At 41.1% G+C, this 57671-nt stretch carries 46 protein-coding genes, 1 tRNA gene and 1 other RNA gene (1 of these 48 running past the window's edge); 22 read left to right on the top strand and 26 right to left on the bottom strand.

Annotation, left to right across the window (positions count from 1 at the left end):
• The 3 genes from M0R21_06910 to M0R21_06920 form a co-directional block, all read right to left on the bottom strand.
• Positions 1 to 993, bottom strand: a 993-nt coding sequence (locus M0R21_06910; protein MCK9617552.1) for a molybdopterin molybdotransferase MoeA, incomplete at its 3' end; no start/stop codon positions are given.
• A 42-nt stretch (positions 994 to 1035) separates the two neighbouring features.
• Positions 1036 to 3120: a polyphosphate kinase 1 gene (gene ppk1, locus M0R21_06915; protein MCK9617553.1), complete on the bottom strand. Its 2085-nt coding sequence runs from the start codon at positions 3118 to 3120 to the stop codon at positions 1036 to 1038.
• A 79-nt stretch (positions 3121 to 3199) separates the two neighbouring features.
• The gene (locus M0R21_06920) at positions 3200 to 3694 is read right to left on the bottom strand and encodes a histidine phosphatase family protein (GenBank protein ID MCK9617554.1); all 495 of its coding nucleotides are present in this window, start codon (positions 3692 to 3694) and stop codon (positions 3200 to 3202) included.
• Between the two features lie 335 nt (positions 3695 to 4029).
• Between M0R21_06920 and M0R21_06925 the strand changes: the two genes are divergently transcribed.
• From M0R21_06925 to M0R21_06935, 3 genes are all read left to right on the top strand, one after another.
• Positions 4030 to 4491 carry a pyridoxamine 5'-phosphate oxidase family protein gene (locus M0R21_06925; GenBank protein ID MCK9617555.1) on the top strand — a complete coding sequence of 154 codons (462 nt, stop codon included), beginning with the start codon at positions 4030 to 4032 and terminating at the stop codon, positions 4489 to 4491.
• Positions 4492 to 4783: 292 nt separating this feature from the next.
• Positions 4784 to 5452 (top strand): hypothetical protein, encoded by a 669-nt coding sequence (locus M0R21_06930; GenBank protein ID MCK9617556.1) that lies wholly within the window; start codon positions 4784 to 4786, stop codon positions 5450 to 5452.
• Between the two features lie 21 nt (positions 5453 to 5473).
• Positions 5474 to 5842 carry a hypothetical protein gene (locus tag M0R21_06935; GenBank protein MCK9617557.1) on the top strand — a complete coding sequence of 123 codons (369 nt, stop codon included), beginning with the start codon at positions 5474 to 5476 and terminating at the stop codon, positions 5840 to 5842.
• Between the two features lie 278 nt (positions 5843 to 6120).
• Here the strand turns inward: M0R21_06935 and M0R21_06940 are convergent, their stop codons facing one another.
• On the bottom strand, positions 6121 to 8874 hold the full coding sequence (locus tag M0R21_06940; GenBank protein ID MCK9617558.1) for a T9SS type A sorting domain-containing protein: 2754 nt from the start codon (positions 8872 to 8874) through the stop codon (positions 6121 to 6123).
• A 100-nt stretch (positions 8875 to 8974) separates the two neighbouring features.
• On the opposite strand from M0R21_06940, the gene M0R21_06945 reads away from it, so the two are divergent.
• The gene (locus M0R21_06945) at positions 8975 to 9706 is read left to right on the top strand and encodes a CDP-alcohol phosphatidyltransferase family protein (protein MCK9617559.1); all 732 of its coding nucleotides are present in this window, start codon (positions 8975 to 8977) and stop codon (positions 9704 to 9706) included.
• Positions 9707 to 9708: 2 nt separating this feature from the next.
• Here M0R21_06945 and M0R21_06950 read toward each other — a convergent pair whose 3' ends face one another.
• From M0R21_06950 to M0R21_06965, 4 genes are all read right to left on the bottom strand, one after another.
• Complete coding sequence (locus M0R21_06950; GenBank protein MCK9617560.1) at positions 9709 to 10164, bottom strand: 6-carboxytetrahydropterin synthase; 456 nt, start codon at positions 10162 to 10164, stop codon at positions 9709 to 9711.
• 6 nt (positions 10165 to 10170) lie between these two features.
• Entirely contained in the window at positions 10171 to 11232 is a 1062-nt protein-coding gene (locus M0R21_06955; GenBank protein ID MCK9617561.1) for an endonuclease, read from the bottom strand.
• Between the two features lie 37 nt (positions 11233 to 11269).
• Positions 11270 to 11731 carry a GAF domain-containing protein gene (locus M0R21_06960; GenBank protein MCK9617562.1) on the bottom strand — a complete coding sequence of 154 codons (462 nt, stop codon included), beginning with the start codon at positions 11729 to 11731 and terminating at the stop codon, positions 11270 to 11272.
• A 109-nt stretch (positions 11732 to 11840) separates the two neighbouring features.
• The gene (locus M0R21_06965; GenBank protein ID MCK9617563.1) at positions 11841 to 13223 is read right to left on the bottom strand and encodes a tryptophanase; all 1383 of its coding nucleotides are present in this window, start codon (positions 13221 to 13223) and stop codon (positions 11841 to 11843) included.
• 324 nt (positions 13224 to 13547) lie between these two features.
• On the opposite strand from M0R21_06965, the gene mfd reads away from it, so the two are divergent.
• Positions 13548 to 16943 (top strand): transcription-repair coupling factor, encoded by a 3396-nt coding sequence (mfd, locus tag M0R21_06970; GenBank protein ID MCK9617564.1) that lies wholly within the window; start codon positions 13548 to 13550, stop codon positions 16941 to 16943.
• Positions 16944 to 17295: 352 nt separating this feature from the next.
• On the opposite strand, the gene M0R21_06975 is transcribed toward mfd, so the two are convergent.
• Complete coding sequence (locus M0R21_06975) at positions 17296 to 18831, bottom strand: serine hydrolase (GenBank protein MCK9617565.1); 1536 nt, start codon at positions 18829 to 18831, stop codon at positions 17296 to 17298.
• A gap of 220 nt (positions 18832 to 19051) precedes the next feature.
• On the opposite strand from M0R21_06975, the gene metG reads away from it, so the two are divergent.
• A complete protein-coding gene (gene metG, locus M0R21_06980; GenBank protein ID MCK9617566.1) occupies positions 19052 to 21160 on the top strand; it encodes a methionine--tRNA ligase in 2109 nt (702 codons plus the stop codon).
• A gap of 26 nt (positions 21161 to 21186) precedes the next feature.
• Here the strand turns inward: metG and M0R21_06985 are convergent.
• A tRNA-Arg gene (locus M0R21_06985) sits at positions 21187 to 21258 on the bottom strand.
• A gap of 258 nt (positions 21259 to 21516) precedes the next feature.
• Here M0R21_06985 and M0R21_06990 point away from each other — a divergent pair.
• Positions 21517 to 25536 carry a T9SS type A sorting domain-containing protein gene (locus tag M0R21_06990; GenBank protein MCK9617567.1) on the top strand — a complete coding sequence of 1340 codons (4020 nt, stop codon included), beginning with the start codon at positions 21517 to 21519 and terminating at the stop codon, positions 25534 to 25536.
• Between the two features lie 13 nt (positions 25537 to 25549).
• On the opposite strand, the gene nadB is transcribed toward M0R21_06990, so the two are convergent.
• Entirely contained in the window at positions 25550 to 27145 is a 1596-nt protein-coding gene (gene nadB / locus M0R21_06995; protein MCK9617568.1) for an L-aspartate oxidase, read from the bottom strand.
• Positions 27146 to 27268: 123 nt separating this feature from the next.
• On the opposite strand from nadB, the gene ssrA reads away from it, so the two are divergent.
• Positions 27269 to 27641: a transfer-messenger RNA gene (ssrA, locus tag M0R21_07000) on the top strand.
• 42 nt (positions 27642 to 27683) lie between these two features.
• On the opposite strand, the gene M0R21_07005 is transcribed toward ssrA, so the two are convergent.
• The gene (locus M0R21_07005) at positions 27684 to 29849 is read right to left on the bottom strand and encodes a prolyl oligopeptidase family serine peptidase (GenBank protein MCK9617569.1); all 2166 of its coding nucleotides are present in this window, start codon (positions 29847 to 29849) and stop codon (positions 27684 to 27686) included.
• A 74-nt stretch (positions 29850 to 29923) separates the two neighbouring features.
• Between M0R21_07005 and M0R21_07010 the strand changes: the two genes are divergently transcribed.
• Positions 29924 to 30823 carry a hypothetical protein gene (locus tag M0R21_07010; GenBank protein MCK9617570.1) on the top strand — a complete coding sequence of 300 codons (900 nt, stop codon included), beginning with the start codon at positions 29924 to 29926 and terminating at the stop codon, positions 30821 to 30823.
• A gap of 188 nt (positions 30824 to 31011) precedes the next feature.
• Here the strand turns inward: M0R21_07010 and M0R21_07015 are convergent, their stop codons facing one another.
• Positions 31012 to 31188, bottom strand: a complete 177-nt coding sequence (locus tag M0R21_07015) for an Arc family DNA-binding protein (protein MCK9617571.1) — start codon at positions 31186 to 31188, stop codon at positions 31012 to 31014.
• Between the two features lies 1 nt (position 31189).
• On the bottom strand, positions 31190 to 32059 hold the full coding sequence (locus tag M0R21_07020) for an SPFH domain-containing protein (GenBank protein MCK9617572.1): 870 nt from the start codon (positions 32057 to 32059) through the stop codon (positions 31190 to 31192).
• 143 nt (positions 32060 to 32202) lie between these two features.
• Here M0R21_07020 and M0R21_07025 point away from each other — a divergent pair, with 143 nt between their 5' ends.
• From M0R21_07025 to odhB, 3 genes are all read left to right on the top strand, one after another.
• Complete coding sequence (locus M0R21_07025; GenBank protein ID MCK9617573.1) at positions 32203 to 32370, top strand: 4Fe-4S binding protein; 168 nt, start codon at positions 32203 to 32205, stop codon at positions 32368 to 32370.
• Positions 32371 to 32519: 149 nt separating this feature from the next.
• Positions 32520 to 35303, top strand: a complete 2784-nt coding sequence (locus M0R21_07030; GenBank protein MCK9617574.1) for a 2-oxoglutarate dehydrogenase E1 component — start codon at positions 32520 to 32522, stop codon at positions 35301 to 35303.
• A gap of 85 nt (positions 35304 to 35388) precedes the next feature.
• On the top strand, positions 35389 to 36600 hold the full coding sequence (odhB, locus tag M0R21_07035) for a 2-oxoglutarate dehydrogenase complex dihydrolipoyllysine-residue succinyltransferase (protein MCK9617575.1): 1212 nt from the start codon (positions 35389 to 35391) through the stop codon (positions 36598 to 36600).
• Here the strand turns inward: odhB and M0R21_07040 are convergent.
• Positions 36597 to 36899, bottom strand: a complete 303-nt coding sequence (locus M0R21_07040) for a Dabb family protein (GenBank protein ID MCK9617576.1) — start codon at positions 36897 to 36899, stop codon at positions 36597 to 36599. The two genes, odhB and M0R21_07040, sit on opposite strands and share 4 nt — an antisense overlap.
• Before the next feature lie 319 nt (positions 36900 to 37218).
• Between M0R21_07040 and M0R21_07045 the strand changes: the two genes are divergently transcribed.
• The 8 genes from M0R21_07045 (at position 37219) to M0R21_07080 (ending at position 47174) form a co-directional block, all read left to right on the top strand.
• Positions 37219 to 39534 (top strand): UvrD-helicase domain-containing protein, encoded by a 2316-nt coding sequence (locus M0R21_07045; protein MCK9617577.1) that lies wholly within the window; start codon positions 37219 to 37221, stop codon positions 39532 to 39534.
• 186 nt (positions 39535 to 39720) lie between these two features.
• Positions 39721 to 40374, top strand: a complete 654-nt coding sequence (locus M0R21_07050) for a DUF4290 domain-containing protein (protein ID MCK9617578.1) — start codon at positions 39721 to 39723, stop codon at positions 40372 to 40374.
• 25 nt (positions 40375 to 40399) lie between these two features.
• The gene (murA, locus tag M0R21_07055) at positions 40400 to 41704 is read left to right on the top strand and encodes a UDP-N-acetylglucosamine 1-carboxyvinyltransferase (GenBank protein ID MCK9617579.1); all 1305 of its coding nucleotides are present in this window, start codon (positions 40400 to 40402) and stop codon (positions 41702 to 41704) included.
• Between the two features lie 164 nt (positions 41705 to 41868).
• Positions 41869 to 42435, top strand: coding sequence for a nucleotide exchange factor GrpE (grpE, locus tag M0R21_07060; protein ID MCK9617580.1), 567 nt, complete (start codon positions 41869 to 41871; stop codon positions 42433 to 42435).
• 29 nt (positions 42436 to 42464) lie between these two features.
• Positions 42465 to 43628, top strand: a complete 1164-nt coding sequence (gene dnaJ, locus M0R21_07065; protein ID MCK9617581.1) for a molecular chaperone DnaJ — start codon at positions 42465 to 42467, stop codon at positions 43626 to 43628.
• A 72-nt stretch (positions 43629 to 43700) separates the two neighbouring features.
• The gene (locus M0R21_07070) at positions 43701 to 44636 is read left to right on the top strand and encodes an ATP-binding cassette domain-containing protein (protein MCK9617582.1); all 936 of its coding nucleotides are present in this window, start codon (positions 43701 to 43703) and stop codon (positions 44634 to 44636) included.
• Positions 44637 to 44655: 19 nt separating this feature from the next.
• Entirely contained in the window at positions 44656 to 45987 is a 1332-nt protein-coding gene (locus tag M0R21_07075) for an ABC transporter permease (protein MCK9617583.1), read from the top strand.
• Positions 45988 to 46007: 20 nt separating this feature from the next.
• Positions 46008 to 47174, top strand: a complete 1167-nt coding sequence (locus M0R21_07080; GenBank protein MCK9617584.1) for a sigma-54 dependent transcriptional regulator — start codon at positions 46008 to 46010, stop codon at positions 47172 to 47174.
• A 171-nt stretch (positions 47175 to 47345) separates the two neighbouring features.
• On the opposite strand, the gene fabD is transcribed toward M0R21_07080, so the two are convergent.
• The 11 genes from fabD to tatC all read right to left on the bottom strand — a co-directional run bounded on the left by fabD (position 47346) and on the right by tatC (position 56606).
• Positions 47346 to 48221, bottom strand: a complete 876-nt coding sequence (fabD, locus tag M0R21_07085) for an ACP S-malonyltransferase (protein ID MCK9617585.1) — start codon at positions 48219 to 48221, stop codon at positions 47346 to 47348.
• Between the two features lie 105 nt (positions 48222 to 48326).
• Positions 48327 to 49055, bottom strand: a complete 729-nt coding sequence (locus M0R21_07090; GenBank protein ID MCK9617586.1) for a Bax inhibitor-1/YccA family protein — start codon at positions 49053 to 49055, stop codon at positions 48327 to 48329.
• 203 nt (positions 49056 to 49258) lie between these two features.
• Entirely contained in the window at positions 49259 to 49876 is a 618-nt protein-coding gene (gene folE / locus M0R21_07095) for a GTP cyclohydrolase I FolE (protein MCK9617587.1), read from the bottom strand.
• 54 nt (positions 49877 to 49930) lie between these two features.
• The gene (locus M0R21_07100) at positions 49931 to 50344 is read right to left on the bottom strand and encodes a 6-carboxytetrahydropterin synthase (GenBank protein MCK9617588.1); all 414 of its coding nucleotides are present in this window, start codon (positions 50342 to 50344) and stop codon (positions 49931 to 49933) included.
• A 93-nt stretch (positions 50345 to 50437) separates the two neighbouring features.
• Positions 50438 to 50809, bottom strand: a complete 372-nt coding sequence (locus M0R21_07105; GenBank protein ID MCK9617589.1) for a hypothetical protein — start codon at positions 50807 to 50809, stop codon at positions 50438 to 50440.
• 19 nt (positions 50810 to 50828) lie between these two features.
• Positions 50829 to 51041: an AtpZ/AtpI family protein gene (locus M0R21_07110; protein MCK9617590.1), complete on the bottom strand. Its 213-nt coding sequence runs from the start codon at positions 51039 to 51041 to the stop codon at positions 50829 to 50831.
• Positions 51004 to 51411: a polymer-forming cytoskeletal protein gene (locus M0R21_07115; GenBank protein ID MCK9617591.1), complete on the bottom strand. Its 408-nt coding sequence runs from the start codon at positions 51409 to 51411 to the stop codon at positions 51004 to 51006. Before M0R21_07115 ends, M0R21_07110 begins: the two co-directional genes overlap by 38 nt.
• A gap of 70 nt (positions 51412 to 51481) precedes the next feature.
• Entirely contained in the window at positions 51482 to 54118 is a 2637-nt protein-coding gene (locus tag M0R21_07120) for a tetratricopeptide repeat protein (protein MCK9617592.1), read from the bottom strand.
• Between the two features lie 184 nt (positions 54119 to 54302).
• Complete coding sequence (locus M0R21_07125) at positions 54303 to 55235, bottom strand: cell wall-active antibiotics response protein (GenBank protein MCK9617593.1); 933 nt, start codon at positions 55233 to 55235, stop codon at positions 54303 to 54305.
• Positions 55236 to 55247: 12 nt separating this feature from the next.
• The gene (locus tag M0R21_07130; protein MCK9617594.1) at positions 55248 to 55700 is read right to left on the bottom strand and encodes a PspC domain-containing protein; all 453 of its coding nucleotides are present in this window, start codon (positions 55698 to 55700) and stop codon (positions 55248 to 55250) included.
• A gap of 72 nt (positions 55701 to 55772) precedes the next feature.
• Positions 55773 to 56606 (bottom strand): twin-arginine translocase subunit TatC, encoded by an 834-nt coding sequence (gene tatC, locus M0R21_07135; GenBank protein MCK9617595.1) that lies wholly within the window; start codon positions 56604 to 56606, stop codon positions 55773 to 55775.
• Positions 56607 to 56685: 79 nt separating this feature from the next.
• Here tatC and M0R21_07140 point away from each other — a divergent pair, with 79 nt between their 5' ends.
• Both M0R21_07140 and xdhA read left to right on the top strand, forming a co-directional pair.
• Positions 56686 to 57465, top strand: coding sequence for an XdhC family protein (locus tag M0R21_07140; protein MCK9617596.1), 780 nt, complete (start codon positions 56686 to 56688; stop codon positions 57463 to 57465).
• Positions 57452 to 57671: the start of a xanthine dehydrogenase small subunit gene (gene xdhA / locus M0R21_07145; protein MCK9617597.1), read on the top strand. It continues 1268 nt past the right edge of the window; the window shows 220 of its 1488 coding nt (coding positions 1–220); the start codon lies at positions 57452 to 57454; its stop codon lies beyond the right edge, outside the window. Before M0R21_07140 ends, xdhA begins: the two co-directional genes overlap by 14 nt.

The raw sequence follows: 57671 nt of genomic DNA on the forward strand, positions 1-57671 counted from the left end.
TCTACTATATATTTTTGCCATAGGCAAATACAACGCGGGTGGTTGCTGAGTACAGCCCATCATGTTATAAAGCAGAGGTTTTACTAACAATTCAAATTGAAAAAAAGAAGAAACCGGATTTCCGGGAAGTGCAAAACAACGTGTTGTATCCCGTGTTGCAAAAAGTGAAGGTTTGCCGGGCTGAACTGCTATGCTCCGGAACAAAATGGTAAAACCTGCCTTTTCCAATACCTGCGGAACAAAATCAAGATCTCCCATCGAAATGCCACCGGTAAGAATGATTACATCGTTGTTTTCAGCAGACTGTTGTATCAAATGCAGAGTAGTTTCCTCATCATCGGAGGCTATGCCCTGGTAAGTAGCTACAAAGCCAGCTTTGTGGGCTTGTGCGATCAACTGATAAGCATTGGAATTGCGGATTTGAGACATTGCGGGAGCCTGGAATGGTTCCACTAACTCGTTCCCGGTAGAAATTACCGCAATTTTCGGTTGCACTGCCACCAAAGGGTTTACACAACCTACTGCCGCCATCACGGCGATATGCTGCGGTTGGATTAGTATTCCTTTGGGTAGCACCACATCTTCTTTTTTTACATCTTCGGCGCGGTAACAAATGTTGTGTGCTGTTTTAACGCCCGTAAACCGTATGGTCTTTTCCCCGGTTTTCTGTGTGTCTTCTACCATCAGCACACCATCAGCACCTTCGGGAACGGGGGCTCCGGTCATAATTTTTGAGCAGTAGTTTTCAGTAATTTTTTCTTTAGGGAAAGTTCCGGCAGCGATAAATTCTTTTACTCTAAGCTCATTGGTAATATCCTGCAAGCGGCAGGCGTAACCGTCAACTGCCGATTTGTCGAAAGGGGGCATATCGGTATCCGACAAAATATCTTCAGCAAGTATCCTCCCTGCCGAATCCAGAAAATTTATTCTTTCAGCCGGAAGTGGAAACGCAGATTGCATCACAATGTCAATGGCTTCTTCAAAAAATATCATCAGAAAGATTTTCCTGCAAAACTAATTAAGTTGGAGATATGTCTATTGATTCCTGTCAATTTTGTTTTTCAGGAAATCGTAAATTTCAATCTGGCTGCGATGGCGTTGCTGACTGCCGTTTTTCCGGTACTGGTTTGGTTTTTCGAATTTAATGTATCTCGCCTTACAATTATCGTTCAGGTAAATATCGAGCATGGTACGTAATTCCTGCCGTATTTCGGGGTCAAGAATCGGGGTAGCCACTTCAATGCGGTTGTCGAAATTGCGGATCATCCAGTCGGCAGAAGAAATAAATATTTTTTCGTCGCCACCGTTTGCAAACACAAGCACACGTGTATGTTCAAGAAAACGGTCAACGATGCTAATAGCTTCGATATTTTCGCTGAGTCCTGTTATCCCAGGCTGTAAAGTGCAGCTTCCCCTGATGATAAGTTTGATTTTCACTCCTTCATTGCTTGCCTGGTACAATTTGTTGATGGTTTTTTCATCCACCAGATTATTGAGTTTGATAATAGTGTATGCCTGTTTGCCATTGCGGGCATTTTTTATCTCTTCATTGAGCATACGGATAAAAAATCTGCGCATGCTGAAAGGGGAAACGATAAGGGTTTTGAATTTTTGCTGTTTGTAGTTGGCTTCAAACAATTCGAACACTTTCAGCACTTCGCCAGCTATGTCCTGGTTGGCAGTTAGCAAGCTGTGGTCAGTATAAATTCTGGCGGTTTGTTCGTTAAAATTGCCTGTACCGACATTGGCATACAAAACGTCCTGATTATTTTCCCTTCGCCGAATCAGCATCAGCTTGCAGTGCACCTTGTAACCGGGGATGCTGTGAATTATTTTTACGCCTTCTTCCCTTAGTTTCTGCGTCCAGTAAATGTTCGCTTCTTCGTCGAAACGAGCTTGCAATTCGAGGAAAACTGTTACCGATTTGCCATTACGGGCTGCATTGATCAGGGCATTAATTACGTTGGAATTGGTGGCAACCCGGTAGATGGTCATACGAATTGACCGCACTTTGGGGTCGATAGAAGCTTCGCGAAGCAGATCGAGGATGTACTGAAACGACTGGTATGGAAAATGTATCATTACATCTTTTTGTCTGATGGCGCTGAAGATACTTTTATTGGCTGCAAGGTGAATGTGGGGCAGAGGCAACAGTTTTTCATATTCCAGGTCTTTGTTTCCCATGTTGGGGAACGACATAAAATCCTTGAAATTATGATATCTTCCCCCTTTTATTAGTGTGTCGTTGCGGGTGAACCCGAGTTTTTTCAACAGGGTTTTCAGCAGGACTTCAGGAATGTATTTATCAAAAATCAACCTTACAGGCGAGCCAAGTTTACGTTGTTTGAGACTTTCCTGCATAGTTTCGAGGAAACTTTTTGATACATCGGTGTCAATGTCGAGTTCGGCGTCGCGGGTAAGCTTTACCGTATAGGCTTTAAAAGTATCGTAACCAAAGGGTGAAAAAATTTCGGAAAGGCAATACCGGATAACATCGTCGAGGAGGATGATGTATTTTTTGCCGTGCATTTCCGGAAGGATTAAAAAGCGGGGGACAAGCGGGCTGGGGATTTCCATCAGCGCAAAACGGTCTTTGATATTGGTGCGGTCGCTATGCAACAGAATGGCAAAATAAATAGATTTATCTTTTAATGATGTGGCAGCAGTGAGGTTGTCGAGCATTATAGGAAATAGAAAAGGACGAACTGACTCGCGAAAGTAATTTTTTACAAATGCGCTGTGTTCACGATGGATGGTGCGTTCGTTGAGAATAAAAATAGAGTTTTTCTCGAGCTCCTTGAGTATTTCGTGCCAGATTTTGGCAAATTTTTTCTGCTGTTCGGTATCAATATACGAAATTTCCTGCAGCATTTCAATGGGATCAAACGGCAGTCCTTCCGCTTCTTTTTTGTTCATGTTTGCCATACGGGTAAGCGTGGCAACTCTTACGCGGAAAAATTCGTCGAGGTTGTTTGAGTAAATGCCAAGGAATTTTATGCGTTCAATAAGAGGTGTGGTGGGGTCTGCTGCTTCCTGAAGCACACGGTCGTTAAAGTGCATCCAGGTGATTTCGCGCGAAATTGCACAATTTTTATGTTTTATATTTCCGTTCTGTTTCACAGCTGCTTTTGTCTTTGCGATTCTCATTCAATATTTCCCGAAAGCAAAGGTATAAAAATAGTTATACGCCGGGCGTTTATCATTCAAGCATTTTAGGGAACAGTACAAATTTGCATTTAAAAGCAGCCCATGCAAGGTTGTCCCAATCGTCGGAAGCAAATTCTATGCATACTACGCCCGAAGTAGGCAGGTAATCAATGGGTTTTTCGAGAAAGATGTTGGCAAAGTTTGTAATCGTCGGGTTATGGCCTACGAGCATCACACTTTGTATCCTTGCGGGTATATCGAAAAAGATATCAAAAAAATCGTCGGCGTCGGAAGCATAGATGCTTTTTTCTGTTCTTATTTCGCTCAAAGGATAATGAAAAGCATGTGCAAGAATTTTTGCAGTTTCGAGGGCGCGTACTGCCGGACTTGCAATGATCAGGTCAATCGTTGTCTGTTGTTTAATAAGCTGGTCAATAACTAATTTTGTCCGTTTTTTCCCTTTCTCCAGCAAGGGACGGTCGTAATCATTCATTGCCACGCTATTCCATGATGATTTGGCATGGCGTACCATGTAAAGCGTTTTCATTTCTACCAAAATTCTTCATAAATGTAACGAAACAATATTGTTGATTATTATCCCTTCATTTTTAAAAAAATGCTTATCCGTTTTCCTGCACAAAAGCATAAAGCAATTATTTATGAAGAAAAATATTAATGATTCATAGTATGATATATTATTTTTTCAATGAAGTAGGCTTTGTGATTTTCTGTTTATTTTTGCAAATTCTAAGACCAAACCAAATATTTTTTAATAATATTTGTGTTTTTAAACTTTTAATAAAGTTTGCAGCAGATGGCGAAAATTGAACATCGGCAGGGTTCAAAACATGAAAAAGACGGAAATAATATAACAAAATAATCATGACAAATTTAACAGCAAAACAATTGGAATGCCAGGAAGTCATCGAACAGGCTTCCTTTGCAGAATTAACAACCATTGCCCCCGACGGCTTTCCGTCCACACGGGCTATGTTAAACCTCAGAAACAAACAACAATATCCCCAACTTATCCCACTGTACAGGGAAGAAAGTAATCCCTTGGTTGTTTATATGACAACGAACACCAGCTCCGGTAAGATACAAGAGATAGCCCATAACGAAAAAGCATGTCTTTATTTTTACCAGCCCGAATCCTTTCACGGGGTTTTATTGCAGGGAACCGTGGAACATGTAACAGACAAAGAATTCCGGAAGAAAGTGTGGCATGACGGCTGGGAAATATATTACCCCCAGGGAGATGAAGATTATTCCGTTCTTCGGTTTGTACCTCATAAACTGAAAACCTATTCTAACTTTCAGGTAGCTTCCGAAGATATAAAATAAACACGGAAAACTGCTTGTCAGAAGATCAATAATTAATGTTTTACTGACAATCTTTTATAAAAAACCAACATTCTGTTAACATTCATCGCCTATGGCGAAATTTGTTTATAAACCGGAATGGTTTTTGTGTTTATATGCCTGCAAATTTTGCTGACATACAAACCCATTACAGATTGTTGTGTAAAAATCACCATACAAAGTTCGGTTTGCGTCATTCAGCTAAAAAAAATTTTACAGTATAATACACCCGCATACTTTTGCATCACCAATCAAAACCTTAAAAATGATCCCCATGAAAAAATTAATTGTAACCGTTCTGTGTTTTGTTATAGCACTGACGGCTTTTTCGCAGGAAAAAGAACAACGACACTTCAACAGAAACGATGAAGTAAAAACCATTTTTAACACCAACGAACTCCTTAACGGATATTACATCGGGCTTAACGGTGGTTATACCCAGGTGGACGGCAAAGACGCCCTGGTTTTTGGCATCAAAGGAGCTTACCTTCTCAATCATAACCTGGCATTAGGTCTCGCCGGGAATATTTTTGCCGATCCTAACGACAATCTTTATTATAAAGACCTCAAAGAAAACGTCAACGGTTATCTCCGTGGTGGTTACGGTGGTCTGCTTATAGAACCCATTTTAATGCCTAAGCAGCCGATTCATATTGCTTTCCCAATAATAATAGGTGGCGGTAGTGCCTGTTATATCAATGAAGACCGTTTCGATGACGATTGGGAATGGAACTGGAACAATGATAACGACGATGTAATTGACGATGATGCTTTCTTTGTTGTGGAACCCGGCGTGGAAGTACAGATGAATGTACTTAAATTTATGCGTTTTTCGGTAGGAGCAAGCTACCGCGTTACTTCCGGTAACGATTTAATTAAATCTGACGACGATTTTCTTAACGGATTTTCTACCAATGCCTCTTTACGTTTCGGAAAATTTTAATTTGTAATTCTACATCATACCATGACATTCGAAAATGCAGTTCAAAAGATTGAAGTGGATAATGTACGGTTAACGGCTAACTATTACAGGGAATACCTGGGGTTTACCGAAGTAAGTCCACCGGATAAAAGCAGTAACCCCAATGGGATTATCCTCCGGTATGAAGAAAACGAAATCTGTTTGGAGACAAAGATTAAGAAAAAATTTTCCTCCTCCTTTACAACAAAACCTGTAAATCTGCGTTTTAAAAATCCACAGACAATAGCGTCTCTTTTTGAAAAATATAAACAACAAGTGAAAATTGTAAATACCAATGGCTTACAAGACAACAGGATTACGGAATTTGCTATAAAAGATTGTAACGGTCTGCTTGTACTGTTTACCTCCTGAACATGTAAATAATCAGTTTTCTCATAACTTGATGGAAAATAGGGTAGCTTCGGTTGCCCTTTTTCTTTTTCTATTTTCAGTTTATAGCCTCGGGTTGGAAAACAGAAGATTATGGAGAGTACATTTGTCTGCCTTTATTCATGAAAGTATAAGACCGTTGCAATGCTATGAGGGGTATTTTTCTAACTTTGGATTGATAATTTTTTATTCATCAACAGATAATTACTTCAGCTAAGGTACCAACCGTTTAACCATTCAAATTATTTTCAAATTTTGTCTTATTTCACCATCACTTTCCGGCTCAGGCTTTCTTTTCCTTTTTGGATGTTTACCAGGTACACTCCTTTTGCAAGGGTGGAAACATCTATGTTGTGCGAAAATCTGTCTGTGCAGTTTCTGAATTTTTGTTCCCAAACGGTTTTCCCGCCAAGGGTATAAAAAGCAATGTTTACGTCGTCAACTTTATTCACATCAAAAGAAACGCTAAGCTGATTGTGCGCCGGATTTGGGGAAAAAACACATTGCGAGTTGGTGAGTTCTTTTATCCCAACTCCCGGATTGTACGTCCAGGTTCCCACGCTTAACCCTCTGCCATGGGTGGAGGCAAGCACCGTATTGTCGCTTTCGCGGATTTGCAGCATGTCAACCCGCACGTTTGCAAGCCCGTCGTTGTTGGGTTCCCATAAAGAAGTGGTTGCATTGATGTTCTCGGTTGTCCAGATGCCGGTTTCAGTAGCAAGCATCACCTGTTTGCTGTTTTGCGGATGGTAGATAGCCCAGCGGATGGGCATATCCGGCAGGTTGGTTTCTTTTTCCGTCCAGTTGGTTCCTCCATTGGTAGTTTGCCAAACGGAAGAAACGCCATAGTTAGAAAAGGTTACCAGTAAGGTGTCTTCCGAACCACCTATTGCCACACAGGAAATGTTTGCCGTGGGGAAATCCGGACTACCAATCTCGGTTACCAGCGGACTTGCCTGCGCATTTTCCACTTTATACAATTTCCCGGATTGCGTTCCGGCAAACAGAGTGGATTTACCTGTCGGAGCATAAGGCGAAACGGTAACATTGCTAAAGATAACCGATGAACCAGAAGCTATCGTGATATACCCAGTTTGCGGATTGTTGGGAATTCCTGTGATGCGTAAAATTTTACCCGCATAGCTACCATTGAACATCACTGCGTTTGCGTAAAGCTTATTATCCCGGCTATCCAAGGAAGCAGGATTTACAAAGATACCATCGCCGGTGTTAGAACCTCCGGCATAATTTCCGTTTTGCCAAAAAGTATAGGCATTATAGTAAACCGATGAAATAAAAACGGAAGGGTTATCTTTATCATAAAAGCAATAAGCTCCGTCGCCACCGTCTATCATGTCGTTGATGGTAAGAGGGCTACCGGTAAAATACACAGTTCCGTTATCCTGCAACCCTCCGAGGTAATTTGCGGTACCTGCGGTAGGGTGGAGGGCACCGGAATAAAATTGCAGTGTATTGTAGTTGTTGTTTCTTTGTTCAAAAACAGGGTAAGTGTTGTTTGCGGAAGCGGTAAAGAAAATACCTCCATCGGAGCCAAAAAGTGCTTCGGACGACGAACCTGGTTTGAATGTAATGATATGCTGGTCGGCGTGTACGTAGTCAGTACCACCGCCACTGTACATAGCAGCCCAGTCGGAAATGCGGGTCCAGGAACTTCCGGAATTGGTTGATTTATGCAAATCAAGCCCTCCGGCAAAAATGTTGTTTGCATTATTTGGATCTACGACCATGTCAAGGGCATGCCAGGCAATATAGGCAAAACTGTTTTGTCCCTGGGCATCATCCGGAACATTTTTTTCCGTCCAGTTTAGTCCCCTATCGGAAGACTTCAGCAGATAATCACAGTAAAAATAATCAAAACCATTTTCAGAATTAACAAAACCATCGGCAATGAGTGCATACACCACATTGGCATCGGATGGAGCTGTAGCCAAAACTACCCTTCCGGGGATGTTACGACTGGGATCGGATTCAATAATCGTTTTATAATCATCAAAAACAGTCCAGTTGCCGGCTGTTCCAAGATCAGAATACAAGATGGTTGCGCCGCCATTGCCGTCGAGGTTTCTGCCGGTTCCTACATAAATCCGTCCATCGGCACCCAGTTCGATGTCGGAAGGTGCATAAGGAACAGTTTCTCCTGCAATGTTTGGCAATACCTGTTCCCATGCGGTTCCGCCATCGGAAGAACGGTAAACGCCATCGGAAGGTATGCTTTGATGATTGATGCCCATGTATTTCCCCGACATCACCCCGGCATAAATCACGCCGTTTCCGTTTTCATTTCTTACTTTAATATCTGTAACATAGGCAAAGTTACTGGTGGAAGGTAAAAGTTCCCAGCTTTGTCCGCCGTCAGCCGATTTATAAATTCCGCTTCCTCTGCCCGATGATTCCCGGTAGGTTATCAATGCCGTTTGTGCTTCTCCGGTCCCCACATAAAAAACTTGTGTATTCGTAGGATCGTAAGTGATACTACTTACAGCAAGATTTGCCCAGAAATCGTTGACCGGAACCCAGGAAGAGGTATTGCTGGCAGCATCATCGTTGTACCAAAGTCCGCCGGTAACTCCGCCAGCCCAGGCTTTGTTTCCGGAAGCATCGTTGGGATCCCACATGATGGCGCGGGTACGTCCGCCCATGTTGGAAGGAACTTCCTGCCACTGAACAGGATTGTTCTCGCTTTTTCTCAACTGCATTTGCCTGGTGAAGGAAAATGCCTGCTGTAACCTTTCGGCAGGAACTCTTCCCAAAGCCGGGTCCATTGTCATCAGGTATTCCTGAAAAGCCGCAACATCCGGTTGATCTACCGCTTTTCCACCTTCTTTTTCTTTTCCATTTTCTTTTTCTCTTTCAGGAGCCAAAGAATACTGATGTTTCAGAAAGTTTTCATAACGAATTCTTTCAATATCTTTATAAATATCTGAAAGGTGAAAAATTAAAGCAGCGATAAAAACACTGAGAACAAACAAGGCAACGAATAACTTTTTCGACATGGTTTTGTTTTTTAGAAAATACGACTATAAAAGTAAGTTTTTTTGGGAATGTTCCTTTGCATTTCAACAAAAGTGTAAATTTACATTTTTATAAATCCTAATGACATTACGAAAACATATTCCTAACGCCATTACAGCGATGAATCTTTTATGTGGTTGTATTGCTGTATTTTTTGCTTTTATTAATCCTCAAATTTCGGCACTTTTTATTGTTTTGGCAGCTATCTTCGATTTCTTTGATGGTATGGTTGCACGTTTGCTGCATGTAAAAAGTGCTATCGGAAAGGAGCTGGACTCGCTTGCTGATATAGTTTCTTTCGGTGTTGCCCCGGGTTTCATTCTCTTTGGTCTGATTGATCAAAGTCAGGAATTACAGTTTTTTATTCCCTTTGAAAATATTGCACCTTTTATTCATCAATTGAATATTCTGCCTTTTGTAGCTTTTGCTATTCCGGTGTTTTCGGGTTTGAGACTTGCAAAATTCAATGTTGACACCCGCCAGGAAGAAGCTTTTATCGGGTTGCCTACGCCGGCTTGTGCGCTGATGATTCTTTCGTTGCCGATGATGGAACGCTATACTCCGGAAATTTTTTATGCTTTTTTCAGCAATACGTATGTATTGCTGGTACTTACAGTGATTTTTTCCTTTTTACTGGTAGCTCCGCTCCGACTTTTTTCTTTAAAATTTAAAGGCTTTGGGTGGAAAAACAATGAAATCCGATGGGCATTCCTGCTGGTATCCCTTTTGCTGATTATTGTTTTACAATTCCTTGCTATTCCGGTTATTTTGTTGGTTTATATTATTTTATCAATAATATTCCCAAAATCATAAATTTACCTTCTGCAATTATCCTCTGCATACCATTCAGCATAGGAAGTTACGGTTTCCCGTAATTTCAGACTGTGAAGCTTTATGGTGGCAGGAAGTTTCTCTTGCAAAACAGCAGCAAAGTCAATCAGCAGGTTTTCGCTGGTAGGCTGGTAATCAGCAAAAATAAGCTTATCAAATAGTTCGTCTATTTCGCCAAAAGAAGAGCTTTGTGCTTTTTTATTTAGCACTAACGCATGATCGTATCTATCAATGATGTTTTCACGAACAATTTTCTTCAGTTCGCCAAAATCCATTACCATGCCCAATTTTGGTGAATTTTGATCTTCACAGGGCTTTCCGGAAACAGTAACCCAAAGTTCGTAAGAATGGCCGTGAATGTGGCGGCAGGCTCCGTCGTAACCGGCAAGGGCATGCGCCATTTCAAATTTGAATTCTTTTGTCAGCCGGATGACAGACATAATAACCTATTTTACAATTTTATAGTAGTAATTTACCTTTTGCATTTCGGATGTAAGATTAAGGATATAAACCCCACAGGAAAGGCCGGAAGTATTTAATGTAAATTTCCCTTCCCGGCTTGTTACCGGGCTAATAATCTGTTTTCCTTCCAGATTATAAACTGTGGCAAAATATTTTACAGATTCTGCATTGGAAATGGTTACATTACAAATATCATAAACCGGGTTGGGATAAATATCTACTGCAAGGGACGGTATTTCGGATACTTCACTTGTAGAACCCCAGATTGCATCAACAAACTCAGGATGGTCAATAAAAGGATTACGGTTATTCTGAATAAGGTAAATAGCGTTGTTACGATTAATTTCTTTCGGGCTTACCGGATCCTGAACAGCCCACGCTTTCAGCAAGGCAAGTGCCCACGCTTTTGGCTCGCAGCCATCTACCATTTGGCTTCCTGGCCAACTGCCATCTTCGGTATAATAACGGATAGCCATGTAAAAATAGGTACGGGCAATATCGCCTTTGTAAACATCTATAGGTTCAAAAACAATTCCGGTATAACCGCTGGTAGAACAATTTCCAAGTCTGCTCCCGTTTTCGGAAACCCAGTCGGGATAATTCACTTCCCCGAAAGGATAATTACTTCTCTTTCCGTTAACAAAACCATCTGTTGGATAAATATGAAATAAATCAGATTTCATGGGCATGGCCTCATCAAACCAGCTTTGCGGAAAGCTGTGTTCGCGGTTGTAGCAATCGCCTTCCTGGTTGTAGCTGCCACATTCATCGTTATTGTTATAATAATAAATGTAAGGGGAAGTGCCTCCGGGGACGTCGGAATAAATATCCCAAACCGTATTGTTGGATTTTTTGTCCGTTTGCTCAAAATAGCTGATTAGTGAGCTGTATGTTTGTGCATTATGGTCATTAATGATATTGTGAAGAGCAGCTTTGAGAGCCGTTCCGGTCAATCCCTGGACTGAGTTATAATATCCTGCAGGGATTTGTCCCGAAACAAAATACAGGGAAATCAACAGGGAAAATAAAAGAATACATTTCTTCATCGAAAGAAATTTAGGAAAGCAAAAATAGTTATAATAATTACATGAAAATCAGAGGCACAATTTTTTTTAGCCATTCGGCATCTACAGCATCAAAGCAATTGAAATCTTTGCCGTCCACATCCAGAACACCTATGATTGCACCATTTTTATCCTTCAAAGGAACAACCACTTCCGATTTTGATCGGCTGTCGCAGGCTATATGTCCCGGAAAATCATGAACATCCTGAACTACGATTGTTTTTTTCTGGTTGATACCAGCCCAGCAAACGCCGGTATCTGTTTTCAATTCCTGGCAGGCAACCGGTCCCTGGTATGGACCCACCAACAGGCGCTCATTTTTTAAAAGGTAAAATCCGCACCAGAAAAAAGTATCCATTTTATGGTATAATACCGCAGCAATAGTTGCCATCCGCGAAACGGGATCGTTGCTTTTGGGAACAAGTTCAGTAAGTTGTTGATAAATTCTTTCGTAACGACCTATTTTCTTAGCTGTTTCCATAAAAATTTATTTGATGCAAAGATACGGTAATAAAAAAACATCCTGTAAAGCAGGTGCAGTACAGGATGTTTAATTGAGCTAAAATTTTATTCAAATACTTCTTATGCACTTATTTTACTCTTTCCAACTCAACAGTAAAATGGCGCATGAGAGGTGCAGGTTCGGCAGTAATCCTTAACCCTTTGATAATTTGATCACGGCGATCAAATACATTTTTTAGAGCAACGGCTACAACATCTATGTGGTTGTTGGTATAAACCCTTCTTGGAATAGCCAAACGAAGTAATTCAAGAGCAGGGTAACGGCTTTCGTGGGTTTCCGGATCACGGTCGGTCATCAGGGCGCCAATTTCCACACCACGGATACCAGCTTCCAGATATAGTTCAATAGCAAGAGTTTGTGCTACAAACTGTTCTTTAGGGAGGTTAGGTAAAAAACGCTTTGCATCTACAAAAACAGCATGTCCACCTATGGGGTATTGTATAGGAATTCCAAATTCTATCAGTCTGTTTCCTAAGTGTTCTACTTGTTTTATTCTTGTTTCGAGGTAACTGAATCCGGTATTTTCATAAAGTCCGCAGGCAAGTGCATTCATGTCTCTTCCCGACATACCGCCGTAAGTAACAAAACCTTCGAACATAATATTGAAAGTGCTGGCTCTTCTCCAAAGATCCTGATTACGCATAGCAATAAATCCGCCCATGTTTACAATCGCATCTTTTTTGCTGCTCATGGTCATTCCGTCGGCATAGCTGTACATTTCGGCTACAATTTCGCGAATGCTCTTATTTTCATATCCTTTTTCTCTAACTTTGATGAAATAAGCATTTTCGGCAAAACGTGCAGAATCATAAAATACTGGAACACCATATTTTGAAGCAATGTTATGAATATCTCTGAGATTTTGCATGGAAACGGGCTGTCCTCCCGAAGAATTGCAAGTGATTGTGATAACAATCAGGGGAATTTTTTCCACCGGATTTTCTTTCAACACTTTTTCAAGCTTTTCGATGTTAACATTTCCTTTGAAGGGATGCGGGTGAACGGTGTCGAAAGCTTCGTCAATGGTACAGTCAATCGCTTTGGCATGGCGATATTCAATATGCCCCTTGGTAGTATCGAAATGGGAGTTTCCGGGAACAATGTCGCCATTTTTTAACATGGTAGTAAAAAGTACATTTTCGGCAGCCCGTCCCTGATGGGTTGGTAAAAAATTGTCGAAACCGAAAATGTCTTTGATTGCAGATTTCATTTTGTAATAAGAAGATGCGCCGGCATAGCTTTCGTCGCCAAGCATCATTTCCGACCACTGGCGATCGCTCATGGCGCCGGTACCGGAATCGGTCAGCAAATCAATGAATACCTGATCGCTTCTAAGGTTAAACAAATTGTAACGTGCGTTTTTAATCCATTCTTCACGTTCGGCACGTGTACTGCGGCGGATGGGTTCCACCATTTTAATTTTATATGATTCTGAAAAAGGTAATTCCATAGTGATAGTAAATAAATATTTTTTAATTAAGTTGAATTAATAAAAAACAAAGAGTAAAACTACTCAGGCATAATAACTAAAATCGTCACGCTCTTTAATGTTGAGATAAAGATACCTTGTGGAAAGAAGAAAATATAGGTGCATTACACATGTAAAATCGGCTCCAAAAGTAAAAAAATATTTTAATCCGCATTTTTTTATGAAAATATTTTACAAATAATTAAAATACTGTAAAAACTTTAATAAAACAGGCAACAATATTACTTTTGCAGCGATTTTTACTCGCCCGTAAAACAATTTACGGGCTGAAGTTATTTATACAATTTGAAAACAGAAGAATTTTTATCTAATTACCAGCAGCAGGAAAATCTGCAAAAATGTATACGGGACATCCGTAAAGAGAAAAATAAACGCTTACATATCGAGGGACTTACTGGCTCCTCGGCTGCAATTGTCGCTACTGTGTTCCGTAATGCCACCGGGGGATTGCACGTGTTGGTATTGCCCGACAAGGAAACGGCTGCTTATTTTTTCAATGATTTGGAAACCCTGAACGGTGAACGGGAAGAGGTATTTCATAAAAAAAATGTGCTGTTTTACCCAACTTCTTACAAACGTCCTTACGAAATAGAAAAAATCGACAATACCAATGTGTTGCTGCGTACCGAGGTACTGAAACGACTTGCTTCCTCCGAAAGAGCAAACATGGTAGTAACGTATCCGGAAGCTCTTTGCGAAAAAGTGATTACACAGGGCTATCTTCAAAAAAACTCGCTGAAGATGAAAGTTGGGGAAAAACTATCGTTCGACTTTGTTGCCGATTTGTTTACCGAACTGGATTTCGAAAGGGTGGACTTTGTGGCAGAACCCGGTGAGTTTTCCATACGCGGGGGTATTGTGGATGTGTTTTCCTACACCAATGATTATCCCTACCGTATCGAATTTTTTGGTGACGAGGTGGAATCCATCCGCTCTTTCCAACCGGAAACCCAGCTTTCTATTGACCGGCTGGATCACATCACTATAGTTCCCAATATGCAAAACAGACTTCTACAGGAGAAAAGGATTTCCTTTTTTAAATACATGCCGGAGAATGTCTTCCTATGGATGAACGACTTCCGGTTTGCAACGGAAAAAATACAACAGGAGTACGAAAAAGCGGAGAAAATTTTCGGGGAATTTTCAGGAGAAATAAAACATCTTCCACCGGAAGAACTTTTTACCACCGGAAAAGAGTTTACACGCGATGTGCTGAACCATCCGGTGGTAGAATTCGGTAAACATTTTACCCTTGATGCAGCTTCTTCCGCCAGTTTCCAGATGATTCCGCAACCTTCCTTCAATAAAAATTTTGAAATGTTCATCAACCAACTGCTCAAAAATTCAAAGTCGGGTATGCAAAATATTATCGTTTCCGACAATCCTAAACAACTGGAGCGTTTGCAAACCATCATTGACGACCTTTGTGCAAGCAAAAATATTGTTGGTGAAGTGCATTTTTCCACCCTCAGCATTGCCCTGCACGAAGGGTTTATTGACAAAACTACTGGCATTGCCTGCTACACCGATCACCAACTGTTTGAACGTTACCACCGTTTTCAGTTGAAAGACAACTTCAGCGGCAAACAGGCGCTTACCCTCAAGGAAATTTACAACCTACAACCCGGCGATTTCGTTACGCACATTGACCATGGTATAGGAAGATTTACCGGATTGGAGAAAATTATCAACAACGGAAAAATACAGGAAGCCATCCGGCTGGTGTATAAGGATAATGATATGCTGTACGTTAGTATTCATTCTCTGCACCGGATTTCTAAATACGTAGGAAAAGACGGCTTGGCTCCTTCTTTGAATAAACTGGGTTCTAACGCATGGAACAAACTGAAAACAAAAACCAAGCAGCGAGTAAAAGATATTGCCAAAGAGTTGATACAATTATACGCCAAACGTAAGTCCGCAGAAGGTTTCCTCTTTTCGCCGGATACGTATCTTCAGCACGAACTGGAAGCCTCTTTTATTTACGAAGATACCCCCGACCAGCTAAAGACCATCCTCGATGTAAAAAAAGACATGGAACAGCCCAACCCGATGGACCGCCTCGTGTGTGGCGACGTTGGCTTCGGGAAAACGGAAATTGCCATACGCTCTGCTTTTAAAGCTGTAAACGACAGCAAACAGGTAGCGGTACTGGTTCCAACCACCATCCTTGCCTTGCAACATTACAAAACCTTCAGCGAACGGCTGAAAGATTTGCCCTGTACGGTGGATTATCTCAATCGTTTTAAAACCACCAGGCAGCAACACGAAACCCTGAGTAATCTCGAAAAAGGAAAAGTGGATATTCTTGTCGGGACACACCGGCTGATAAGCAAAGACGTAAAATTTAAAGACCTGGGTTTGCTCGTCATTGATGAAGAACAAAAATTTGGTGTAGCAGTAAAGGAAAAACTGAAAGCCATGAAAGTAAATGTAGATACCCTTACCCTTACAGCTACCCCCATCCCGCGTACTTTGCAATTTTCACTGATGGGTGCCCGCGACCTTTCCATCATCAACACTCCGCCGCCAAACCGCTATCCGGTACAAACAGAAGTTCACACTTTTAACGAAGAAACTATCCGCGATGCCATAAGTTACGAACTTTCGCGTGGCGGGCAGGTGTTTTTTGTTAACAACCGCATCCAAAATCTTATGGATATTACCGGAATGATTCAGCGGGTGGTTCCCGATTGCCGCATCGCCATCGGACACGGGCAAATGGAAGGCAATAAGCTGGAAAAAATCATGCTCGACTTTATCGAAGGTGAATATGATGTGTTGGTTTCAACCACCATCATTGAATCGGGATTAGACATCCCAAATGTCAATACCATCATCATTAATGATGCACATCATTATGGTCTCAGCGATTTGCATCAGTTGCGCGGCAGGGTAGGCCGTACCAACAAGAAAGCTTTCTGTTATCTGCTTGCTCCTCCCCTTTCGGTACTTACTGACGAAGCCCGTAAACGATTAAAAGCTATCGAAGAATTTTCTAAAATTGGTAGCGGTTTCAATATTGCCATGCGCGACCTCGCTATCCGCGGTGCCGGTAACCTACTGGGCGCCGAACAAAGCGGATTTATCAGCGACATCGGGTTCGAAATGTACCATAGAATATTGGACGAAGCCATTTTGGAATTGAAAGAGACCGAATTCAAAGACATTTTCCACCAGGAAACACCAAAGGAATTTGTCCGCGAATGCCAGATAGAAACCGACCTCGAAATTCATATCCCGGATGATTATATCAGCAACATCACCGAACGTCTCAGCCTGTATAAGGAACTGGATAACATAAATAAAGAGGAAGATCTCATGGCATTTCAGGAACGGTTGATCGATCGTTTCGGACCTGTTCCCAAACCAGTACTCGAACTGATGAACACCCTGCGCCTGCGCTGGATGGCAAGGTCTCTTGGTTTTGAAAAAATAGTGATGAAAAATGCCATGCTTTCAGCATATTTTGTATCGAACCAGGAATCACCCTATTACCAGTCGGCTGTTTTCGGCAAAGTATTGCAGTTTGTAAAACAAAATCCTGCAGGTTGCCGCATGAAAGAAACCGGAAATAAGCTCACCCTGTCATTTCTTAAAATACAAAACATAGGAGATGCCCTCCGGACACTGATGCCGTTGGCAGAGGTGCAAAACATTACGAACCTGAGTTTGGGATAAAACATGTTTTACATCTACCTGATATTAATCCGTCAGGGTTTTAATATCCATAAAAAAGAATTGATGATTCCTGTTAGTTCTCCATCAGGAGATTAATTGTTTTAAAAGGATGATTGCCCTATAAACAATATTTTATAAAAAATCAACATTCTATTAACATTTATCGCCTACGACGAAACGTAACATGCTGAAATATTATAAAAATGGTTTGCAACCTTATGCCGGACTCAGGTCGAGAACTACTTCTTTTTTCTTAACCTCCAGCGCATATCAGGCAATTGCTATTTAATTTTAATCAATTTTCCCCGGCAACTTTTGCCTTAGGTCTCTGTGTGAAATTCAATCTCCACGCTCACAACTCTTTCACAAATTCATAAGATGTAAACTCTAAAAAGTCGGCTACTGATAGCGAAAACGATATTACTTTATCATTTTTAATAGTAAAGGGAAAAATTTTTATTCCGTACATCGGGTCGCTGTAAGTGCAAAGGAAACGGTTTTTACCAATATGTTGCAAGGTGGCGCTCAGCTTTGGATGATGCTCAAATTTCAGTGTTAGTTCGTTTTTATTAGCGTCAACAACAATTTTACCATAAACGGGGTTTGAGTATTTCCCTTCAAAAGCCTTCAAAGGAAGCGGGCTTGGCAATTGGGCAGCGGCGCTATCGCGCCAGTCGGCGATTTCCTGCTGTTGTTCGGCAAGATTGCTCTTTACCCATTCACAATACAAATCGCTGTAATTCCGGTAAGGTAAACCTAAATAAGCATCAATAATTTCCCATTTCAAGGCTTCGTAAAGAGCATTATGATCGGTGTTTGTGAGTATTACTATTCCGAGCTTTTCCTCTGGGAGAAGAGTTACGGAAGACACAAACCCATCAACTCCTCCGGTATGCGAAACAATTTCGCGACCTTCGTAGTCCTCAAGTTGCCATCCAAGTGCATAAAGTGAAAAATGTTTATGGTTAAAGGGATGCCCGCTTCTTCCGATGATAGACTGAGGCTGGCGGGTTTTGCGGATTACATTGAATGGTATCACCTTTGCATGGTTGTAATTGCCGCTATCGGTTTGGGCTATTAGCCAGTGACTCAAGTCGTGAGCCGATGAGCTGATGCTTGCAGCGGGTGCCAGTCCGTCGAAATGTCCATAAGGAATTTGAATTATCTTTCCATCCTGCCAGGTGTACGCGGCGGCTTTGTTGGTGGCTGCCGGAAGTTCTTTAGCCAAGGCAAGCGTACGGCTCATCTCCAGCGGAACGAAAAAGCGTTCTTTCATTGTTTCTTCCCATGTTTTTCCACTTATTTTTTCAATGCAAAGCCCAGCCATGGTAAAACCCGTGTTGCAGTATCCCCATTTCGTACGAAATTCGTAAGGCGGTGTTAGTTTGCCATATTTACTAATAATGTCGGCGGGCGATAAATCGGAATTCCAGAAAGTAAAATCACCCTGGAAAGTCTCAGTCCCAAGCCGGTGGCAGAGGATGTCGGTAAGGCTAATGTGTTGGGTTACCCATGGGTCGTTAAGCAAAAGATTGGGCAACCATTTAATTACAGGGTCTTTTAGCTTACATTTTCCTTCTGCGTCGAGCATGGCAAGTGCCGTTGCCGTGAAGGCTTTGGTATTTGAACCTATCATGAACAATGTATTTTCGTCAACCTTTGTATCCTTTCCCAACTGGCAGTAGCCATATCCTTTTTCCAACACCACTTTGCCGTCTTTTACAATGGCAACCGCCACTCCTGGAATTTCCCAGTTGTGTAAAGCCCTGTTGATGTATTTATCTAGGCTATCGCTGATGAATGCCGGAGGTTTAACATTTTGAGAAAAAATGTTGACTGCCAAAAGCAGAAAAACTAAAATAAAAAATTTGTGGATAAAATATTTCATTTAAATCAGAATTTAATAAGCAAATATATTACTAATCGTGGAGGTAAAGATAAAAATCACTATAAAAATGCTGGCTTTGGTAGGCAAAGAATGTAAATAGTGTTAACAGTTTTTGAATATTAAATTTATTGTTCTGCCTACAGGCTTGTACCTTAATGAAAATCTTTTCACTAATTATGTATCTTTGCGCCTTCTTTGTTAAAGAATAAAATTTTACACGATGAATTATCAGCAAGCAGCAAACGACAATAGGAAATTTAAAAGATACACTGTAACATCGGCATTGCCTTATGCCAACGGTCCCATCCATATAGGGCATCTTGCCGGAGTTTATGTACCCGCCGATATTTATGTGCGTTACCTTCGTTCAAAAGGCGAAGATGTAATTTTCATTGGTGGAAGCGACGAACACGGAGTTCCAATTACAATTCGCGCACGAAAAGAAGGGCTAACACCTCAGCAGGTTGTGGATAAATACCACGAAATGATTAAGAAATCATTTGAAGAACTTGGAATTTCTTTCGATATTTATTCACGAACTTCCAATCAGGTTCACCACGAAACCGCATCCGGATTTTTTAAAACCTTGTATGAAAAAGGAGCCTTTATTGAAAAAACCTCGATGCAGCTTTACGATGAAGAACAACAACAATTCCTTGCCGACCGCTATGTTACGGGCACTTGTCCACATTGTGGCAACGAACGTGCCTATGGCGACCAATGCGAAAACTGCGGTACTTCGCTCAATGCTACTGACCTCATCAATCCCAAGAGTGCTTTAAGCGGCAATGTTCCGGTGATGAAGGAGACAAAGCACTGGTTTCTTCCCCTCGATGCCTACGAAGCCTGGCTTAGAAAGTGGATACTCGAAAATCATAAAAACGACTGGAAAACCAATGTTTACGGACAATGTAAGTCGTGGATTGACCAGGGACTTCAGCCACGTGCAGTTACCCGCGACCTCGACTGGGGAGTGAAAGTTCCCATTCCTGAAGCCGAAGGGAAGGTGCTTTATGTGTGGTTCGATGCCCCAATAGGATATATTTCGGCTACCAAAGAATGGGCACAGAAAAAAAATGCTGAATGCAAATTGCCGAATGCTGAATCGGAAATTGATTGGAAATTATATTGGAAGGATAAAGAAACCAAATTGGTTCATTTCATTGGTAAAGATAACATAGTGTTTCATTGCATAGTGTTTCCGGTTATGCTTCATGCCGAAGGCAGTTATATCGTTCCCGAAAATGTTCCCGCCAACGAGTTTCTGAATCTTGAAAACGATAAAATAAGCACCTCGCGCAACTGGGCTGTTTGGCTTCACGAATACCTTGAAGAATTCCCCGGCAAGCAGGATGTACTCCGCTATGTGCTTTGCGCAAATGCCCCCGAAACCAAAGACAACGACTTCACCTGGAAAGACTTTCAGGCAAAAAACAACAACGAACTGGTAGCCATCCTCGGAAACTTTGTCAACCGCACCCTGGTGCTTACCCATAAGTTTTTCGAAGGAAAAGTGCCTCAAGTAGCGGAATTAAGCGATTACGACCGCCAGGTTCTGCAACAATTTTCCTCTTTTCCCGAAAACATTGGCACGAGCATCGAAAATTACCGCTTTCGTGAAGCTCTTGGCGAAATGATGAATTTTGCACGTCTCGGCAACAAATATCTCACCGACAGCGAACCATGGAAACTCATTAAAACCGATCCCAATAGGGTGAAAACCATTCTGAACATCTCGTTGCAGATATGTGCAAACCTAAGCATTGTTGCCGAACCGTTTCTGCCTTTTACCGCTGCAAAAATTGCGTCTTTGCTTCATCTGGAAAAACATTCATGGGAAAATGCTGGCAATTCACAATTGCTGCAGGCAGGCATTCAGTTAGCTCAACCCGAACTACTGTTCGATAAAATAGATGATAGCATCATCGAAATTCAGGTAAACAAACTTTTAGACACCAAAAAAGCCAACGAGCAAGAGCCTTACCAGGCAAATCCCTCCAAACCTCTTATCGAATTTGAAGACTTCGGGAAAATTGACATCCGTACCGGAACAATCCTCGCTGCCGAAAAGGTAGCCAAAACTAAAAAGTTGCTAAAACTCACCATTGACACCGGAATTGACAAACGCGCAGTAGTTTCGGGCATTGCCGAATATTACGAACCCGAAAATATTATCGGGCAGAAGGTAAGCATTTTGGTGAATCTTGCTCCCCGCAACCTCAGAGGCATCGAAAGCAAGGGGATGATTCTTATGGCTGAAGATGCCGATGGCAGGCTGTGTTTTGTAAGCCCTACCGAACAAGTGAAAAACGGAAGTGAGGTGAAATAGTTTTTATTTCTTTAAGAAAATAATTGTAGCCCCACCAGGAATCGAACCTGGATTTAAAGTTTAGGAAACTTTCGTTCTATCCGTTGAACTATAAGGCCTAGGTATTAAGTTTAAAACTTTTGGCAAAGATATAAATTCTGCATTAAAACCGGGCTTTTTTTAATGAGAAAACGAACATAAAAACTGGATTAATATGCTATTCCTCTAATAAAACCATTGCCAGACAGCACTTTTATGTCAGCCAACAACTGCAAATTGGTATAAAAGAAAAAAATCACAAGTAGTGTAAAACTTTACAGGTTTTATTCCACACCCGAATAAATTTTTCTATTATTGCATTGCAAAAAAAATATTCAATGAAAAAGGTCTTTTTCGTATTTAACTTTCTCCTGATTGGGATTTTTTGCTTTAGTCAAGCCACAAATACAGATTACTACCAGCAAAAAAAAGAGGAAAATGCCTTTAAAGAAATTTCTTCCCGCCTTCCGGTGCTGAAATTACCTTCCGGCTACAATGCAAAATCCATGCCTTCGTATGTTGACAATTCCAAATTTGCTTTTTTCCATGAAATAATCAGTCAGGGTGATTTTCCTTCCTGCCAGCAGGTAAGTGCCATTTGTTATGATTTTACTTACGAAATTGACCGAAGCCGTAATCTTCCTGCAGATATACCTTCCAACGAATACCCGGCACATTATACATGGAACTATCTGAATTACGAAGGCTGGAATGGATCGAGCTTTTTCTTTAGTTTCGATGTAATTAACAAACAAGGTACACCCGATATTGCACACTACGGCTACGATTCGGTTGTAGGAGATATGCTATGGATGAACGGTTACGAAAATTATTACAATAGCATGCAAAACCGTATTGCAAAGGTTAACCGTATTCCGTTGAATACCGAAGATGGCATACAAACAGCAAAAGCCTTTCTGTATGACCGCCTTGACGGTTCACCGACAGGAGGAGTTTTTACTTTTAGCGCTTCCAGCCCATGGAATTACGAAAATATTCCTCAGGGAACCCCCGAAGCCGGTAAATTTATCATGATAAAATGGCTTTCGCCCGCAACGCACGGAATGACCATTGTGGGTTATAACGATTCTATCCGGTACGATTTAAACAATGACGGAATTTACTCCAACCAGCTTGACAATAATAATGATGGAGTGATAGATGTGAAAGACTGGGAAATTGGGGCTTTTATTTTTGCAAACTCTTATGGAAAAGATTGGGCTAACTTAGGTTTCTGTTATGTATTGTATAGTGCAATGGCTTTAAACTATGGCGAGGGGGGTGTTTCCGAACAATCAGGATATAGCATTGACGTTAAAGCAAATTATCAACCTCTGCTGACTATGAAAGTGAAGCTAACCCATACAAGCCGTGGAAAAATTTGTATAAAAGCAGGAGTAAGCTCTGATATTTCTGCTAACGAGCCCCAACACCTGATTGATTTTCCGATTTATAACTTTCAGGGAGGCAACCATTACCTGCAGGGAATTGACACTGCCAATTTTTATAAAACCATTGAAGCCGGATTCGACATCACCCCATTGTTAAGCTATGTTAATCCAGGTCAACAGGCTAAATTTTTTCTTGTTGTAAATGAAAATGATGCCCAGAACAGCTCCCCGGGAAGCATTCAAAATTTTTCGGTTATCAGTTATTCTGAAGGAGAACAGGAATTCCTTTCACAGATGCACGATATTAATATTGCCAACAACAGCACCACTTTACTTTCGGTAGTATCGGCAATAAATTTCGATAAAATTCAAATCAGCAACGATTATATTCCGGCTTTCACACCCGCCCAACCCTACTCTGTTCAACTCCAGGCTGAAGGCGGAACAACGCCCTATCAGTGGAATATCTTCAAAAATTATACTGTTTTACACGAAAATACTGCAATGCCCTCCACTTCTCAGAATAGCCTCCAAACCCCGAATCCTTATTCTCCAAGTGAAGGTATTGCACTGCCATTTCAGTTTCCCTTTTACGGAAAAAAATACGATTCTGTTTACATTAACCGGTTTGGATTCGTAGCATTCAGGCAAAACACCTATCCCTATCCTTATTGTAAGGATGAGGTTCTAATGATGAAATCACTTGGAAGCATCTGCGGAGTAATAGCCGAACGTATTGTAAATGAAACCACGCCGGAATGCTGGTACGAAATCTCTGCCGAAAAGGTTGATATTCGCTGGCAAATCACTGATTCCGGTTCGGGATTACCCGTTGTTCTTAATTTCTGTATTCGTCTTTTCCCTTCGGGAGAATTTGAAATAATTTATGGCGAAATTTCCAATGCCAATCTGTACCCTTTGGCACTCGGCGTTTCTGAAGGCAACGAACTGAACTTCCAATTGGAATACGAAAGAAACATGAATCAAAAGGCATTTTCTTCTTACCATTATGTTCCTGTTGCACTTCCCGAAGGTATTGAATTGAACCAGGATGGTGTACTTACATTCGAAAATTTTTCCGCTTCGGATATTTTCCGCATAACCATTCGCGCTAACGATGCAAACGGCATTTATTCTCAAAAAACCTTTACAGCTTCCAATGGGTTGGATATTAGTGTAAGCTATGTTGCCGGCAACGATGACAAAATTTCTTTGAACGAAAATGCTCTGGTACAGCTTACGGTAAAAAACACGGGTGACGCTGTTTTAAACAATATAAACCTGCAACTGAGTAACTACGAAGGAGTTTTCCAACTTACCGACAGCACCGAAACTATTTCGGTTCTGAATCCCGGCGACAGTATCACCCTGCCACAGGCTTTCGGATTTAAACTAAACAAACTTCTTAGCGATGGCTCTGTTTTTACCCTGTCAGTTTTGGCTCAGGAAGGTGAACACGAATGGATTAAATATCTGACAATTACCGTTGCATCTCCTTCTGTCGAAATTGAAGAACCTTACATTTTCGATGGCAGCAACTCCCTGCTCGACCCCGGCGAAACCGCCGAACTGATAGTGCCAGTGATAAACAAAGGCTCTCTTTTTTCGGAAAACAATGCTATTACATTATCTGTCAACGACCCCTATGTATCTGTACTGTCTTCGGTAAATGCTTCTATTGACACACTTTATCCCTCGGTTTATTCCAACCAAAGATTCCTTCTGAGCGCCTTACGCGAAACTCCCCTCGAATATTATGCCAATGTTTCTGTAAGGTTTACTAACAATTTGGGAACCGACACCCTTTATCAGTTTGCTCTGCAAATAGGTACTCCTTCGGTAGTTATAATAAGTTTAAATTCCAATACGGCTACCGCTGACAGCCTTAAAAACCTACTCGACACTTTACAGGTATCTTATAAAGTGATAGATAGTATCCCTGCTGTTCTTGGAAAAGCTTCATGTGTTTTCCTGCTTTTACCCTTCATAGGCTCAGGTCATGCTTTAACCCCTTTCGAAGGCGAATATTTGTCCAATTACCTTACCCAAGGCGGAAATCTTTACATGGAAGGTTATAAAACATGGTATTATGACGACCAGGTATCAATCAACGAATTGTTACATTATTATGGTAGTTCTTGTTCCAGGTATTATTTCGATACTATTACCGGGCAAAACAACACTATCGCCCACGATCAAAACTTTTCTTATTCCGGAGTACCCAATTATGCAATTTATCAACTGGTGCCTGGCGAAGGTTCGTTTTCACTTTTCAATAATGTTGCCCAAAGCCCGCAATGTGTTCAGTTTGCACGTGTTGATTCAAATTTCAAAGCAATTGGTTCAATGGTTTCATTCGCTAGTCTCAAAAATTTAAACGACTCTCAGGCAAAAATGAAACTGTTAAAATCGTACCTCGACTTCTTTAATGTGAATATTACAAACCTTCATCCCTTGTTCCATACTGATAGCACTTCTGTTTGCCAGGACGAAAGCATTAATTTCAGCGACGATTCATATAACAATATTGTTTCGTGGCAATGGACTTTTGAGGGAGGCAATCCTGCCACGTCTGACGAAAAACAGCCAGTAGTTTCCTATCCTGAGCATGGTGTTTACGATGTTAGCCTAAGCATTAGCGATGGAACCCAGGAACTTTCTATTGTGAAAAAGGATTATATTACCGTAAACGATTGTACTCATATTCCCGATTCGGGTGTCCAGAACGATTTTTGTGTTTATCCAAATCCGGCTGAGGATTTCATTTATTTTAAAACCTTCAATAATGTAAACCCATTTTCCAGAGTAGAGCTTTTTGATTTACAGGGAAGGACATTGTTGTCGGAAAAATTACCGAACGGATTGGCTATTTTTTACTTAGATATCAGGAAAATAAGAAGTGGTTTGTACCTTCTGAGGTTAAGCGGAAATTCCGTTTCGCAGGTAAAAAAATTAGAAATAAAGTAGAGTCGGAAATATTTTACAACTCGAAACCCATGTAATGTTGCTGTTGTTCCGCCTTGGGATAATCGAGTGAAAAATGCAAACCGCGGCTTTCTTTGCGTTCCATCGCCATTTTGATAATAAGATATCCTATGTTGATAAGGTTGCGAAGTTCGCAAAGTTTTACGGTTAGTATAGATTTGTTATACAGGTCTTCCGTTTCGCGATAAATAATATCTAACCTATCGAAAGCCCTTTTTAAGCGAAGATTGGAACGGACGATACCTACGTAATTTGTCATAATTGACTGAACTTCTTTGAGTGATTGAGTTATGAGTACCATTTCTTCGTTCAGCACCATACCTTCTGCATTCCAATCGGGAATTTCATCGCACCAGGAAATATTTTTAAACCTTTCAGCCGAATGAAGGCTTGCACGATGTGAAAAAACCAGGGATTCCAACAAAGAATTAGAAGCAAGCCGGTTTGCCCCATGCAAGCCGGTAGAAGAGCATTCGCCGGAAGCATACAGGTTAATAATGGAACTACTGGCATTTTCATCTACCTTAATCCCACCGCAACAATAATGTGCAGCCGGAACTACAGGGATCATGTCTTTTATAAAATTGATTCCAAGACTAAGGCATTTTGCATTGATAGCCGGGAAATGATTGAAAAGTTCATCCCTGTCGAGATGGCGGCAATCGAGATACACATGATCTTCGCCGCTTATTTTTAATTCATTATCAATTGCCCTTGCAACAATATCGCGCGGAGCCAGCGAGCCTCTCTGGTCGTATTTTTCCATAAAAGTATTTCCATCATAGGTTTTTAACTTAGCGCCAAAACCCCGCAAAGCTTCAGTAATGAGAAATGACGGTTTTTCGTTAGGATAATAAAGTGATGTGGGATGAAATTGGATGAATTCCATATTTTCGACGGCACCCTTGGCACGGTAAACCATTGCAATACCGTCTCCGGTAGCAATTGGTGGATTGGTGGTAGTGCCGTAAACATTTCCTGTACCGCCGGTGGCAATCATGGTAATCTTGGCAAGGATGGTATGGATTTCATTGGTTTGTTTATCCAAAACATATGCACCGTAGCAGGTGATGTCCTGGGTACGGCGGTTTACTTCTATTCCCAGATGATGTTGGGTAAGAATATCTATGGTAAAATAATTTTCGAGCAGTTCAATGTTTGGATGGTTACGTATTTGTTTTAGCAAAACCTGTTCAATTTCCAGTCCGGTTTGGTCTTTATGATGTAGCACCCGATATTCAGAGTGTCCTCCTTCCTTGGCGAGATCGTATTTTCCCGATTTGGTTTTATCAAAATCGGTACCCCAGCCTATCAGTTCTCTCACCCGTTCGGTGGATTCAGTAATGGTGATGTGAACAATTTCTTCGTTGCTGAGATTGTCTCCGGCTATCATGGTATCGCGGATATGTTTTTCGTAAGTATCAGGGGTGTACATCACTGCAGCAATGCCTCCCTGTGCATATTTTGTGGATGTTTCTTCCGCTTTCGATTTGGTAACAATGCACACTTTTCCACTGTCAGCCATTTTTAAAGCATAACTTAAACCGGCAATGCCCGAACCGATAACCAAAAAATCAACTTTCTTTCGCATTTTTTTAATTTGCCTGCAAAAGTACTAACAAAGTACAAATGCTGGTTTATAAAAAAACGTAGTTAAAAAAGTAAATTAAAACCATATGGACTGCAAAATTGTAGTAATTTTGCAGTCCATTCTGGGGCTGACTGGATTTGACAGCAAGGGAGTGGAATTGTAAGCATGCCGAGCGTTGTGTAAGTGGCTCGTTAAACCCAATGCTCACCGCCTATAAACGGCAACGATTATAATTACGCAATGGCTGCTTAATCAGGAAGATTAAGCACCCGTTTGCTCTCCGGGAAGCCCTGTCTGACGGCGTCCCGTCAAGAGCATCGCAAATGACAGACTGGTTATTCCAGGGCTTTGATGGAATGATGAGATTAAAAAGCTAAGGAGGAGGTTGGCTCGTTGTCTGCCGGCTGATTCCCGACAATTTTAAAGGCAAATAAGCATGTAGAAAGCACTTTTGCTACTTGTTTGGACCGGGGTTCGAGTCCCCGCAGTTCCACAAAAAAATGCCGGATTTTCCGGCATTTTTTTGTATACCAGATATTTACTCTATATTTATTCCTAAATTATAAAACACAAACGACCAGATGTCGGTAGCTTCGTCAATAACTTTTGAAGTAGGTTTTCCGGCGCCGTGCCCTGCCTTGGTTTCTATACGTATAAGCGTGGGATTTTTCCCGGAATTCATTTCCTGAAGTGTTGCTGCAAATTTAAATGAATGTGCAGGAACCACGCGGTCGTCGTGGTCGGCAGTAGTAATAAGAGTGGCGGGATAATCAATCCCCTTCTTTATGTTATGAAGAGGAGAATACTTCAGTAGGTAATAGAACTGTTCCTGATTGTCGCTACTTCCATAATCGCTTACCCAAGCCCATCCAATTGTAAACTTATGATAGCGAAGCATATCCATTACCCCCACTGCAGGCAACGCCACCTTAAACAAATCAGGACGCTGTGTCATACATGCGCCCACAAGTAATCCTCCGTTTGAACCCCCGTTAATGGCAAGTTTTTCGGGCGAAGTATATCCTTGTTTAATAAGATATTCTGCCGCTGCAATAAAATCGTCAAAAACATTCTGTTTTTTCAATTTGGTACCGGCTTCGTGCCAATCCTCGCCATATTCACCACCACCGCGGATGTTTGGCAATGCAAATACGCCTCCATTTTCAAGAAATATCAACCTGCTTATACTAAATGAAGGTGTTTCGCTTATGTTAAAACCGCCATAACCATACAGCAAAGCAGGGTCGTTGCCATTCAGCTCCAATCCTTTTTTGTGAACAATGAACATGGGAATTTTGGTTCCGTCCATGCTGGAATAAAATTCCTGTTTTACATCGTATTTTGAAACATCAAAATCAAGCTTTGGTTTATAAAACATTGATGTTTGCATGGTTTCAAAATCGAATGTGTAGATGGTAGTAGGAAAAGTAAAGGATGTAAATCCATAAAAAGCAATGTTTTCTCCCTTTTTCCCATTAAAACCTGTAAGCGAACCAAGTGTTGGAAACTGTAGTTCTTTTAACTTTTTCCCTTCCAGCGTATAAATATAGGCTCTGCTTGTAGCATCCTTCATGTATTGTGCAATCATGATTTTACTTGCCAGAACAATCCCTGTAAGTACATCATTCGTTTCCGGAATAATAGTTTGCCACTGTTCAGGGGCAGAATTTTTCGGATCAATCAGCATTAATTTATATTTTGGTGCCTGGTGGTTCGTAAGTAACAATAATTTGTCGCCAACATTATCCACAATGATATTTTCATAATCAAAGCCCTGAATTAACGGTTTGAATTCATTGTCTTTTTTTACAAGGTCTTTATAATACAAAGCCGTTCCATAAGTGGATTCTGTTTCAGAAAGAATCAGGAAACGACCATCTTCGGTTGCATTCACACCATAGTTGCGAAGAGGGAATTTCTTGTTTTGATATACCAGAATATCCGCTTTTTGCGGAGTTCCAACTGTATGATAATATACCTTTTGATTCTCGTTTTTATTGGTTAGTTCTGTCCCTTTATCAGGCTTATCATAACGGCTGTAATAGAAACCGTTTCCCCGCCATGAAATAGGAGAAAATTTCACCCAGAGTACTTCATCTTTTAATTTTTTGCCATCAGCAACCTCTAATATATATATTTCATTCCAATCACTTCCGGCACGTGCTATAGAATAGGCAAGGTATTTGGCATCGTTTGACACGGAAATATCAGATAAAGCAACCGTTCCGTCTTTCGACAGCAGATTGGGGTTGAGTAGTTCGCGTGGGGTACCATGTACACCTTCCTGCACATATAATATACTTTGATTCTGCATGCCGTCGTTCTTAGAAAAGAACACATATTTCCCTTCTTTAAACGGAACAGTGTATTTAGGATAGTTCCAAAGTTGTGTCAGACGTTTCCGGATTTGTTCACGATAGGGTATTTGCGATAAATATTCTTGAGTAATGGTATTTTCGACTTTTACCCATTCGGCGGTTTCGGCAGAAGTATCATTTTCCAGCCAGCGATAAGGATCTGCTACTTTTGTTCCGAAATAATCATCCACCTGATTACTTTTTTGCGTTTTAGGATAATTTAAATTTCCATTTTGTGCCGAATTTCCCTCGGCAGCAGCAGATGCATTTTCTAATTCTCCAACTTGCGAATACCCTGTATTCATAATAATTAATGCAAAAATTAATAAATAATATTTTTTTTTCATTGCGTTATATATTTTATAATAGTAACTGTTTTCAGTTGTAAATTTACACCAATTTTTTACAACCCGATATCTTTATGAAAAAATTAATTAAATCTGTTACAAGATACACACAAACACTACTAACGGAAAACAGTGTTTCCGAATCACTTGAGCCCGTTATCAGAAAAAATATTCACACAGCTTATTATCCGTCAGGAAACGTTCGGCTTCAGATAATTTTTAATGAAAGGGAAGAGGAAGAATCACGCTTTGAATATATTTACGATCTCAATAATTTACTTATCGAAGAAATTACTCACGATGAAACAGGTTCTGTTATTGAAAAAAAATGTTTCGAAAGGGACGGGAACGGTAAAATTTGTTTTGAAAAAAAGTTTTACCAGGAAGGAGAACCCGATATTATAACTTACTGCTACGACGAAACCGGAAGTTTAATATCACGGGAAACCCGTGACGAAGAAGATGATTTGCTTGAAAAAGAAGTTTTTGAATATGAAAACGGGAAATTGGTTCTGGAAAAAAAATACAACGAAAAAGAAAAACCTATACTTGAAAAAACAATAACTAGTAATGAAAATGAAAGGATTGTCGAACTGAATTTTAAGTCTCCTGAAGAAAATTACCGGCTTATAACATCTTACAACGAAAAAGGAAACCAGGAAAAAATCTGCAAATATGACAACACTGGGCGATTAGTTGAAAGAACGTTATATTTTGAGGACGATAACGGAAGAGTAATCGAAATGGAAGAGGAAACGGCTTATCTGAAAAATACAACACGGTTTTCCTATGATGGCTTTGGAAACGTTATTATGGAAGAAGAAATAAATAAAAACGGTTTGCTAACACAACGTGTGGAAAGAGAATATGATGAAATGGGAAATATTGTAACATCTCATGTTTTTATTGACGGACATGGGGTTTCTGCAAACCGGCAATACACTTACCGTTTTGTTTACGAGTTTTACGATTAAAAAGTAAGTGCTTCTTTTCCGGAATATTTCCCTATCAGTAATACTATCGGCAATATCGTATGTCTTTCTGGGAAACGTTTCCTATCAGCATAGACAAAGACGAAGCAAAAAGAAAGATAATATTTGTCTCATTTTCAACACTTAAAACTTTCATATTCCCCTTTTGCCCGGATGAGTTACAAAAGTAATTAATTTTCTTTTTGCGGGTTTTTAGCTTCACGATACCTCCCGGCATCCTTCAATGCTTTGGCGATAATCCATTCTATCTGTCCGTTGGCACTCCGGAACTCATCGGCAGCCCATTTTTCGACGGCTTCCATCACTTCCGGGTCTATACGAAGGACAAACGGTTTCTTTTTTGCCATTTTAATGATGTAAAGTACCAGCGTTTACTACCGGGCTGGCATCTTTGTCAGAGCAAAGAACAACCATCAGGTTACATACCATAGCAGCTTTTTTGTCGTCGTCCAGTTCGATAATTCCCTTGCTGGAAAGTTGATCCAAAGCCATTTCCACCATGCTTACTGCACCTTCCACAATTTTTGTCCTTGCAGCCACAATAGCTGTAGCCTGTTGCCGGCGAAGCATTGCTCCGGCAATTTCAGAGGCATAAGCTAAATAGCTGATACGGGCTTCTATCACTTTTATCCCGGCTATGCTCAGTCTTTCAGATAGCTCATGTTCCAGTACATGATTTACCTCTTCGCCACCCGAACGTAAAGTAATTTCTGCCTGGGCATCGTCAAAATTATCATACGGATAATGGCCTGCCAGCTTACGTGTAGCTGCTTCGCTCTGGATATCTACAAATTGCTCAAAGCTATTCACTTCAAAAGCCGCCTTAAAAGTATTTTCTACTTTCCACACCATCACAATGCCAATCATGATGGGATTTCCAACCTTGTCGTTAACTTTCAGAGGTTTCACGTCAAGATTGCGTGCACGGAGCGAAACCTTTTTCTTTACAAAAAAAGGATTTACCCAAAAAAAACCGTTGTCGCGTACCGTACCTTTGTATTTTCCAAAAAGGATCAATACGCTCGATTCGTTAGGGTTTACAATCAGAAAACCGGCACTGCAGAAAGCGCCGATAACAATAATAACTGTTGCTGCCACCATTATTCCCGTATGTTGGTTTAAGGTGATGAAAGCAACAAACGGCAGACCAAACGACAGAATAATAGCTATTAATCCGGTATAGCCTGATAAAGGATAATACAATTTTTCGTTTTCCATGATATTAATTTGATATTAGTTTAATTCTGCAATGCTACTAAATTTTTTAATTGCTACTACAAAATGCAAAAAATTTTTCTCACGATTCTTGGTATTCCATTTTAATCGTATATTTGCAACACGAAACATAAAAACAATTTACCATGGCTTACAAAATCAGCGAAGACTGTACAGCTTGCGGCACTTGCATAGACGAATGCCCTGTGGACGCTATCAGCGAAGGTGATATCTACAAAATTGATCCGGACGTGTGCACCGATTGTGGTTCGTGTGCCGATGTTTGCCCCATAGAAGCAATTCATCCCGAATAAAGCTGACAAATCTTACGATAATGAAAAGTCCCTGTGTTTTTCGCAGGGACTTTTTATTTAACAAACTTTCTTTTTGTTTTTTTGTTCTTAATCTTACAATCGTTATAATCTCATTACTTTTGTTTTAATATTAAACTGTCTGATTCTGCATGGATAAACTGTCCTATTTGAGCAATACCGACGACAAAATTATTGAAGAACTTTATAGTCAGTATATTGCAAATCCGAATTTTTTAGATGCCGGATGGAAGGCTTTTTTTGAAGGTTTTGAATTCCGTAAAAAAGATTTTACTCCTTCTGCTTTTCTTTCTATCCCCGACGAGTTCAAAGTAATTAACCTGATAAATGGCTACCGCGAACGCGGTCATTTGTTTACCAAAACCAACCCGGTACGTACCCGTCGCAAACATACCCCGACTTTAAACCTGGAAAACTTTGGGCTGAAGGAAGCCGACCTCAACCGTACCTTTGAAGCTGGTAACGAAATCGGAATCGGAAGAAACAGTTTACGAAACATTGTCAGCTATTTACAGAATACTTACTGCCACTCTGTTGGAGTAGAATTTGCCTTCATCCGCAACAAGGAAATCGAGCGCTGGCTAAAAGAAAAGATGGAACCGGTAAAAAATGCTCCTTCTTTTACGGTAGAAGAAAAAATACATATCCTTGAAAAGCTGACAGAAGCCGTCTTTTTTGAAAAATTTTTGCACAAAAGATTCCAGGGGCAGAAACGCTTTTCGCTGGAAGGCGTGGAAGCTCTCATTCCGGCGCTGGATGCGGTAGTGGAAAAGGGAGCAACGCTTGGTGTTCAGGAATTTGTCATCGGGATGCCACACCGCGGTCGGCTGAATGTCCTTGCTAACATTTTGAAAAAGAAATACAAGGATATTTTCCTTGAGTTTGAAGGAAAAGAATATGAAGATCAAACCCTGATGGGAGACGTAAAATACCATCTGGGCTATTCCAATAACCGCTTTACCCGCGACGGAAAGCCTGTCCATCTTACACTTTCGCCAAACCCATCTCATCTGGAAGCTGTTAACCCGGTAGTGGAAGGCATCGTTCGCGCCAGGCTCGACGGCGAATACAATGGAAATACCGATGCAATAGTTCCCATCCTCATTCACGGAGATGCTTCGGTTGCAGGTCAGGGTATCATTTACGAACTGCTTCAGATGTCGGAACTGGAAGGCTATCGCACTGGCGGAACCATACACTTGGTAGCCAATAATCAGATTGGTTTCACAACCAACTACCTCGATGCCCGCTCAAGTGTTTATTGCACCGACATTGCCAAAATCATCCAATCGCCTATTTTTCATGTAAATGCCGACGATGTGGAGGAAGTGGTTTATACGGTGCAGCTTGCTATGGAGTACAGGCAACGTTTTCATAAAGACGTGTTTATTGATTTGCTCGGTTATCGTAAATACGGTCATAACGAAGGTGATGAGCCCCGTTACACCCAGCCAGTTTTATATAAAATCATTGAAAAACACCCAAATCCGCAGGAAATTTATGCTCGCAAACTGACGGAAGAAAACAGCCTGAATACAGCAGAAATCAAATCCATTGAAAATACCTTTAACGAAAAGCTGGAAAACTGTCTTGCCCAATCTCTTCTTTCGGAAAAAACCAAAGCCTATGCTTTTTTTGAAAAAGACTGGGAAGGAATACAAAAAGCGGAAGAAACGGATTTTGACCGTTCGCCGGATACTTCTGTTTCTTACGAAACGCTTAAAATCTTAACCGAACACATCACTTTGCTGCCCGAAGACAAACAGTTTTACCGTAAGATAATGAAGTTGCAGGAAGAACGCCGACAGATGGTTTTCGAAAAAAATGCACTCGACTGGGCAATGGGTGAGTTGCTTGCTTACGCAACTCTGCTCAACGAAGGATTCCCGGTACGGCTTAGCGGGCAAGATTCCCGGCGAGGCACTTTCTCGCACCGGCATTCGACTCTTACCGTCGAAGATTCAGAAGAACAGTATTCCCCATTGAATCATATCGGCGAAAGTCAGGCTCCTTTTTCCGTTTACAACTCCCTGCTTTCGGAGTATGGAGTGCTTGGTTTTGAATATGGATATGCCCTGGCTACCCCTAATGCGCTTACCATCTGGGAGGCACAGTTTGGTGATTTTTCCAATGGAGCGCAAATCATTATTGACCAATACATCAGCAGTGCCGAAGAAAAATGGAAGGTGATGAACGGATTGGTAATGCTGCTGCCTCACGGCTACGAAGGCCAGGGTCCCGAACATTCCAGCGCCCGTCTGGAACGTTTTCTTACCCTCTGTGCCGACAACAACATGCAGGTTGCCAACTGTACCACTCCTGCTAATTTCTTCCACCTGCTTCGTCGGCAGCTTCACCGGAATTTCCGTAAACCGCTGGCAGTGTTTACACCCAAAAGTCTGCTACGGCATCCGCTTTGCGTTTCCCCGCTGGAGGGTTTTACTTCGGGTAGCTTCAGCGAAGTACTCGACGATGCTTTTGCCGACCCGCTGAAAGTGAAAAAGGTTCTTCTCTGCACAGGAAAGATTTTTTACGAACTACTGGAAGAAAAGCAGAAACTGAATGCAGAAGAAGTTGCCATTGTTCGCATTGAACAGTTATACCCTTTCCCTGCTTTGCAAATTGAAGAGATTTTAAAAAAATACAGGCAAACAAGCCAGTGCCTTTGGGTACAGGAAGAACCTGCAAACATGGGCGCATGGACTTTCGTTTCGCGAAATTTTAGACTTGCGGATATTATGTTGGTTGCACGTCCCGAAAGCGGGAGTCCTGCCACCGGTTCGTCCAAACTGCATACACTGCGGCAAAGGAAAATCGTGGAAAAAGCATTCGGCGAGTGCATTTGCGATCAAAGCGAAGAGTACTGCAAAATGACCTGCGCACTTAAAGAATGGCATTATGTGAAAAGTACTTAAAGTGAGCTAAAGTTTAGAGTACATAGAGTTGAACAAATTGAAATTTTGACATTCTATGCACTGATTAATTTAAAACGAGTTTGTTATGATATTAGAAATTATAGTTCCCAGCCCGGGCGAATCCATCTCACAGGTACAATTAGTTACCTGGCTGGTAAAGGAGGGTGAAACGGTAGAAAAAGATCAGGAACTGGCAGAGATAGATTCCGACAAAGCCACTTTTACCGTAAACGCCTCCGAAGCCGGTAAAATTCATCACCTTGTAGCAGAAGGCGACATAATTCCCGTTGCAACAGTTATTTGCACGTTGGACACTGAAGCTGTTGAGCAAATGATAGTTAATAAAGAAGAAATTCCGCCGGCTGCTCCTGCTCAACCCGCAAAATCTGCCCCTGTGCATATTTCGCCTCTGGCAAAAAAAATGATGGAAGAAAACCGGCTTACCGAAAATGAAGTGATGGAAAATTTCCGCATCGGGAAAAAGGAAGTGCAGCAGTCATTGGAAATCCGATCTGTGGAAAAGGAACAACCTTCTCCGACTTCTTTGAACAAAGAATTGCAAAGAAGGGATAGCGAACGCAAAAAGATGAGCATGCTCAGGCAAAAGCTTTCGCAAAGGCTGGTTGCCGTGAAAAACGAAACTGCCATGCTCACCACTTTCAACGAGGTAAACATGAGCCGGGTACTCTCACTCAAAAATCGTTACAGCGATAAGTTTAAAGAAAAATATGGCATTTCCCTCGGATTGATGTCGTTTTTTACCAAAGCCGCAACCTTAGCTCTCGAAGCCTACCCGCAGGTAAACTCCATGATAGACGGCAACGAACTGATAACTTACAAATATGCCGATGTTTGTATCGCGGTAAGCACTCCCAAAGGACTGATGGCTCCGGTTATACGCAATGCCGAAAGCCTCAGTTTGGCAGAAATGGAAATTAAAATCAAAGAATTAGCCACCAAAGCGCGTGATGGCAAAATTACCCTCGAAGAACTTACCGGGGGCACCTTTACCATCACCAACGGCGGGGTGTTCGGCTCGTTATTTTCCACGCCTATCATCAATCCGCCTCAAAGTGCCATCCTCGGAATGCACAACATCGTAGAACGACCCATTGCCATAAACGGGAAAGTGGAAATTGCACCAATGATGTATGTCGCCCTTTCGTACGACCACCGTGTTATTGATGGCCGAGAATCGGTTAGTTTTCTGATAAAAGTAAAAGAACTGGTGGAAGATCCGCTTAAAATGCTCTTCCCTGGCGGCGACCCGGAAAAAGTATTGCTTAATCTTCTCTAAATCTCGTAATCCGCTATTATCCTCTTGTCGCGGATTTTACCAAGTTCTTTCACCACCCTCAGGTGCTCCGGGTGTACCTGGTAGGCATCCAAGGCATCACGATTTTCAAATTCGGAATACAGGGCGACGTCGAAAGCCGCATCCGAAACATTGAAATTAAGCCCCACTTCGTAATGGATCATGCCAGGCACTATTCCTTTTATACCTTCCAGCAGGTTCTTCATCACAACGGCATTTTCTGCCTTGGTTCTTCCTTCCGCATTTCCTTTCAGCGTCCAGCAAACAATGTGTTTTATCATAGTAGAAAAGTTTTTAAAGTTTGCAAATCTTATAAATTTTTATGGAGAATTTGACAGAAATTAAGCCTTCATTCAGTACCAATGATTAATAAATAGGAAACATCTTCCCACTACTCAGGAATTGCTTTCCACTTGCCAGGAACTGTTTTTTTTTGTTCGAAAGCATTGCGTAACCTTCATTTTGTTTTCCTGCCATTATGAATCAAATTTCTTTATCCGCGAAACTTTATACTTTGTCTGTCAAAATCTGAAACCGGATACTAAATAGTCTCCTTTACGGGCGACAGAAAAATATTATCTTTGCCCGTCAAATTTCAGCATGAGCGATATTCTTTCTCATCTTAACGAATCACAACGTAAAGCAGTGGAACATACTAACGGACCTGTAATGGTAATTGCAGGAGCCGGTTCGGGGAAAACCCGCGTGCTTACCTATCGTGTTGCCATGTTACTCGAAAAGGGAGTTGACCCTTTTAATATTCTTGCACTGACGTTTACCAACAAGGCTGCCCGCGAAATGAAGGAGCGTATTCTTACCATAGCGGGAAATAGCGAAGCCCGCAATGTATGGATGGGAACTTTTCATTCCATCTTTGCAAGGATACTGCGAATAGACGGACACCTGCTCGGATATCCTTCCCACTTTACCATTTACGATACCGACGACAGCAAGAGCCTGCTGAAAGCCATAGTGAGAGAACTTAACCTCGACCCCAAAGTGTACCAGGCATCTTCTCTTTTAAGCCGTATTTCAGCCTGCAAATCTAACCTGATTTCAGCCGGAGATTATAACCGTAACGAGGAACTCACAGAGTACGACCGTACTTCGGGGAGACCTTTTACAGGAACCATCTTTACAAAATATGCCGATCGGTGTTTTAAGGCTTCGGCTATGGACTTCGATGACCTGCTGTATTTTACCAATATACTGCTACGCGATTTCCCGGAAATATTGTTCAAATACCAGCAAAAATTCAAATATATTCTGGTTGACGAGTACCAGGATACTAACTTTGCCCAATATCTGATTGTTAAACAACTGGCGGCAAAACACGAAAACATCTGCGTTGTAGGCGACGATGCACAAAGCATTTACGGTTTCAGGGGCGCCAATATCCAAAATATACTCAATTTTCAAAAAGACTATCCGGAAGCAGTTGCTTATAAACTGGAGCAAAACTACCGCTCAACCAAGGTGATAGTGAATGCTGCCAACAGTATTATTGCCAATAATAAAACCCAGTTACAAAAAACCATATGGACCGATAACGACGAAGGAACTCTTATTACTTTATTACGGGCATCGAGCGATAATGAGGAGGGAACTCTCGTGGCGCAATCTGTTTTTGAAAATAAAATGAATTTGCAACTGTCCAACAGCCAGTTTGCCATATTGTACCGTACCAACGCCCAAAGCAGAGCTATTGAAGAAGCCTTTCGCAAAATGAATATTCCCTACCGCATCTACGGGGGACTATCGTTTTATAAAAGAAAAGAAATCAAAGACCTGTTAGCTTATTTCCGGCTTGTAATCAATCCTAACGACGAAGAGGCACTTAACCGTATCATTAATTATCCGGCAAGAGGAATTGGAAAAACCACCATGGAAAAAATTGTGGTACTTTCCGGTGAGAAGGGGAAAAACCCATGGCAAATCGTAGAAAATCAGCAATGCCTTGAACCTGTGCTGAATTTGGGGACATTGCACAAAATTAGCGACTTCGTTACCATGATAAACAGCTTCAGGATGCAATTGCTCAATAAAAATGCCTATGAACTGGCAAGGCACATTGCCCTGTCGAGCGGGCTGATGAAAGAATTGCAGGAAGATGCCACTCCGGAAGGAATCAACCGCACAGAAAATATTGAAGAACTGTTAAATGCCATAAAAGATTTTTCAGAAAAAGAATCGGAAACCGTATTCGAAAACCCGGAAGCACCACCGCCCTCCATTCGTACCCTCGATGAATTTATGAGCGAAATAGCTTTGCTTACTGATGCCGATGAAGAAGATGACGACGATACCGAAAAAGTTTCGCTGATGACGATCCACCAGAGCAAAGGACTTGAGTTTCCCTATGTTTACATCGTGGGACTCGAAGAAAACCTGTTTCCTTCGCTGCAATCGCTGAGCAGCCGCGCCGACCTGGAGGAAGAACGCCGCCTTTTTTATGTTGCACTTACCCGTGCCGAACGCAAAGTTACTCTGGCTTATGCCGAAAGCCGTTACCGTTGGGGAAATCTAACCCTTTGCGAGCCCAGCCGTTTTATCGAAGAAATTGATCCCCGATACCTCGACCTGCCGAAAAAAATTTCTACTCCGAAAAATCTTTTTTACGACGACGATTTTGTAAAACCCGGCTCAGCACTTTCCGGTTTCAAACCTAAAAATTTTACCAAGGTGTCGGAGATTTCCAATAAATCTCCCAAAGCAGCAATTTCAACCACAGAAGCCTCTGATCCTGCTCTTATTCAGCCGGGTATGGAGGTACTGCACCAATCCTTCGGGCAAGGAAAGGTTATCAATGTAGAAGGTAGCGAAGGCAATCGCAAAGCTACCGTTTTCTTCCCGGGAGTAGGACAAAAGCAATTACTTCTTAAATTTGCCAGGCTTAAAATTGTAAATTCGGCATAACACGGGATGAAATTTTCAATGTTTTTATCTGCCAATATGATAAGACGTTGAATTTCTTTTTGTACTTTTGCAAAATACTTCGTTCAACGACACAATTATCTTTATATATCTGTTGGCAAATTATTGGATCAGCCCGATAATATTTCGGGGAAGTTTATTCAGACAAAAAAATTTTAAATTTTACGCATGGAATATAATAATGGACTTACCAAATTGATTATACCTGAATACGGAAGATGTATTCAGGGCATGGTGGAATACATAGTGGAAGTAGCCGATCGCGAAAAACGCAACCGGATGGCAAAAACCATTGTAAACCTGATGGCACAAATGCATCCCGAAACCCGTGAAGTGGGTGATGTAAAACGTAAATTGTGGGACCACCTGTTTATCATGTCCGATTTTAAATTGGATGTAGATGCACCCTATCCCAAACCCGAGCCCCAGGAATTGTATTCAAAACCCCCAAAACTTCCCTATCCCGAAAATCATATCACCTTCAAGCATTACGGGAAAAATACGGAACATTTCATAGAAAAAGCTTTACTGATGGAAGACGGTGCGGAAAAAGATGCTTTTGTAAAAGCAATAGCCAACCATATGAAAAAGAGTTATCTTACGTGGAACCGAGAATCCGTAAATGATGAAGTGATTTACGAACACCTTAGCCTGCTTTCACAAGGCAGACTCAAACTGAGTGAGGATGCCCGTCTGACAAATTCTATTGATTTACTTCCGCCCAAAGTGAAAAAAATTAAATTCCAGGATAAAGTTAACCAGAAACATGCGAAAAATTATCGCAACAACTGGAAAAGAAAAAATGGAGAGTACAATAAATAATTGATAATAAATTTATTATTTTTTTATGCTTTCATTCAGGATTAATGGTGGGCATCGTCTGCATGGGGAAATTCTTCCCCAGGGAGCCAAAAACGAAGCCCTACAGGTGCTGTGTGCAGTATTGCTTACGCCGGAAGAAGTAAATATTTCCAATGTCCCAGATATCAGGGATGTAAACGTACTCATCGAATTGCTTTCCGAAATGGGGGTGGCAGTGATGAAAAAAGCCCCCGGTACCTGGTCGTTTTGTGCCCGCAGCATTGATTTTGCTTACCTGCAGTCGCCTGAATTCCAGAAAAAAGCTTCTTCACTCAGAGGCTCCATCATGATAATTGGACCCCTGCTTGCCCGTTTTGGAAAAGGTTTTATTCCCCAACCAGGTGGTGATAAAATTGGGCGCCGCAGACTCGACACCCATTTTACCGGTTTGCGGCAGTTGGGTGCTATTTTTACTCATGATGCACAAAACGGATGTTATAATGTACACGCCGACAAGCTTACGGGATGTTACATTTTGCTCGACGAAGCTTCCGTTACCGGAACAGCCAATGTGCTCATGGCAGCCGTACTCGCACAGGGTACAACCACAATTTTTAATGCCGCCTGTGAACCCTATGTGGTACAATTGTGTAATATGCTTATTCGTATGGGCGCAAATATCGGCGGAGTGGGATCCAACCTACTTACCGTGCAAGGGGCTAACAGTCTGAAAGGCTGTGAACATCGTTTACTGCCCGATATGATTGAAATCGGAAGTTTTATCGGCCTTGCGGCTATGACCGCTTCCGAAATAACCATCAAAAACAGCAACTATGCTTCTTTGGGCATTATTCCCGATGTATTCAGACGTTTAGGCATTTCTCTTGAAAAAAGAAACGACGATATTTTTATTCCTGCCCAAGAACATTATGAAGTAGAATCATTTATGGATGGTTCCATCATGACCATAGCCGATGCCCCATGGCCCGGTTTTACACCCGACCTTATTAGTATAGCCCTTGTTGTGGCTACCCAGGCTAAAGGAAGTGTGCTGATTCATCAGAAAATGTTTGAGAGCCGTTTGTTTTTTGTTGACAAACTGCTTGATATGGGAGCCCAGATAATTTTATGCGATCCCCATCGTGCCACGGTAATCGGTCTTAACCGTCAGCACCAACTCAGGGGAATCCGCATGAGTTCGCCCGATATCAGGGCTGGTGTAGCCTTACTAATTGCCGCCTTTTCTGCCCAGGGTACAAGCATTATTGATAATATTGAACAAATTGACCGCGGTTATCAGGACATTGACGGTCGCCTTCGCAAATTAGGCGCCGACATTCAACGAATTTGACCGTTTTGCTGACAATTTGTCGTTTGTTTCTCAATGGCAAAGCTTTTGATACATACAAACGGCAGCCCTAAAACTGCCGTGGTATGTGTATTAATATCCTGTAAAAAGGCATTTAATCACCAAGAAACACACTATCTGCTTATTAACAATAAATTGAATTACCAATGATCGGAAAGAAAAAAAATAAAACAGAAAACGAGCCAACTCCTGAAAATACCGATAATGTGCAAAAAACACAAGAAACTGCAGAAAAACACAATGACGGGGAAACGATGGAAGAATGCAATGCCGACCAGTTACAATTGCAATTGGATGAATTGAATGACAAATATCTCCGTTTGTACTCAGAATTTGATAATTATCGCAAACGCACACTGAAAGAACGCATTGAAATGAGTAAAAATGCTTCAGAAGAAATAATTGTTACGCTGTTACCTGTTATTGACGATATGGAACGTGCCATTAAATCTTATGGCGATTCTGAAGAATTAAAACCGATGAAAGAAGGAAATGTATTGATTTATAATAAATTACTTTATATATTACAGCAGAAAGGCTTGGAAGTTATGCAAACTGTAGGCAACGATTTTGATACCGACTTTCATGAAGCAGTTACCCATATCCAGGCACCGGATGATTCTCTGAAAGATAAAATAGTAGATGAAATTCAAAAAGGATATTTGCTTAACGGAAAAGTAATCCGCTTTGCAAAAGTAATCATCGGAAATTAACAGTTTTTTTACATTCAATCAGTTACAAAGTGGCAAAAAGAGATTTTTACGAAATATTGGGCATAAACCGCAATGCAAACGAAGCCGAAATTAAAAAGGCATACCGTCAGAAAGCATTGCAATACCACCCCGATAAAAACCCCAATAACAAAGAAGCGGAAGATAAATTCAAAGAAGCAGCCGAAGCTTACGAAGTGCTGAGCAACCCCGAAAAGAAAAGCCGGTATGATCAGTTTGGACACGATGGCGTTCGTGGCATGGGAAACCAGGGTTTCGGTGGCGGAATGAGCATGGATGATATTTTCAGCCAGTTTGGCGACATTTTTGGAAACGCTTTTGGCGGAGCTTTCAGTGGATTCGGCAGCGGTTTTGGCGGAGGTGGTGAGCGCCGCCGCAGGGTAAGCAAAGGCACAAACCTCAGGGTGAAAGTAAGCCTCACGCTCGAAGAAATTGCCAAGGGGACTGAAAAAAAAATTAAAGTGAATAAACTAATTGCCTGCCAAGTCTGTGGCGGCTCGGGTGCTAAAGGCGGTTCATCTTTTTCAACCTGTACAACCTGCCATGGAACCGGGCAGGTAACCCGCGTAACCAATACTTTTATCGGACAAATGAGCACTACCGGCATCTGCCCGCATTGTAACGGCGAAGGACGCCTGATAACTGATAAATGCCTTTCGTGCGGAGGAAACGGGGTGGTGAAAGGAGAAGAAATCATCAGCATCAATATCCCCGCCGGAGTTTCTGAAGGGATACAACTCAGTGTTAGCGGAAAGGGAAATGCCGCTCCACGTGGAGGAATCCCCGGTGATTTGATAGTATTAATTGAGGAAACCCGGCACAACGAACTGGAACGCGACGGAAACAACCTGATTTACGAACATTTTATCAGCTTCCCCGAAGCAGCACTGGGTACAACGATAGATGTGCCAACCATCGAAGGGAAAGCCCGTATAAAAATCGATCCCGGAACCCAACCGGGAAAAGTTTTACGGCTGAAAGGGAAAGGATTACCCTCCGTCAACACGTATGGAAGAGGAGATTTGCTGGTCAATATCAGCGTGTGGACGCCACAAAATCTTACCAAAGAGGAAAAAAACCTTCTTGAACGATTGCAAACAGCCGAAAATTTCCAACCCCATCCCACCAGCCGCGATCGTAATTTTTTCGACAGAATGAAAGAAATGTTCCGGTAGAATCCGAATTTGTTAATTTTTAATAAATATCTCTTCCCGGTTTGAAATATTGATAATTTTACCTCAAAAAACATGAATCAGGATATATTGCACATTCGGCAGGTGAGCAAAAAATATGTAAATCACTTGGCTCTGAATAATGTAAGCATTTCGGTTCCGGAAAATAGCATTTTTGGGTTGTTAGGACCCAACGGTGCAGGCAAAACCACCCTTATCCGGATCATCAACCAAATTACAGGACCCGATACCGGAGAAATTATCTTTCAAAACGAAAAACTGCAGCCCATACACCTTGCAAAAATAGGATACCTCCCCGAAGAACGTGGATTGTACAAAAAAATGAAGGTTGGCGAACAAGCTTTATATCTTTCGCAATTAAAGGGACTTAGCCGCCAGGATGCCCTGAAATCGCTGAAATATTGGTTCGAAAAATTTGAACTCAAGGAATGGTGGAACCACAAGGTGGAAGAACTTTCGAAAGGCATGCAACAAAAAGTGCAGTTCATCATAACGGTAATTCACAAACCCCAGCTTTTGATTTTTGACGAACCCTTCAGTGGTTTCGACCCAATTAATGTGAACTTATTGAAAGAAGAAATCCTTTCGTTGCAAAAACAGGGTGCTACCATCATTTTTTCTACCCATAATATGGCTTCGGTTGAAGAGCTTTGCGACCACATCGCACTTATCAACAAATCGGAAAAAATATTGGATGGCAGAGTAAAAGAAATTAAAAACACCTATAAATCAAATACTTTTGGAATAGAGTTCACCAACGCCCGTCTGCCTTTAGTTTCCATCTTACAGCCCGGATACGACATTATCAACTACCATGCCGACGACGAATTACACAAAGCCGACATTAAAATTCCGGCAGGTATTTCTCCCAACAAGTTGCTTGAGGTACTGATACCACACGTCGAGTTGCATGCATTTAACGAAGTACTTCCCACCATGAACGATATTTTTATCCGTACCGTAACCCATGCGGCCGCTTCTTTGTCGTAAACCCTCAAACCCTTTCGTTATGAATAAAATTATACTCATCATACAACGCGAATACCTTACCAGGGTTAAAAAAAGATCATTTATCGTGATGACGATTCTGGGACCCCTACTGATGGCTTCTTTGATGATAGTTCCCATTTACTTGGCTACGGTATCCGACAAAACCCATGTTATACAGGTGGTTGACGAAACAGGAATTTTCTTTAATAAGTTTCGCGATGCAGATAAAATTAAATTCAAATATGTTTTGCAGGATATAAACGTTGCTAAAGAAGCCCTGCAGTCATCGGGCGATTATGCCGTTTTGTACATTCCGAAAACTGAAATAGCCATCCCGGAAAACGCAATAATATACTCGGATAAACAACCAAGTCTCACGATTAAAGAATATATTTCCAATACCATGCAAAAAGAGATCGAAAAAATGAAGATGAAAGCTTCCGGTCTCGACGAAACCATTTTACAATCCATAAAAGCCAACGTGAAACTTTCCACCATAAAATTAGAAGCCGGAGGTGAAGAAAAAAGAAGTTACACCGAGGTTAGTATGGTACTGGGCATGTTTGCCGGAATCATGATTTATTTTTTTATTTTTCTTTTTGGTTCACAGGTAATGCGGGGTGTGATAGAGGAAAAAACAAGCCGTATTGTAGAGGTTATCATTTCATCGGTAAAACCATTTCAGTTAATGATGGGGAAAATTATAGGGGTCGCATTGGTAGGTCTTACCCAGTTTTTGCTATGGGTGGTACTTACATTTGCAATTGTTACTGTTTTTAAGACCAGTTTTCCTGATAAATTTTCGTTACAAAATAGCGAACAAAAAATGATAAGTAGTTCTCAGCTTGTACCAGCTACTGACAGTACCACCCCAAAAGCTGATGAGATGCCGGAAACGCAAAAAATAATGGAAGCCATTGCTTCGGTGGATTTTGGGGTAATGATAGCCGCTTTCATTTTCTATTTTCTTTTCGGATACCTTTTGTATGCCGCTTTGTTTGCCGCTATTGGTTCGGCGGTGGATAACGAAGCCGACACCCAGCAGTTTATGCTTCCAGTAACCATTCCGCTTATTTTTGCGATAGTAATGGCGCAATATGTTATCAACAACCCCGACGGACCACTTTCCTTCTGGCTATCCATTATACCACTTACTTCACCGATAATTATGATCATCCGTATTCCTTTCGGTGTTCCATTTACCGACCTGGCTTTGTCGGTTGTTCTGCTTATTCTGGGTTTTTTTGCCTGCACCTGGCTTGCCGGGAAAATCTACCGGACAGGAATACTTATGTATGGTAAAAAAGTGGATTATAAAGAATTATGGAAATGGATCAGCTATAAAGGCTGAGGTAATAAAACCAACAAGCTATGCCCCGGATTTTAATCATTGATGACGAAAAAAGCATACGAACTACCCTTCGCGAAATTCTTGAATACGAAAAATACACTGTGGAGGATGCCCCGGACGGACTTACAGCCATCGAAATGGTGAAAAATATCGCTTACGATGTGATTCTTTGCGACATAAAAATGCCCCAGATGGACGGCATCGAAGTATTGGAAGCCATTCAGAAAATTTCCGACAGCCCCGTAATCATGATTTCAGGACATGGAACCATTGATACCGCTGTAGAAGCCATAAAAAAGGGTGCGTACGATTATATTTCAAAACCTCCTGACCTTAACAGGCTGCTGGTGAGCCTTCGCAATGCTCTTGACAAAAGAAACCTGATTACCGAAACAAAAATTCTTCGGAAGAAAGTGGGTAAATCCTACGAAATGATTGGAAACGCTCCAGCGATTCAAAAAGTGAAGGAAATGATTGAAAGGGTGGCTCCAACCAATGCAAGGGTGTTGATTACTGGTGATAACGGCACAGGAAAAGAGTTGGTTGCACGCTGGCTTCACGAACTTAGCAACCGGGCAGAACAACCATTTGTAGAGGTAAATTGCGCTGCAATTCCTTCCGAACTTATCGAAAGTGAATTGTTTGGACACGAAAAAGGTTCCTTCACCTCGGCGATAAAACAACGCAAAGGTGATTTTGAACAAGCCGACGGGGGAACTTTATTCCTCGATGAAATAGGTGACATGAGTCTTTCGGCACAGGCTAAGGTACTGCGTGCCCTTCAGGAAAATAAAATCATGCGTGTGGGAGGCGAAAAAGACATACCGGTAAATGTAAGGGTGATTGCCGCTACCAACAAGGACCTAAAAACTGAAATTGAGAATAAGAATTTCCGCGAAGACCTTTATCATCGTTTGAGTGTTATCATTATTCATGTTCCCTCTCTCAATGAAAGAAAAGACGATATTCCTTTGCTTGCACAACATTTTATGCAGGAATACTGTCAGTTACAGGGAAAAGCTCTGTTAAATTTTATGCCCGAAGCCTTTACGCTACTGCAAAATATCTGGTGGACAGGTAATATCCGCGAACTCCGCAATGTAGTGGAACGGCTTGCTATTCTTTGCGATAACGATATTACGACGGACGATATCAGACAGTATGTAATGCCGCTTAATACAAAATAACCTGGAATAGAAAAAAGCAGCTATTTTAATTATCCAAACCAATTCGGATAAATACTTTATTGTCCCGATGTGTTTTTTAAGAAAAACGAACCAGTAGTTGCCGGGCAGTAAAAACAAAAAGGCATCCCAAACAAATGGAATGCCTAAGGGTTTTGTTCCGGCAAATAATTGTCAGGCGCTCATGGTTTCCACTTCGGCGCTCACTTTTTTAATCAATCCCTGTAATACATTGCCGGGACCTACTTCAATAAAGGTAGTAGCTCTGTCGGCTATCATATTGCGCGAGATTTGTGTCCAGCGTACGGGTGAAGTAAGCTGTGCGATAAGGTTCTTTTTAATGGCAGCGGGATCGGTATAAGGCAAGGCATCCACATTCTGGTAAACGGGGCAAACGGGAGTATTAAAAGCCGTAGCATTGATGGCTTCGGCAAGTTCAATCCTTGCGGGTTCCATCAGCGGAGAATGGAAAGCTCCGCCCACTTTAAGCGGCAACGCACGTTTGGCTCCGGCGGCTTTCAGCTTTTCGCAGGCAATCTCAATTCCTTTGATCGAACCGGAAATAACCAACTGTCCGGGAGTATTATAATTGGCAGGAACCACTATTTCATCAATCGTCTTCAGCGTTTCTTCCACCACTTCGTCCGATAGTCCGATAATGGCAGCCATGGTTGAAGGTTCTTTTTCGCAGGCTTTCTGCATGGCCATGGCGCGGGCATAAACTAATTTTAACCCATCTTCAAACGAAAGGGCTTTGTTTGCCACCAATGCCGAGAATTCGCCCAATGAATGTCCGGCAACCATATCGGGTTTAAAATCGTTGCCTAAGGTAGCGGCAAGAATAACGGAATGCAGGAAAATAGCCGGCTGGGTAACTTTGGTTTGCCGGAGGTCTTCATCGGTTCCGTTAAACATCAGGTCGGTAATCCGGAAACCTAATATTTCATTGGCTTTTTCAAACATCTTTTTGGCGAGGGGGGAATTATCGTGTAAATCTTTTCCCATCCCTACATATTGGGCGCCCTGCCCTGGAAAAACGTATGCCTTCATGTTAGCTTGGGGTTTGGAGTTATGAGTTTGGAGCGTCAACCCTATTCTTTATTTTGGATTCTTATTTTAAAATCGAAACTCTTACTTTTGAGGTCTAACTTTACCTTAGTTTCTTCTTCCTAAGAAACGGAGCAGGAAGAGGAAGAGGTTGATAAAGTCGAGGTATAGAGACATTGCCCCCATGATGGTAAGTTTACGGGTAGATTCGGTGCCATATTCTGTACCTGCACCAATGCGTTTTAGTTTCTGAACGTCGTAAGCGGTAAGCCCGGTAAAAATAACCACACCAAGAAAACTGATGATATAACCCATGTCTTTGCTGTCCATAAACATATTTACAAGGCTGGCAATAATAATTCCAATCAAGCCCATCATCATAAGAGAGCCGAGTTTGGTAAGATCTATTTTGGTAGTGTAACCCATAACTGCCATAATGCCGAACATTCCCGAGGTAACCAAAAAAGTAGAGAAGATAGAACCAAGTTGGTAAGCCGCAAAAATGAAGCTAAGACTCATTCCCATCAGAATAGCAAAAACGGCAAATAAAAGAGTGATGGCAGAACCTGAAAGGCGTTGAAAACCGAACGACATCAGCATTACAAAGCCTAATGGAGCAAAGGTAACTATCCAGCCTAAGCCAGTCATTCCGGTTTGGGAGTTGAAAAGCATTCCGAGTAATTCTTTGTTTGTTCCGAAATAAAAAGCTGTAAGAGCGGTTATTGCCAAAGCAAGGAACATCCAGGTAAATACACCCGAAATAAAGGTTTTGGCTACAGGAAGGCTTTCGGTGCGTTCCTGCTGAAGGAAATTGAAATTGTTTTGATTTTCGTACATTTTCTTAAAATTTTAAAATGCAAAATTACGGAAAAAGGAATTGCAAATAATAAGCCATATCAGGGTGCGACTGACAAGATGGCAAGGTTTTAACAAAATTTGAGATTTTTTGGTTAAATAAATTCAAAAACGAGCAAATTTATGAGGGTTACAAAACATGAAAAACCAAGTACAATTAAAGGCTTAAGGCAATTTAGTTGCTTCTAATGTAACTTGGATGAAATCAAATGCAGAAATTCCGACCGGGTTTTGTCAACCAGGAATGCCCCGGTAAAGTCAGAAGTAGTGGTTACCGAGTTTTGTTTCTGGATACCCCGCATACTCATGCACATATGCACTGCTTCAATAACCACTGCAACACCAAGCGGATGTAAAGTATTATGAATAGCTTCTTTAATTTGGGTGGTCAATCTTTCCTGTACCTGCAAACGACGGGCGTAGGCATCTACTACACGTGGAATTTTGCTTAATCCAACAATATAACCGTTTGGAATATAAGCAACATGGGCTTTCCCAAAGAAAGGGATCATGTGATGTTCGCACATGGAATATATTTCTATGTCTTTCACTATCACCATTTGTTTGTAATCTTCCTTAAACATTGCCGAACGAAGGATTTCTTCCGGATTGAGGTCGTAACCGTGGGTAAGAAACTGCATGGCTTTGGCGATGCGTTCGGGTGTTTTCAACAAACCTTCCCGTCCGGGGTTCTCACCTATCAGTTTAAGGATCTCGGAATAATGGTAAGATAACTTTTTGATGATTTCGAGGTTGTACAAATCCAGTTTTTCGTAACCTTCACGGGTTTCGTAATCGTCCATCAAGTTTTCTTTTATCATTCCCTTATCAATTTCGCTACTCATTTCCTGGATTTTTTAGTTTCCAAAATATTCAACAAAATTATTTTCTGTTTCTTCTAATTTTACGGAGTGCAATTCCACACCCAGCAATTCCACAGATGTGGCTATCTGGTTCCATATGCCTATTGCAAGATTTTCGGTGGAGGCAAATACTCCCTGCATAAAATCTACTTCAAGGTTGATGTTTTTATGATCGAGTATGTTGATGACCTGTTCGTGGATAAGCTGACTTAGTAGGGTAAGGTTTACCAAAAAACCGGTTTGCGGATTTATTTCCCCTTTTACGGTTACCCAAAGGGTATAATTATGCCCATGCCAGTTGGGGTTTGAGCATTTGCCAAAAACCCTGAGGTTTTCTTCATCAGAAAACTCAGGATTAAAAAGGCGGTGTGCCGCATTAAACCTCTCTTTGCGTGTAAGATAAATCATGGTTTTTCAAATTTTTCATTCAATTTGCTTGGGAAATCCAAAATTACTTCTTTTTCTTTTCCGGTAATCAAAACAACATTACTGGTACTTTGTTTAGATTTTCAATACAGATACAACTTCAAACGCAGTGAACAGCAGGTAGGCAATAAAAAAGCTGATGATAAAATTAACAGCATCGTCGCGGTACAGCAGTGCATATATTACTATAATAACCAAATATAACAGCAGCTTGCCGAGGGTGGCTATCATGAAATAACGAAAAAAAGTACTGAACTTATTTTTTGTGGTTTTCAGCAGGACAGAATATACACCAGCAGTAAACAAAACAAAGAAGATAAAAAGCCAGGGCAGTGCAGGGGATACGTATGCATCAGGAATAAAATACAAAGCCGCTATTGCTACAAAGGCAACTATGAGAGAAAATATGATAAGGCGTTTTAAAAAAACTGCAAATTGTGATTTCATCAGAATGTAATTCGTTTTTTTAAAAGTCTTTTATGGTATAATAAATGGCGAATGAAACCGAAATCAGCGACATAACCACGGTAAAAAGCGGGAAACGCATGGGCACCCATTTATCGAGTTGTACACCTCCCCAAATGCCTAATCCGATGATGACCAGCATTTGAAAGGCAATACTCGAATACCGCGCATAGTTATCAAGCGGTTTCTTCTTTTTCGGGTTGGGACTGTTCATTAAAAAAGGTTTTCTCTCCGCCCGTTGCCGGGGTTTCCATACGGCAGCTACCGGTAAAGCGGGCGCCGGGTTCTATGGCGATTTTATTGGTAATTACATCGCCCGAAAGGTGAGCTGAGGCTTTGAGCGATAGTAGTTCCGAGATAGCAACTTTTGCCTTTACAATTCCTGAAAAATCGGCGTTTTGACACATAATTTCGCCTTCCACGTTTCCGGTAGTACCTACTATCACTTTACCGGTTGATGTAATGGTGCCGATGAGGGTACCGTCAATGCGCATATCGCCGTTTGAATTGATGCTTCCGTTTATTACGGTTCCGCTGCCAATAATATTAATTGAAGGAGGTTCGGGTATAGGTTGTTTTGCCATATTTTCTGTTTTTCTCGGAAACAAACCTACATAAAATTTTTAAATTGTATATACTATTTTTTTATTTGTTCTATTTCGGTTTAGAAAAGTAAATCTTGTTGAAAAATTTAAGGTATAGCTTGACATCCTTGTTTTTATAAAATACAGGATAGTTTTCGGCTGAGATAGCAAAAAGGGTAATTTCGTTTTTATCCAATTTTGAAAACACATACTCGTTACTTGCAATGTTGTTGAAAAAGTCCATGGCTTTTTCGGCATTGAGGAAGGTGCCTACCGAAATCATTTCGGTGGAATTATCGAGTATAACACTTTTAACCATTAAGTTATCAATGGAATAATTTTTGGTGATAAAATCCGATAAACGGATTTTGAGAACATTTACATTAATTTTTTCATTGTTTACCAGTAAGATATAAAAGTGCCCGACTTCGGAATTGAAATTGTAGATGCCCTGAATATTACCGCCGGTTTCCTCTTTTTTCGGGGCGGTTTCCTCTTTTCCGGTGAGATAAGAGAGCATGCCTTTGGTAAAAGCAAATGTCTCACTTTCGGGGTATTTTGTATTAATTCTCCGCAATTCGCTTACGAGGGTGTCGTTACCGGCAATTTTCCCGAGTGCCAGAGCGCGGAGAGTTTCAAATTTAGGCACAAGGTTTTTGTCGGAAATGAATGCGATGGCATCGTTGCAATAAATGACAACAAGATTATAGTGTTCCGATTTAAACTCGTTATATACCTCGGCATAACGGGCTTCGGCTTTATTTTGCATCGCTAGTAGTTCGAGATTATAATCGGGGTCGGCAATAATTTTGGCATAGTCGCTTTCAGGGAAAAGGGTAAGAATTTTTTGTTTGTAGAAGTTACATTGGGGTAGATCATTTTTCTTTGTGTAAACACGATAGAGGGTATAATTTGCCTGTAAAACATTTTTATCGGCGGGAAAGCGTTCCAAATAAGATTCAAAAGAATGTAGCGAACGGGTAGTATCCTGCAGACCATCGAGGTAAATATTTCCCAGATTGAAAAGTGCTTCGGATATTTTTGCATTGGAGACATCAATCTTTTCCTGGGTAAGCGGGATGTTCTGGGCGTAGGTTTGTGTATTTTTAGGATCGGTTGACAGTTTTTTTGTACTGTCCTGTGTTGTGCTATCGGATGGGTTTATTTCTTTTTCAGCAGTAGGTTCAATTTCTACCATGCGTTTATTACTTAGTCGCCAGTTGTCTTCCAGTTTTCTTCTGCCCCATTTTTTTATGAACTCAGTAAATCCAAAGCTGATAGCCTGTGGGTTGTAAAAATACCATCCACCGCTTTTATCGCCACCGGTTTGATTTGTTTTCAACTGACCAATGTCGCCCATGTTCAACGAACGTTCTTTTTCTTCCTCTTGTTTCCTCTGTTCTTCTTTGGTATAGTTTTCTATAATTCCATCAATGATTTTATTTCTTTCCGCTTCAGACAAAGTGGCAAGGTGTTGCAGGCTGTCTTCGAGTTGTACGACAGAGAGGTTTTTTACAAGATCGGTTAATGTGTTGGTACGGCTTTCTATCTTTGAATAATCGGGGAAATCCTGCGGAAGTACCTGCATACAGGTATCGTAATACATTTGTGCGGGTTCGTATTTGCTTTTTTCAAAATACAAGTCGGCAAGTCGCAATGCTGAAATGGCTTTCTGATAATTGTTTTGCATGCTTGCAGCTACCGATTTTTTCAGGTACGATATGCCGAGTGTGTCGTTTTTTTCTTTCAGTGAAATTTCAGCCAGGGCAAAGTATATCTGATCAAGAAAATCTTTGTTCTTGCTGTCTTTAAGCATTTTATTAAGCGCTTTTACCAGATCCTTGCTGCTGCCCGAGGTATTGTCGAAAGTTTTGGCAAGATTTATCCTGCTGTTGAACGCCATTTCATAAGGGGGGTTGCGGCGAATTACCTGAAGATACAATTCACTGGCGGCTTTATTGTTGCCGGTTTGTTGGTACACTTGTGCCAAAATAAATTTCAGGCGGGTTACAAGTTGCCGATTTGTGTTTAATTCTATACCCCGTTGTAAGTACACTATGGATGATTTGTAGTTTTGCTGATAAAGATAATGTTCGGCATAAATTAGTGGTAAGAGTTTGATTACCCTGCCCGGAATATTTTCTTTATCAACTTTGCTTTGGATGTTTTCGAGCAAACCTGATGCTTTTTCATACTCTTTCAATTGGTTGTATGTACATGCCTCCCATAGCATGGCATCCCATTTTACATTACTTTTGGGGTAATTTTTAATTACATAATCGAAGGTACGGCGAGCCATCAGGTAGTCCTGTTTGTAAAAACGGGCTTTTGCTGTTATAAAGTAAGCATCATCAATCCAGCGAACATATTCTTTTTTGTTGAAAAACATGGAATGCCTGTTGATGGTAAGCGTTGCTTTTTCTATTGTCCTGTCCATTGCAGGGCTGATTGCTGAGATATTTTCCTTGGCTCCGTAGTTGAAGACAGGTAAAACTTTACTGTAATTATCTTTTGCATTTTTCTGCAAAGTAGCTATGCCTTCCTTCAGGCTTTGATCTCCGTTCCAGTACACATTGTAGTGTGATGTAAGGTTATGGTAAACTCTGCGGGTAAAAGAATTTTTTTTGGTAGAACAGGAAAACAATACAACCATGACAGTTATCAGGGTTGCTATTCGTACAGGGGTGATGGTATGCTTAGTATTCAATTAACAGTTGTATTAGTAATTGTAAAACTCAATTTATGCAAAAATATTTTATTTTTTTGAATCCATCTTAATTGCAGGAATTTAATTTACGAAGTTCTAAAGGAGGAATTAGGTTGTATATCCAATAAAAAACTGTCCCCGGCAAGAGGACAGTTTTGGTAAATAGTAATTAGTATATTAGTAATCAGTATCTTTCAACTTCAAGGCTGGAAACGCCCACATTCAGGTTGATAATAATTTTTTGGGTATTGGTTCTGAAATCTTTGGTTTGGTAAATACCGTCCGAAACTTTTTTGGCGTCTTCAAACGATTTGCTTGCCATAAATGAATCGGAAATAACTTTGTAAGCCGAAGTTTTCGGAACGCGGATTTTTATTGAAGAAGCTCCGGCATCTATGTTTACATTGGTTTCCGGATGTTTGTTACCCAAAGTTAGATCAATATCGGAAGCTCCGCAGTCAATGCTTACTTTCCGGGTTTTGTAAGAACTTAAATCGAAATTAATTTCTGCCGCACCAATTTCGAAGTTGAAATCCCACGTTGGATTCGGGTTTAGTTTCAGTTCGACTTTGTTGGTGTGATGTCTTCTTCCGGTCTGGAGTTTCACGTCATCCATTTTAAATTTAATGATTTTTCCACTGTCGGTATCTTCGGTAGTAAACTGGTAATTTGTAACATTACCTTTTTTTTGAAATTCTACCAGTTTATCGGTTACCGAGTCGATGGTAAAGTTGCCGGCAGCTGCTTCGAACTGAAGGCTGGCATTTTTGGTAAGCGAATCGAATGGCTGGCTGAAATCCTGGTCGGAATATTTGTACACATTATCACCTTCTTCAAAGTCATCTCCCCTAAAGTTGTGATTGACACGAAATTGAAAATGATGAGAAGAATCGTAATTGTACAAAAATACAACCGAGATTATTAGTGTTGCAATAGCAAGCAACAGTTTTATATATTCTTTTACGGGGATTAAAGAAATTCCCCAAAGGATGAGTAGAACGGGCCAAAGGCTGAAAATTGCCCACCAGTTAAAGTCGAGCCAACCGAGATTGCGGAAAATAAATAATAATCCGATAATTATCAACAGCAAGCCCCAGAATATTTTTTTGTAATTCATGGCTATAAGTGTTTAGTTTTTATTTGCATGACGATAAATTATCACACCGCCTATCACGATGAGTAAAACAGGCCACAGGTCGCCGAAATCGAGCCAATGGATGAAGGTAGGAATCAGGAACAAAATTCCGAGGGTTATCATAATAATACCTCCCATCAAACTGCCCTGGTCTTTTTTCTTTGCAGGTGTTTGTGGAGGCGGGGTGTTAAACCCATTGTTTTCAGGAGTTGCTTTTTCATTTTCCATGGTAGTATAATTTGAATTAAAGGTTTCATTTGGCTTTTCGCGTACAAAAATCCACAACAGTACATACAGCAGGAAACCTCCGCCCCCTGCAAAAAATGCCACTGCGAACAAGATACGAACAATTACCGGGTCAATATCGAAATATTCGGCTATACCCCCGGCTACTCCACCTATAACACGATCTTTAATGCTACGGTATAATCTTTTTGTATTTTCCATTGTAAAGTAATTTTGGTTTGTATGGATTGGACGAGCATTTTTGCCTAAGGTTACAAAAAATGTTTTGTTAACTTATTTTTTTACCATAGCCGCCTTTTTTGATACAAAGATACTTATTTCGTACAGAATAAACATAGGAATACTTACTAAAATCTGGCTTACTACGTCGGGAGGAGTAATGATAGCCGCGATAACAAGAATCACGATAATCATGTATTTCCTATTTCGTTTCAGAAAAGAGGATGTCAGAAGCCCGACTCTCGAAAGGAAATACACAAAAACAGGCAGTTCAAACACTACCCCCATCGAAAAAGCTAGCGAAACCACCGTGTTGATGTACGAACTCAGGGTAATTTGATTCTCGACACTGATACTTACCTGGTAAGAAGCAAAAAAGTTTACCGTGAAGGGCACGATAAGGTAGTACCCACTTACCACCCCTAACAAAAAAAGCAGTGAGATAACCCCTACGGCGCCACGTGCGTATTTTTTTTCGTTGGGTTGCAATGCCGGTTTGATGAATCGCCATATTTCCCATATTACGTAAGGTGCAGCAGCAATTAAACCGACAAAGAACGAAATATACATGTGGGTTAAAAACTGCCCCGACAAATTAATATTAATAATTTTTAAATGGATGTTTCCGATACATAACGAGGGCATCGAAAGCAGGTCACCCAGCCGGCACAATAAACGGTAAGTGATGAATTCAGGTTCTTTAGGAGCTAAAATAATCTGGTCAAAAATGAATTCCCGGTTTAAGAAAGCCAGCGTCATCAGCGCAATTATGGCAATCAGGGAACGAACAAAATGCCATCTAAGTTCTTCAAGATGTTCCCAGAAAGTCATTTCGCCCGTTTTAACGTCTCTTTTGTTTTGTTTGCCGGTAAAATTTTCCTGACTCAAATTACGTATTTTTGAAGCAAACTTACACAAATTTGTTAATTTTGAATATTTTTAATCACTAAAATTAAGGAAAGCAAATATGAAGACACTGGTTACGGAAATGCAAAAAATCATTGAATCGGGCGAAGCCGCTGTTCTTTGTATTGTTACACACACCGAAGGTTCTACACCCCGCAAAGCGGGGGCAAAAATGCTTGTGCGAACCGATGGAAGCATCATGGGTACCATTGGCGGTGGAAATATCGAACTTCAGGTGATAAAAAAAGCTGTTTCCCTTTGTAACTCCCTTATACCTGTAACTGAACGATTTGAACTTTTTGACGATCTTTCTATGCACTGTGGGGGAAAAATGGATGTGTACATGGAAGCAATAAGTAACCTGCAAAAAGTATATATTTTCGGTGCCGGACATGTGGGAAGGGCAGTGGCACGGCTCGCAACACAATTCGGATTTCTGGTAACATTAATTGATGAACGCCCGGGTATTTTTTCCACAGTCAACTTCCCGGAAATACAATGCCTTGAGAAAAATTATTTTAAAGCAATAGAAGACCTTGCATTTAATGAATCAGTTTATACGGTGGTCGTTACGCCCAAACATAGTTTTGATGAAGAAATTACCGCCCGGTTGTGCACCCTAAATGTTGCATACATTGGAATGATTGGCAGCAAATCAAAAGTTGCTCTTGCACGCAAACGATTTACCGAGGAATTTCATCTCAGCCCCAACCAGATTAACCGGATTGATATGCCCATTGGTATTCCTTTTGCCGTAGAAACGCCTGAAGAAATTGCCCTGAGCATTGTTTCCAGACTGGTAGATGTGAAAAATCAAAAGTTGAGAAATGTCAAAAATTAATGAAGACCCATCGGCTATGCAGCAACTGCTAAATTCTATACAGTTTGTTTTTGACGAAAAACTTACAGTGATAGATTTTTCCCAACCTTCAGCCCCACCTCCGACTACCACAGTATTAAATTACCTGAGGTCGTTACCGGACCATAAAGGGGTAAAGGAAGGTTGTGCCGAAGGCGATTGCGGAGCTTGTACCGTAGTGGTAGCAG

It is taken from the genome of Lentimicrobiaceae bacterium, assembly GCA_023227965.1.
Classification (GTDB): Bacteria; Bacteroidota; Bacteroidia; order Bacteroidales; family JALOCA01; genus JALOCA01.

Bases quoted from the DNA above. Each gene is read 5' to 3' on its own strand.
- M0R21_06920 (MCK9617554.1), bottom strand. From the start codon at position 3,694: ATGAAAACGCTTTACATGGTACGCCATGCCAAATCATCATGGAATAGC.
- M0R21_06925 (MCK9617555.1), top strand. From the start codon at position 4,030: ATGACAAATTTAACAGCAAAACAATTGGAATGCCAGGAAGTCATCGAA.
- M0R21_06930 (MCK9617556.1), top strand. From the start codon at position 4,784: ATGAAAAAATTAATTGTAACCGTTCTGTGTTTTGTTATAGCACTGACG.
- M0R21_06935 (MCK9617557.1), top strand. From the start codon at position 5,474: ATGACATTCGAAAATGCAGTTCAAAAGATTGAAGTGGATAATGTACGG.
- M0R21_06940 (MCK9617558.1), bottom strand. From the start codon at position 8,874: ATGTCGAAAAAGTTATTCGTTGCCTTGTTTGTTCTCAGTGTTTTTATC.
- M0R21_06945 (MCK9617559.1), top strand. From the start codon at position 8,975: ATGACATTACGAAAACATATTCCTAACGCCATTACAGCGATGAATCTT.
- M0R21_06950 (MCK9617560.1), bottom strand. From the start codon at position 10,164: ATGTCTGTCATCCGGCTGACAAAAGAATTCAAATTTGAAATGGCGCAT.
- M0R21_06955 (MCK9617561.1), bottom strand. From the start codon at position 11,232: ATGAAGAAATGTATTCTTTTATTTTCCCTGTTGATTTCCCTGTATTTT.
- M0R21_06960 (MCK9617562.1), bottom strand. From the start codon at position 11,731: ATGGAAACAGCTAAGAAAATAGGTCGTTACGAAAGAATTTATCAACAA.
- M0R21_06965 (MCK9617563.1), bottom strand. From the start codon at position 13,223: ATGGAATTACCTTTTTCAGAATCATATAAAATTAAAATGGTGGAACCC.
- M0R21_06975 (MCK9617565.1), bottom strand. From the start codon at position 18,831: ATGAAATATTTTATCCACAAATTTTTTATTTTAGTTTTTCTGCTTTTG.
- metG (MCK9617566.1), top strand. From the start codon at position 19,052: ATGAATTATCAGCAAGCAGCAAACGACAATAGGAAATTTAAAAGATAC.
- M0R21_06990 (MCK9617567.1), top strand. From the start codon at position 21,517: ATGAAAAAGGTCTTTTTCGTATTTAACTTTCTCCTGATTGGGATTTTT.
- nadB (MCK9617568.1), bottom strand. From the start codon at position 27,145: ATGCGAAAGAAAGTTGATTTTTTGGTTATCGGTTCGGGCATTGCCGGT.
- M0R21_07005 (MCK9617569.1), bottom strand. From the start codon at position 29,849: ATGAAAAAAAAATATTATTTATTAATTTTTGCATTAATTATTATGAAT.
- M0R21_07010 (MCK9617570.1), top strand. From the start codon at position 29,924: ATGAAAAAATTAATTAAATCTGTTACAAGATACACACAAACACTACTA.
- M0R21_07015 (MCK9617571.1), bottom strand. From the start codon at position 31,188: ATGGCAAAAAAGAAACCGTTTGTCCTTCGTATAGACCCGGAAGTGATG.
- M0R21_07020 (MCK9617572.1), bottom strand. From the start codon at position 32,059: ATGGAAAACGAAAAATTGTATTATCCTTTATCAGGCTATACCGGATTA.
- M0R21_07025 (MCK9617573.1), top strand. From the start codon at position 32,203: ATGGCTTACAAAATCAGCGAAGACTGTACAGCTTGCGGCACTTGCATA.
- M0R21_07030 (MCK9617574.1), top strand. From the start codon at position 32,520: ATGGATAAACTGTCCTATTTGAGCAATACCGACGACAAAATTATTGAA.
- odhB (MCK9617575.1), top strand. From the start codon at position 35,389: ATGATATTAGAAATTATAGTTCCCAGCCCGGGCGAATCCATCTCACAG.
- M0R21_07040 (MCK9617576.1), bottom strand. From the start codon at position 36,899: ATGATAAAACACATTGTTTGCTGGACGCTGAAAGGAAATGCGGAAGGA.
- M0R21_07045 (MCK9617577.1), top strand. From the start codon at position 37,219: ATGAGCGATATTCTTTCTCATCTTAACGAATCACAACGTAAAGCAGTG.
- M0R21_07050 (MCK9617578.1), top strand. From the start codon at position 39,721: ATGGAATATAATAATGGACTTACCAAATTGATTATACCTGAATACGGA.
- murA (MCK9617579.1), top strand. From the start codon at position 40,400: ATGCTTTCATTCAGGATTAATGGTGGGCATCGTCTGCATGGGGAAATT.
- grpE (MCK9617580.1), top strand. From the start codon at position 41,869: ATGATCGGAAAGAAAAAAAATAAAACAGAAAACGAGCCAACTCCTGAA.
- M0R21_07070 (MCK9617582.1), top strand. From the start codon at position 43,701: ATGAATCAGGATATATTGCACATTCGGCAGGTGAGCAAAAAATATGTA.
- M0R21_07075 (MCK9617583.1), top strand. From the start codon at position 44,656: ATGAATAAAATTATACTCATCATACAACGCGAATACCTTACCAGGGTT.
- M0R21_07080 (MCK9617584.1), top strand. From the start codon at position 46,008: ATGCCCCGGATTTTAATCATTGATGACGAAAAAAGCATACGAACTACC.
- fabD (MCK9617585.1), bottom strand. From the start codon at position 48,221: ATGAAGGCATACGTTTTTCCAGGGCAGGGCGCCCAATATGTAGGGATG.
- M0R21_07090 (MCK9617586.1), bottom strand. From the start codon at position 49,055: ATGTACGAAAATCAAAACAATTTCAATTTCCTTCAGCAGGAACGCACC.
- folE (MCK9617587.1), bottom strand. From the start codon at position 49,876: ATGGACGATTACGAAACCCGTGAAGGTTACGAAAAACTGGATTTGTAC.
- M0R21_07100 (MCK9617588.1), bottom strand. From the start codon at position 50,344: ATGATTTATCTTACACGCAAAGAGAGGTTTAATGCGGCACACCGCCTT.
- M0R21_07105 (MCK9617589.1), bottom strand. From the start codon at position 50,809: ATGAAATCACAATTTGCAGTTTTTTTAAAACGCCTTATCATATTTTCT.
- M0R21_07110 (MCK9617590.1), bottom strand. From the start codon at position 51,041: ATGAACAGTCCCAACCCGAAAAAGAAGAAACCGCTTGATAACTATGCG.
- M0R21_07115 (MCK9617591.1), bottom strand. From the start codon at position 51,411: ATGGCAAAACAACCTATACCCGAACCTCCTTCAATTAATATTATTGGC.
- M0R21_07125 (MCK9617593.1), bottom strand. From the start codon at position 55,235: ATGAATTACAAAAAAATATTCTGGGGCTTGCTGTTGATAATTATCGGA.
- M0R21_07130 (MCK9617594.1), bottom strand. From the start codon at position 55,700: ATGGAAAATACAAAAAGATTATACCGTAGCATTAAAGATCGTGTTATA.
- M0R21_07140 (MCK9617596.1), top strand. From the start codon at position 56,686: ATGAAGACACTGGTTACGGAAATGCAAAAAATCATTGAATCGGGCGAA.